Raw genomic sequence first — 49,330 nt, 5'->3', positions numbered from 1 at the left:
TTCAATGAGTTGGTGCCCAGAAGAGGACTCGAACCTCCACGCCCTTGCGAGCGCCGCCACCTGAAGACGGTGCGTCTACCAATTCCGCCATCTGGGCACTTTTGCAGCGGCGAACAGTGTTTCGCCGTGCGGGTAGGTGGGCGCCACTAGACGGGGGAGGTGATGGTTGTCAATGGCGTTTGAAAGGCTGGTTGTTCGCCACATGGCAGGTTGCAGGATGGCAGGTGGCATGCCAAAGCGCAGACCGTATTTGCGGGCACCGTCAAACCGGGTTCGGGCATCACAGGAAAGGGCAGGACATGGCGTCCTCAGCAATGGCCGGAAAGCTTGTCACTCTCATCGGAGGGAGTGGTTTTCTGGGCACTTACGTGGCTCAGGAATTGCTGGCCAAGGGTGCACGCCTGCGGGTTGCCAGCCGCAATCCCGACAAGTCGTGGCATCTCAAACCGCTGGCAAATCTTGGCCAGTTGCAATTCGCCCGTGTCGATGTGCGCAATCCGCAAAGCGTTGCCGCCGCAGTTGCCGGGGCCGATTTCGTGGTGAACCTTGTCGGCGCGTTCGATGGTGATCTGGATTCGGTGCAGGGCAGCGGTGCAGGCAAGGTCGCCGAGCTTGCAAAGCAGGCCGGGGCCAAGGCGTTCGTCCACATTTCGGCCATCGGTGCCAATGCCGATTCGGAAATCGAATATCAGCGCAGCAAGGGTGAGGGCGAGATCGCCGTTACCGAGGCTTTCCCCGGTGCGACCATCCTGCGTCCCTCGATCCTCTTTGGCGAGGACGATGAATTCCTCAACATGTTTGGCAAGCTGATCGCGGCTCTGCCGGCACTTCCGGTGTTCGCGCCGGACGCCCGGCTGCAGCCGGTTTTCGTCGATGACGTTACCGCCGCGATCGTCACTGTGCTGGAGAACGATTCGCTGGCGGGCAAGACCTACGAACTGGCCGGGCCGGAAACGGTGACGATGCTTCAGCTGAACCAGCGGATTGCCAAGGCGCAGGATCGCAACCGTGGTTTTCTGCCGCTGCCCGATTTCGTGGGCCGGACCTTTGCATCGCTGACTGGCTGGCTTCCGGGCGCGCCGATCACCGGTGACCAGTATGCGATGTTGGCAATGGGCAATGTGGCCAGCGGCGATCTGCCGGGCTTTGCCAGGCTGGGCATCACGCCGCGCCCCATGGAGCTCTTCCTTGATCGCTGGATGGTGCAGTACCGCAAGCACGGCCGTTTCCACGAAACGGCGGCCTGATCCGCCGGTTTCAGGCGTTTATGTCGGCGTAGTGCTTGGGTGGCGGCACGCCTTCCATGCGATCGGCCAGTAATGGCTGGAAGCTGGGGCGGCTCTTGAACACCGAATACCAGCCGCGCGCCTGTTCGTGGCCCTGCCAGTTGATGCCGCCAAGGTAGTCCGCGACGGAAATCTGCGCCGCAGCGGTCAGGTCGGCCAGTGTCATCGTCGATCCGGCAAGCCACGGGCGATGGTCGATCAGGTAATCGACATAGTCCAGATGTTCGTCCGCCAGCCGCATGGCGTTGCGCAGTGCCTGAGAATTGGGGGCCTGCCGCGTGATCACGCGCTTTGTGAAGCGCTCCATCAGCAGCGGGCCGGTGACATCGCCGAACCAGTTTTCGTCGAACAGCGCCATCAGCCGCCGGATTTCCGCACGATTCGATGCCGTGCCGTTGATCATCGGGTTTTTCGGGATCGTCTCCTCGAAATATTCGGCAATGGCGCGGCTGTCGGAAAGGGTGATGTTCTTGTTCGGCTCTCGCATGACGGGGGTGCGGCCGGTGGGGTTCATCAGGAAGAATTCGTCCCGCATTTCCCAGGGGTTTTCGCGAACAAGTTCGAAAGGCACGCCTTTTTCCGCAAGCAGCAGGCGCAGCTTGCGGCTGAACGGGCAGAGCGGAAACTGGTAAAGCCGCCACATGGCCTTTGAATCACAGCCTTTCGTCGAGTGTCCCCCGCGCCATGCCCCCTGCCGACGCTATAACCCGATTGACGCAGGTGCGCCCCCCGCGTCAACACGCCATTACCGCAAACGCGCAAGATTCGAGGGATTTGGACGGTGAACGGAGCATCAACCATCGATGGACGGCTGCTGGGATGCGTTCTGGCCGGTGGAGAATCGAAGCGGTTCGGTACTGACAAGGCGATGGCGCTGCTGGATGGCAGGACATTGCTGGACCGCGCGGTAGCGACACTTGCCGCCGTTTGCGACGCAGTCGTGGTTGCCGGTCGTGCCCAGGCACCGGTGCGCTGCGTGGCCGACTGGCCGCAGGCGGGGCAAGGGCCGCTGGGCGGGCTGGCGGGTGCGCTGCGCGATGCGCGGACTGGAGAATTCGCTGCGGTATTGACCATCGGGGTCGATTCGATCGGCCTGCCCGATGATTTTCCCGCCGTTCTGTCGCCGGGGCCCGCCTGCCTTGCCGCCCAGCCGGTCGTCGGGCTGTGGCCGGTATCGACGCTTGCGGTGCTGGAGGCGATCCTGACCGGCGGAGAGCGGCGTTCGATGCTGCATTTCGCCGAACGCGCGGGCGCACGGCTGGTGGAAATTGCCAACCCGCCGGCCAACATCAATACGCCCGAAGACCTGGCGCGCATCGTGCGCGACCGGGGATGATGCCAATGTCCGCTTGTGCCGCGCCGCAGCATTTGCGATGGCATCCCCTGTAATGGCGGATCCCCGTATAATCGATATCGCGCTGGACGAAGCGACGATCCTCTGGCGCAATCCGGATATCGAGCAGGAACGGCGGATCGCGATCTTCGACCTGATCGAGGAGAACACGTTCAAGCCGTTGCGCGCGTTCGGCTCCGGGAACGAGGGGCCGTACAAGCTGCGCCTGTCGGTCCTTGACGGGCGCCTGTCGATCGAGATCTCGGACGAGAACGATGTGCAGCTTGAAGTCCTGCTGCTGGGCCTTGCCCGTTTTCGCCGCCCGATTCGCGAATATTTCGCGATCTGCGACAGCTATTACCAGGCTATCCGCAAGGCGAGCGCGCAGGAAATCGAGACGATCGACATGGCCCGTCGCGGTGTTCACAACAATGCGGCGGAGCTGTTGCTTGAACGGTTGGAGGGTAAGGTGGAGACTGACTTTCCCACCGCGCGCCGCCTGTTCACGCTGATCTGCGTCCTGCACATCCGGGGGTGATCGCCATGGTGCGTGCCCTCTTCAGGCGCAGGCCCGGCCTGTGGATCGTGGCGCTGGTCCTGCTGGCGGCGATTGCTGGCGGCATCTGGTGGAAACTGGCGCATTGGCGGCCGGATCGCACCGATTTTCCGGTGCAGGGCGTCTGGCTCACCGGAAACGAGGGCGCGGTGTCGATCCCTGAACTGCCCGGGGACGGCGCCAGCTTTGCCTATGTTACGGCCAGTCAGGGCGCGCGGGGACGCAACGACGGTTTCACGCAGACGATGGAAGCGGCGCGCAAGGCCGGAATGCAGGTCGGCGCGGTGCACCGCTACGACCCGTGCGTCAGGGCTGACCTGCAATCCGCCAATTTCGTGACCGTGGTGCCCCGCGATGCCGATCTGCTGGCGCCGGCCGTGCTGCTTGACGGATCGGGAGAGGATTGCCGTCCGCGCGTTCGCTCTGCCGAACTCGAATCCGAACTCGTCGTGTTCCTGAACCAGATCGAGATGCATGCCAGCAAACGCGCAGTTCTTGCGCCCTCTGCCTCGTTCGAGGCGGAATATCATTTCGGCGCGCGGGCCGAACGCAAGTTGTGGCTGGCGCGGGACTGGCTGCAGCCGGAATATGCGGGCAGGCCGTGGGAAATGTGGACCGCGAATTCCGCACTGCACGCTTCCACGGTTGACGGCAGTGTGCACTGGGTCGTCGCGCGGCCCTGACCTGCCCGCGCAATTCCGGCGCGCGTAATCCACGGGCTTTGACGGGCGCAGGGTTGCCCGCCGGGCGCTGGCGGGCAAGGAAAAGCCATGGCGATTCTTTCCGACAAGTGGATCCGCGACAAGGCGCAAAGCGAAGGCATGATCGAGCCGTTCGTGGAAGGCCAGCGGCGCGACGGCTGCATTTCCTACGGCCTGTCGTCCTATGGCTACGATGCGCGCGTGGCTGACGAATTCAAGATCTTCACCAACATTGACAGCGCGATCGTCGATCCGAAGGATTTTGCCAGCAATTCGTTCGTCGACAAGAAAACGGATTGCTGCATCATCCCGCCCAATTCGTTCGCGCTGGCCCGTACGGTCGAATATTTCCGCGTGCCGCGCGACGTGCTGGTGATCTGCCTTGGCAAGAGCACTTATGCCCGTTGCGGCATCATCGTGAACGTCACCCCGCTGGAACCGGGCTGGGAAGGGCACGTGACGCTGGAATTTTCGAACACCACGCCGCTCCCCGCGAAAATCTACGCGAACGAAGGGGCGTGCCAGTTCCTGTTCCTGCAGGGTAACGAGCCTTGCGAGGTCAGCTATGCCGACCGCGCAGGCAAGTACATGGGCCAGAAGGGCGTGACGCTGCCTCGCCTCTGACGCGGCAGCGCAAGGTCATCCCACCAATGCGTCGATGTCGGCGGCTGAGTGGCGTTCCAGCACGCCGTCGCGCCGGTTGACCAGCCGCCCGCGACGAACCGCCTCCCGCTCACCGATGGACTGCGCCCAGCGCTGCAGGTTCGCATATTCGTGCACCTGCAGGAACGTTGCCGAGTTTTCATAGGACTTGCCGAGGGCGAGGTTGCCGTACCACGGCCAGATCGCGATGTCGGCGATGGTGTAGTCGTCGCCCGCGATGAATTCGCGCGAGGCTAGCTGCTTGTCCAGCACGTCAAGTTGGCGCTTCACTTCCATCGTGTAGCGATCGATCGGATATTCCATGGGATAGGGGGCATAGGCGAAGAAGTGGCCGAAGCCGCCGCCAAGAAACGGTGCGCTGCCCATCTGCCACATCAGCCAGCTCAGGCATTCTGCCCGCGCCGCGCCCGACGAAGGCAGGAAAGCGCCGAACTTCTCGGCCAGATGCTGCAGGATCGCGCCCGATTCGAACACGCGGAACGGTTCGGCGCCGCTCCGGTCCAGCAGGGCGGGGATCTTCGAGTTGGGGTTCAGTTCCACGAAGCCCGAACCGAACTGGTCTCCATCGCCGATCATGATCGGCCAGGCGTCATATTGCGCGTCATGCCCGGCAGCGAGCAGTTCCTCGAAAAAGATCGTCACTTTCTGGCCGTTGGGCGTGCCCATCGAATAGAGCTGAAAGGGGTGTTCGCCGACCGGAAGCACCTTTTCCTGTCGGGCACCCGCAGTCGGACGGTTGATAGAGGTCCATTCACCACTCCCCTGATTTTCCCATGTCCAGATTTCGGGCGGCGTATATGTCTCGGTCATCGATCGTCCTTCGTATTCGGCTGAAGTTGAAAGATAGGAACGCCGCGCGCGATAACCACCCGCTGGACTCGGCGGTTGGGGACAGCCAGATTGTCTGTATGCCGGTTCTAGCCATTCTTGCCGCGGGAAGCCTCGCCTCCTGTCCGATCCCGCCAGATAATCCCGGTTTCGACGCCACCGCCTATCTCTCAAATGCTGCGGAGCCGGAGATGGAGGCGATGATCGCCTGCCTTGGCGATCCCGATCCGGTCATTCGGGACGTGCAGGCATTGGGCGCGTTCACGGCAGCATTGCGATCGGGCGCGATCTCGAAGGAGAAGCGCATGGCGCTGCTCGAACAGCTCTTTGCTGCCGCGTTCGAGCCGGGCGACGATGGAGGGGGCTTCATGGCCCCCTTTGCGGTGCTGGCGCTGGCGGAACTTGCGCGGACGGACCGTATCGAACCATGGCTGGAGCAGGACGTGCTCGATCGCTTCGTGCAGTTCGGCGCCCTCTACCTTTCCGAAGAGCGCGACTATCGCGGATTTATTGAGGGCGAGGGCTGGCGGCATGGCATTGCCCATGGCGCGGACCTGATGATGCAGCTTTCGTTGAACCCGCGCGTGCGCAGGCTTTCGGGCAAGGTGATCCTTGAGGCGGTTGCGGCACAAGTCGCGCCGGCGGAGCATGCCTATGTTTTCGGCGAACCGGCGCGGTTGGCGCGGCCGGTGCTGATTCTTGCCGACAAGGGACTGTTCACGCCAGAGGAATGGCAGCGCTGGTTTGCCATGCTCCACCCGCCGCAGGATGGCGAATGGGCGAACCGCCACAACCACGCGGTCACGCTGACGCAGATGCATAACCTGCGCGCTTTTGCGCTCGAGATCCATGAAGTGGCCAGCCGGCAGGAAGACAGCCCCGCAAAGGATCTGGCTCCGCTGGCACTGGACCTGATCCGGGCGACGGAAGGCTGACGGCATGCGAAGGCGTGGCCCGTAGGCCAACGTCTATACACCGGATATCGTCTGGAAACTGGAGCGGGCGAAGGGATTCGAACCCTCGACCCCAACCTTGGCAAGATTCGATCCGATGAAATTCATGCTTGATTTCAGGTTGTTATAAAGCCACTGAAAAATCCGAACATGATCCGAATATCCGGGATGGCCTATCGTTTTATTTTCAAAACATTTTCATTGGCAGGCACTGGCTAAGGCCGCAATTCAGAGCGATCCGACAGGAAACGAGAAATCAGGCGCTGCCCTTACGGCGCGGCAAGGCAAAGTTTCGAACTACCATTATCAAGGCAACCATCTTTCTCGGTGAAGTTACCCAGCCCAACAGGTGTGGTGTCATTTTCGCCGAGTGGTTCACATGGGTTTCGATAGGCAAAAACCTTGCCAGAAAGCCCTCTCGCTTCGCGTGTTATTTCGACGGAGCATCCATCTGCATCGGAAGTGACGAACAACGAGTTTCCGTGCCCCATACCGCTGCAGCCGCCCTCGATGATCTTGCGTCCTTCAACAACGACACTGCACTGCCCGCTGATCGTTGCTCCATTCGCCCAAATATTGCTCGGCTTGTAGTTCTCTGCCGCGCGCAACGCTGAATTCTCTGGCTCTTGCGGGAACGCTTCTGAGCTGGCGGCCTGAGGAATTGAAGGGGGTGAAAGATTACCACCACCATGATCGGCATTATATGCATCCAGTGCCTGCATTATTGTGATCAATGCAAATGCCAGCTTTGACCCGCTCAGGTCTTCATCTCCTGCCACCATTCGGAGCGCCAAAGCACCTTCCTTGGCGCCTTTGCAGTCTGTGACCGGAGCGGAATTTGCCGTTCGCGATAGCTCCAGTGCTAGCTCTCGATCCTCGCCCGTTAGTTTGTCAGTGGAGTTAATGCGAAGGATCATGCCGTTTGAGGTGGCTTCCCATGACAGAATGCCGCCATTTCGTTCCATAACTTTTGTGAATTCGGAGAGACGATGGTCAAGGCTCACCGGGGATCGAGTATCACCTGCAATAAGGCAAAGATCAGCGTACCCCTCGTCGTTGGTTCCACCCGGATGCAAGATGAGGTCTTTTATGAAAAGTCCTGCCAAAACTATTAGGATTAAGCAGGCTATGGCAAGCCATCTTCTTCCAGCAAAGAACGTGTTGATCCGCCCCTGAATACCTCCCAAATCCGTCGGCCCACCAGTCTCACGAAAGCGCGCATCCAAATCCACCTTCTTTTGAGCGAGTTCGGAGCCGGTGATTATACCTTGCTGATGGAGCTCCTCCAGCTTGGCGAGAAGACTTGCCTTGTCGTTCACTCAGTTTCCTCTTTTTATATGCACTTAGAGAGCGATCATCGCTGCATAATCTGAAAGTGCCATCGGCTTCTAATGCCATAGGCCGCTCGCCCGTCAAGCCGACATCTCCCGCCCCCATGCAGTCACGGAAATTCCCGATCTACAGAGAGGTAGAGGTAGATCACGCCATCACGGAACGTCTTGCTCTGCGTGACCGTCGTTTTCCCGGCAGATTCAGGAATATCTGCACCCTCAGCATCTGACGCGGAATCTTTGAGACCCTTCTTCCCCGAAATCCGAATACGGCTCGGGAAAATCCGAACACGATCCGAAGATGCTATTTTTTCGATTTTTTGGGAACAGGGTTTCGCTAAACCCTTGAAAAACTGGAGCGGGCGAAGGGATTCGAACCCTCGACCCCAACCTTGGCAAGGTTGTGCTCTACCCCTGAGCTACGCCCGCTCTGAACGCCTGAAACCGGGTGGCGAGAAGCCCTTCCGGTCGGGGTGAGGCGCGCCTTTAGCAAGGCACCTTGGGGCCTGCAACCGGAAAATCGCACCGATGCATCAATAGTTGGCGGGCCTTGGAAAATCGCGCGGTCTGCCCCACATTGCGCCGTGAACATGCAGCCCCGCGCGGGTTGCACGCAGGATGGATTAGAGGAGAATCGCGCCTTGGCGAGCATGGGTCTCAACATGGACGAACAGAAGGCGGTCGAACGCTTTCGCGATGCGGTGGTCGAACCGTCGAAGACCAAGCTGGTCATTCTCGATTTCTGGGCCGAATGGTGCGGGCCGTGCAAGGCGCTGGCCCCCATGCTGGAAAAGGTCGCGGCCGAATATGCAGAGAAGGGCGTCGTCCTCGCCAAGGTTAACGTGGACGAGGAACAGTTCATCGCGGCCCAGTTCCAGGTGCGCTCGATCCCGACCGTCTATGCCATGTTCCAGGGCCAGCCGGTTGCCGACCTGACACAGGCGCGTAGCGAAACGCAGCTAAAGCAGGTGCTGGACCAGTTGCTGTCGCAATTGCCGGTTCAGCCCGGCGCGCTTGGTAATGATGGCGCTCAGCAGGATGTCGCCCCGCTACTCGCTATGGGCGAAGAAGTGCTGGCAGGCGGCGATGCCGAACGCGCACTGGGCATCTTTGCCCAGATCGTAGACATGGCGCCCGACAATGCGGCGGCCCAGGCCGGCCTGCTGCGCGCAATGGTGGAGGCAGGGCACGTTGCGGAAGCCGAACAGGCGCTTTCCGCCATGCCGGACGAACTGCGCGATGATCCGGCGGTGGAGCGGGCAGCGTCCGCGATCCAGCTGGCCAAGGACAAGCCCGACGACACCGAACTGGAAAACCTGCGCAAGGCTGCGGCTGAGCGCCCTGCCGACATGGATGCGCAGATCGCCTTTGCCAATGCCGCCTTCGCAGCCGGAGAGCGCGATGCAGCGGCAGATACGCTGCTGGCGATGATTCGCACCGAGCCGGAATGGAACGACGGAGCGGCCAAGGCCAAGCTGCTGCAGATCTTCGAAGCGGTCGGCCTTGAAGATTCGTGGGTATCGGCGACGCGCCGCAAGCTTTCGCTCATCCTGTTCGGCTGAGGCGGGGCGCGGCATGGGATCGGTGGTCGAAACCACGAGGATATCGATCTTCCCGCTATCGGGCGCGGTGCTGTTTCCCGGCCTGCAATTGCCGCTGCACATTTTCGAGCCGCGCTACCGGTCGCTGGTCAAGGATGCGCTGGCGCGCGATCGCCTGATCGGGATGATCCAGCCCATGCGACCTGCAGAGGGCGCCCCGTTGTTCGAGATCGGCTGCCTTGGCCGAATCGAGGATGTGGAGGCGCTGGAGGACGGACGGTTCAATCTGGTGCTGGACGGCGTTTCGCGCTTTCGCGTGATGCGCGAACTGGATGTGACAACGCCTTTCCGCCAGGTAGAGGCGCAGTTGCTGGACGATAACGAGGACGAGGTGCTCGTGCCTGTCGAGCGTGCTTCGCTGGAACAGGAAGCGCGGCATTTTGCCGACAGTCAGGGTTATTCAGTTGATTGGGAGCAGGTGGGCCGGCTCGACGATGTCGCTCTGGTCAACGGTGTGGCGCAAGTCGCCCCGTTCGACCCCGCATCGAAACAGGCTCTGCTGGAAGCTGACGGATTGCGTGAGCGGTGCGAGCTGCTGGTGCAACTGATGCAGTTCTACAGCCGCCACGATGACGACGACGGTTCGACGCTGCAGTAATTCCTAGAGGTTGAAGCTGCCGCGCAGCCCGTCGATCACGAACTGGGCGGCCAGCGCGGCAAGGATCACGCCGAGCAGGCGGGTCACGACCGATTCGAATTCGTGCCCGAATAACCGCATGATCGGCGCGGCGGCCAGCAGCGCGACGAGCGTCAGCAGCATGACGAGCGCAAGCGCGGCAAGGATCGCCATGGTCTGCTCCAGCCCCTCTGCGCGGGCCATCAGCAGCATGATCGATGCGATCGCGCCGGGCCCTGCCAGCATCGGCATCGCCATCGGGAAGACGGAGACATCCTCCACCTCGTGCGTGGCATCGCGCTGCGCGAGCACCTTGTCCGCCCTGTCGTGGCGGCGTTCGGTCCGCTTTTCGAACACCATGTCGATGGCGATGACGAAAAGCATGATGCCGCCCGCAATGCGGAATGCATCCAGTTCGATGTGCAGTGCGCCCAGCAGGTCTTCACCGAACAAAGCAAAGACGAGCAGGATCAGTGTTGCGATGATGCTGGCCTTGATCGCCATGGCCCTGCGCTGCGCGGCTGTGGCATCGGCAGTCAGGCCGGCGTAGATCGGGGCGCAACCCGGCGGGTCTATCACCACGAACAGGGCAACGAAGGCAGAGACGAAAAGCTCGACCAAGAATCAGTCCTGTGGCGCCGGATCGCCGGACTTGGGCGGTGCGACTGTCTGGTGCAGCACGCGCTGGAACTGGCTGCCGTTCCATACGTCGACCGTGACGATACGTCCGCCCCACTGGTCCACGCGCCCGCCCCAGCGCAGCGTCTTGTCATCCGATGAGCCGCCGAAGAATTCGCCCTGCCCGGGGGTAACCACGGCCAGTTCCTGCGGGGGCAGCCACGATCCCTCGGGGCATTCGGCGACGTGCGCTTCGATCAGTTCGGGCGCGGGGCCGATCGAGGGATCTTCGTCGCCATGATCGAGCAGCCAGCGATAGGAACCGTCGCGCTGACGTTTCCACACGGTAGTGAACCAGCCTTTGGCGGCCCCTGCATCCCATCTGCCGCGCGTAACGCCGATTGATCCGTCGCAACTCGACCAGACTTCATACGGGTCCCACGTCAGCGGTGTTGCAGGTTCGGCGCGGCCTTTTAGCCATTCCTGCGCATTCACCTTCTGCGGCACGAACATCACGCCGGATTCGTCGGCATAGGCGCGGAAGGCGGCCCAGCGGCCCTCTTCCTCTGCCATGCGCGCAAAGCCCAGTTCGGTGGCAACGACATCGCCGGGCTTGGCGATGGGCTTCAGAAACGCATCCTGCATTTCGGGAGAGGGGCCGCGATGGCCGCCACTTGCGCAGCCGGCCAGAAGCAGCGAGGCAACGGCAAGGGCGGCGAGCCCGCGCATGGTCATGCCAGCCCTTCGCGGCGGTTTGCAGCCTCCAGCGTGTTGTAAAGCAGGCAGGCGATGGTCATCGGACCGACGCCGCCCGGCACCGGCGTGATTGCGCCGGCGACTTCGCTGGCGCTTGGAAAATCGACATCGCCGACAAGCTTCGTCTTGCCCTCAGCCGCAGCGGGAACGCGGTTGATGCCCACATCGATCACGGTCGCGCCGGGCTTCAGCCATTCGCCCTTCACCATTTCCGGGCGGCCGACTGCGGCCACGACGATATCGGCCCCGCGCACTACGGCGGGCAGGTCCTTCGTGCGGCTGTGTGCGATCGTCACGGTGCAGCTTTCGCGCAGCAGCAGTTGCGCCATCGGCTTGCCCACGATGTTGGACCGCCCGATGACGACAGCGTTCATGCCGGACAGGTCGCCCAGCCGGTCCTTCAGCAGCATCAGGCAACCCAGCGGCGTGCAGGCGACGAAGCCGGCCAGGCCGGTCAGCAGACGCCCTGCGCTGGCGGTGGTGAAACCGTCGACGTCCTTGTCGGGGTCGATCGCCTGGATCACCGCGTTTTCATCAAGCCCCTTGGGCAGCGGCAACTGGACGAGGATACCGTCGACGTCCTTGTCGGCGTTCAGCTGCTGTACCAATGCCAGCAGGTCGTCCTGCGAGGTATCGGCAGGCAGGCGGTGTTCGAAGCTGTTCATACCGGCTTCGACTGTCGACTTGTGCTTGTTGCGCACATAGACCTGACTGGCCGGATCTTCCCCCACCAACACCACCGCGAGACCGGGCTTGCGGCCCGCCTTTGCCACGAAATCGGCAACGCCGTCTGCAACCTTGCCGCGAAGCGTGGCGGCAAAGGCCTTTCCGTCGATGATGTCCGCCATCAGTAGCCTGCCACCACGAGGTTGCGCAGAACGATCTGCAGGATGTTGAGGCCCAAGATCAGCACCAGCGGCGAAAAGTCGATCGAGCCGGTGTTGGGCATGATCCGCCGGATCGGGCTGAGGATTGGATCGAGCAATGCCGACACCGCGGTATAGATCGCGCGGACGAACTGGTTGCTCGTATTCACGACGTTGAAGGCGATCAGCAGCGACATCACGAATTGCACGATGACGAGGAAGACGATCACCGAGACCAGCAGGTCGATGATCTGGAGAAGCGTGAGCAGAACCACTCGAATATTTCCTTGGCCGCTACGGAGGGACCGCGCCATCTAGCCCAGCGAGTGGCGGTGTATCAACCACCTGATACGCCCCTTGGCCGGGCTTATCCGGCCTTTTCGCCGTTCAGGACCATTCGAGAGAGACGATGCGCCAGCTCAATTGCTCATCGCTGGCACCGTCTACGTCGTTCACGCGGCGCGCGGTGATGGTACCGCTGCGGGGCAGGGCTTCGCCATCGGGGCCGGTCGCGGTGGCGGTAAAGGGCACGGTGAGATAGCTGGAACCGGCGGCACCTTCGACTTGCGGTTCGCCATATTCGATGCGCACCGTGGCCATCCCGATGCCGCCGAATTCGGACGGGGCATCGCCATCGAACCATGCCTTGGCGGCCGCATCCTCGTCGCCGGCCTCTACCGCGCCTTTCCAATAGTCGAGCAGCGCTTGCGGATCCTTGTCCCGCGGACCGGGAACGGTGCCATCGAAGGACGGCAGTTCGAACGGAGTTCGCGTGCTGGCAGGGCTGGCGACAGGTGTTGCGACCTCCGTCGCCTCCGCCGCAGGTTCATCGCCCCCCGAACACCCCGCGACTGCCATCAGGAAGATCGGGGTGGCGGCAAGGGCGATACGCATGGAACTAGCTCCGGATAAGGGTGCCTGCGCCGCGTTCGGTGAAGATTTCCAGCAGCATCGCATGCGGAACGCGCCCATCGAGCACGACCGCCGCATCGCATCCGGCCTCGACCGCCTGTACGCAGGTGTCGAGTTTGGGAATCATGCCGCCCGAAATGGTTCCGTCTTCCTTCAGTTCCGCGATGTCCCGTGGCGTCAGGTCGGTGAGCAGACCGCCCTGTTTGTCCAGTACGCCGGGAACGTCGGTAAGCAGGAACAGGCGCGCCGCACCCATCGCGGCGGCAACCGCGCCCGCCATGGTATCGGCATTGATGTTGTATGTGTGCCCGTCGGTGCCAACGCCGATCGGCGCGATCACCGGGATCAGCCCTGCACTGACGGCAGTGTCGATGATGCGCGTGTCGACCTTCTCCGGCTCTCCCACGAAGCCTAGGTCGACAACCTGTTCGATCGCGCTGTCGGGGTCCTTGCGCGTGCGGTGCACCTTGGTGGCCGTGACCAGCCCGCCGTCCTTGCCCGAAATGCCCAGCGCGCGGCCACCGGCGTTGGCGATCCAGCTGACCAGTTCCTTGTTGATCCGGCCCGACAGGACCATTTCGGCAATTTCTGCGGTCTGCTTGTCGGTCACGCGCAACCCGTCGACGAAGCTCGATTCGACGCCCAGCTTCTTCAGCATCGCGCCGATCTGCGGCCCGCCGCCGTGCACGACGACGACATTGATGCCGACAGCACCGAGCAGCACGACGTCCTCTGCGAAATCCAGCGCCGCTTCGGGATCGCCCATGGCGTGGCCGCCGTACTTGATGACGAAAGTGCGACCGGCATATCGCTTGATGTAGGGCAGCGCCTCTACCAGCGTTTCAGCCTTGGCCAGAACGGCCTTGTCGTGCGGATCGAGCGGGTTTGCCATAATGGGTTCGCGCCTTTGCATGTCGCCGGGCCGGGATCAATCGCTTTCAGGGTGCCCGCGCGGCACGACATGCTGCCAGCGGGCCCCTGCCGGAGCGACCGGATAGATCGGACCGGATCGCATTGTCGGGCCTAGCCGTGCGCTCCGAACTCGTTGGCGATGGCGGTACCGATGCGCAGGACAAGTGCGTAGGCCTGTTCGATCGGATCGATGAACTCGCGCCGGATGGCGAGGTAGCCACTGTCGCCGCCGTCGGGATAGTCGCTGGCTTCGGCCATGTCGAAATCGCCGATGGAGGGAAAGCTCGTCGGGAAGGCGCGGCGCAGCTGGGTCAGCGCATCGTCGATCCGCAGGGTGAACACCATTTCCAGCACATCTTCGCGGCTGATGTCGTTGCTGCGGGAGAAGACCGGCACCTGCACCGCCTTCAGGAACATGTGCTGGAGCAGCGCGAGGCGCAGGGCCTGAAGCACGCCGATGGAGCGGCGCGTATGCTCGCGGTCCGCGATGGCGGGGCCCCATTCGCCCTTCGTGCCGGGGATTGCGTCCATCAGCTTGTGAAGGTGCATGGCATCGACGCGCAGCCGGCTGGCAAGGCGGCGGAACGCGCCGACGCGGTCGTCCTTGGTGAGGTATTCGGCGAGCGACAGGCACGCATCGGTCAGGTGTTCTTCGGTGCCGCGATAGGGGCGGCTGGCCCAGTAGGCGGAGTTGAACAGCTCTCCGAACGCGGCGACCGTCTTGATGCTGGCCAATGCGTCGGCAGCGCGCAGCAGGCGCAACAACTGCTTGCCGCGATCGCTTTCGGACAGGAGCGCGGCGATCTCCTCCCGGTTGGTGTCCGCCGCCGTGCCGAATCCAGCGATCACGTTCACCGGATAGCCAAGCTGCTGCAGGATCGCGTTGTGCGGGATCGCGCGGATCTGGCGCAGGTTCATCTTGCGATCGGCAGCAAGGTCCGACTGGCGGCGGGAGCGGCGGCTGCCGGTATCGTTCAGCAGGCCAAGGCCGAAGGCGGTGATCGCACGGCTGTAGGTGGCGGAGACGAGGTGCATGTTCTGCACCCGGCGTATGGCGCGATAGAAATCGAGGCTGAGGTCGGTGCGGCGATAGAACTGGTCTGTCGGCACGTTGGGATCGGCCAGCCCAGGCGGGTTTTCGGCGATGCGCGTCAGCGTGGCGAGTGCCAGTTCGGGGGTGCCGAACCACAAGTAGCCGTCACCGCCCTGAAAGCTGACTTCCGGCTCCAGCCTGATCCCTGCGCGCACGAACCGGCGGCGCGCCCATGGGGACAGCGGCCATTCCATACGGTCCTTCATGGTCGCCGGATGTGCACCGCGGCCCATCGATTCGCCGTGGGTGTTGAAGATCAGCGCGGCGACATCCGTCAGCCCGTTGGCTTTCATCGCATCGGCAAGGCGGCCCTGCAGGCGTTCGATGGCAAGGCTGGCGGGGATCTGCCCGACGAAGCGGCCCGCATCCGAAAAGCCGGTCTGGATCGCGACCCGGCCCCGCTTGCGTGCGTAGTTGCGGTATTCCTCCTCCGCCAGCAGCGCATCAAGGAAGCGGCCACCGTGTTCCAGCGCCGTCTCCGTCTCGAACAGGGGCGAGACGTCGACCTTGTCCGCTATCCCGAACAGCTTTGCAAAATAGAGCGCGGCCAGTACCGTCTGCGGCTGTTCGCATTCGGCGATCAGCATCCGGATCGGCGCATCGCCGTCGATGTGCTTCAGGATCTGTTGCATCGCGAGGAACTGGCGTATCGCCGTGCTCGATTCGATGGCGAGGGCGGCAAAGTTGCTGCGCAGTGGCGTCACTTCCTGCAGCGCGGTGCGGATCGCGTTCAATGCAGCCTGGCTCGACAGGTCCAGCTTCGATTCCGGATCGACCCGCCGCCGGATCGCGTTCTGCAACTGGCTGGAGTTCACGCGGAAGTGGATCCAGCCCATGCCCAGCCCGTCGGCCCGCATGGCGGCGGCGGCGGTCAGCAGGGTTGTCGCCGTTTCGTCGTCCGCCTTTTCAGCCAGCTCTTCCAGCTGCGCGATGACGGCCGCAAGGCTGGTCAGCTTGTCGGGATGGTCGGCGGTCAGCGTATTGGCGGCATGGCCAAGCAAGGCCGGATCGGACAGGTCCCTCGCGAACAGCGCTGCCATCTTTCCGGTATGTTCGGCAGCGGCGGCCAGTTTGTCCGCAATGTCCGGCGCGCCCTCTGCCAGCATCGCGGCATAGCCGGCAAGGCGCTCCGCCTTTTCGGAAAGGCGATAGCGGATCGAGGTATTCCAGCCGATGTCGGTGCGCCCGTCCATGTCGTATCCGACCCAGTGGGCGAGACGGATCGGAACGGGGGCCAGCGACTTCCATTGCGACGGATGGGCGGTGCGGGCCGTCTCGAACAGGGCGCGCACGATCCGGTCGCGTGCGCCTTGTGCGCGGGCCATCGCGGCCATCGCAGCATCATGTTCGGAATCGAGCGTTATCTGCGTCCGCTCGTGCGGGGCGGAGCAGACATGGTCGCCATTCACGCGTCCCTCGGTCGCCGCTTCCGCAACCGCTTCGGACTGCGACGGAGTCAGCAGGAATGTCGGGTGCGCGGTGAAGACGACGTGGAGCAGCGGATGCCGCCACTTGTCGGCAAAGCTGTCGAAATCGTCGGCGTCCTGCCGGAACACGTCGAGGTTCGCATCCGGTTCCATCGGCGAGACCATGCGGTCCAGCTTCTGCGCGCGCGCCAGCAGCCCCTCGCACTCCAGCGCACTGACCAGCCCGTCGATCCCGGCAAGATCGATATCGCCCGTTTCCAGCTTTCTTGAAAATTCCAGGCCCAGTTGAAAGACCGGATTGAACATCGGGGTCTCTCGCGTCCGTCCATGCAGTTCGCGCAGACGTTCGTGGAGTTCGGCGATCCGGGGGTTCACGGGGTCTCTTCTCCTCAAGTCGGGGTAAGTGCGGCCGCCTCTGCGGCGAGGCGTTCGATCGTGGCGCGGTCTCCGCCCTTCGGCGCAACCCAGCTTCCGCCGACGCAGAGCACCTGCGGGTGGGCCAGCCAGTCGGGCGCGCTTTTCAGCGAGACGCCGCCGGTCGGGCAGAACTTCGCCATGCCGAAGGGCGCGGCAATGGCCTTCAGCGCGGGCAGCCCGCCATTGGCCTCTGCCGGAAAGAACTTGAAGTGCGAAAGGCCCAGATCCAGCCCGCGCATGATGTCCGCGCTGGTGGCGACGCCGGGCAGGAAGGGTACGCCCGCATCCTTGGCAGCACGGCCAAGGCTGTCGGTAAGGCCGGGCGAGACCACGAACTCCACGCCCGCGCGCATCACCGCCTCCAGATCCTTGGTCGACAGCACGGTGCCCGCGCCGACAATCGCGCCGGGCACGGTCTTCATCGCCTCGATCGCGTCGAGCGCGCATGGCGTGCGCAGGGTGACTTCAAGGCACGGCAAACCGCCGGCGACAAGCGCCTCTGCCACGGGGATCGCATCCGCGATGTCGTCGATCACGAGCACCGGAATCACCGGCGCCTTTGTCATGATGGAATAGATGTCGGTCATGTCCTGATTGTCCTTAAAGGCCGGCAAGCGCCAGCATGGCCGATCCGCCTTTTTCCGCGCCGTCCGCACCGGCGCGCATCATCGCGAAAAGCTCGCGCCCGACCCCTTGGGCGGGTGGCGGCGGGGATGCCGGTTCACGCGCGGCCAGGTCGGCGGTTGTCGAAAGCGTGCCCGCATTGGCATCGACCCTTACGATGTCGCCATCGCGCAAGAGGGAGAGCGGACCGCCGCCCAGCGCTTCGGGCGTGCAGTGAATTGCCGCGGGCACCTTGCCCGAAGCGCCGCTCATCCGGCCATCGGTGACAAGCGCGACCTTGAATCCGCGATCCTGCAGCACGCCCAGCGGCGGTGTCAGTTTATGCAGTTCGGGCATGCCGTTGGCGCGCGGACCCTGGAAGCGGACGACCACGACGACATCGCGGTCCAGTTCTCCGGCCTTGAACGCTTTGGCCACGTCTTCCTGTGTCTGGAACACGCGGGCCGGTGCCTCGATCACGTATCGTTCTTCGTCCACCGCGCTGGTCTTGATGGTCGCGCGGCCCAGATTGCCGGTTAGCAGCCTCATGCCGCCATCGGGCTGGAAGGGATCGGTAACGGGGGCAAGCATCGTGGGGTCGAGCGTTGCGGCAGGGGCGGCCTGCCACGACAGGTTCTTGTCGTTGAGCACCGGTTCGGCGGCATAGTCGGCAAGGCTGCTGCCCCCGACGGTCATGACATCGCCGTGTGCCAGCCCTGCGCCAAGCAGTTCGCCGATGACGTAGCCCATGCCGCCGGCGGCGTGGAACGCGTTCACGTCGCCCGAACCGTTGGGATAGACCCGCGCGATCAGCGGCACGGCCTGTGAAAGTTCGTCGAAGTCGCTCCAGTCGATCCGGATGCCGGCGGCGCGGGCGATGGCAGGCAGGTGCAGGGCATGGTTGGTCGATCCGCCCGTCGCCAGCAGGCCGACGATGGCGTTTACGATCGCCTTTTCATCGACGCAGGCGGACAGAGGGCGCGGATCGCTGCCGCGTGTGGAGATTTTCGCCAGCTGGTGAACCGCCGCGCGGGTGAGCGCGCTGCGCAAGGGGGTGTTGGGCGGGACGAAGGCCGCATTTGGCATGTGCAGGCCCATCATCTCCATCATCATCTGGTTGGAGTTGGCGGTGCCGAAGAACGTGCAGGTGCCGGGCGCGTGATAGGATGCGCTTTCGCTGGCCAGAAGTTCGTCGCGGCCCACCTTGCCTTCGGCGTAGAGCTGGCGGGTCTTCTGTTTTTCCTTGTTGCCGATGCCGCTGGGCATCGGGCCGGAAGGGACGAGGATGCAGGCAAGATGCCCGAACCGCAGCGCACCGATCAGCAGGCCGGGCACGATCTTGTCGCAGATGCCCAGCAGGGCCATGCCGTCGTACATCTCGTGGCTAAGCGCGACCGCCGTGCCCATCGCGATGGTGTCGCGGCTGAACAGCGACAGGTCCATACCGTCCTGCCCCTGCGTGACGCCGTCGCACATGGCAGGGACGCCGCCGGCCACCTGCATCGTCGCGCCGACTTCGCGGGCGTAAAGCTTCATCGCCTCCGGGTATCGGCCATAGGGCTGATGCGCCGAAAGCATGTCGTTGTAGGCAGTGACGATGGCAAGATTGGGCGCCTTGCCGCCACCGATCGCCGCCTTGTCGTCACCCATTGCCGCATAGCCATGGGCAAGGTTGGAACAGGCAAGCGCCGTACGGTCGGGATGGCGCTCTGCCTCCCGCGCCATCAGCTCGACATAGCGGCCACGGCTGTCGCGGCTGCGTTCGATAATGCGTTCGGTGACGCTGGCGAGGGTGGAATGCAGGTCTGGCACTATGTTCCTTCGGCGTTCGGGCGGCGTTCGGGCTGCCTCTTCCCGATTCCGCATTGCAACATATCAGGTCGCGGCGGTCGTCTCAAACCGGCAAGCGCGGCTCACCGGACATTCGGGTCACTCATGCCATGTCACGCCGTCCCGTTCCGCCAGCGCGATAGAGGCCGACGGCCCCCAGCTTCCGGCGGTATAGGCTTTCGGCGTGATCGCTTCCTCGGCCCAGACAGTGCGGATCCCGTCGATCCAGTTCCACTGTGCCTCCACCTCGTCACGGCGGACGAACAGGGTCTGGTCACCCTCGACAAGATCGAGCAGCAGCCGTTCGTAGGCGATGCGGCGTTCCGGCCCTGCGAAAGCGTCGGGCATGGCGATGTCGAGCGGGACCTGCCGCAGCCGGATGCCCCCGCGGTCGAGGCCCGGCACCTTCGCCATCAGCGACAGGCGGACATTTTCGCGCGGCTGGATGCCGATGACGAGCGTGTTGGGCATCGTCTTTGCGCCGCGGTCGGCAAAGATTGAGAAAGGCACGTCGCGGAACTTCACGATGATTTCGGTCGTGCGTTCGGGCAGGCGCTTGCCGGTGCGCATGTAAAACGGCACGCCCTTCCAGCGCCAGTTGTCGATATGCGCCTTGATCGCGACGAACGTCTCGGTGTCGCTATCCTTGCCCAGTTCCTCGTCATAGCCGGGCACGGCCTGCCCGTTGATTGCGCCGGCCTTGTACTGGCCGGTCACCGTCTCGTTGGCGCTGACGGGGCGCAGGGCCCGCAGGACCTTCACCTTCTCGTCACGCACGGCGGTCGCATCGAAGCTTGTCGGCGGTTCCATCGCGACAAGCGCGAGGAGCTGGAGCATGTGGTTCTGCACCATATCGCGCAGTGCGCCACTGCCGTCATAATAACCGACGCGCGATTCAAGGCCGACGGTTTCCGCCACGGTAATCTGCACATGGTCAATATGCGCCGCGTTCCATAGCGGCTCGAACATGATGTTGGCAAAGCGCAAGGCCAGCAGGTTCTGGACCGTTTCCTTGCCCAGATAGTGGTCGATCCGAAAGATCCGGCTTTCGGCAAAGGCAGAGGCGACCGCGTCGTTGATCTGGCACGAACTGGCAAGATCGGTGCCCAGTGGCTTTTCAAGCCCGATACGCACGTTGCCTGTGGCAAGGCCGTTCGCCGCCAAGCCCTTGATCGTCGGTTCAAACAGGAACGGTGCGGTCGACAGGAAGATCGAGAGCCCTTCACCTTCACCCGATCCGATGGGGCCTACGCAATCGGCCAGCGCCGCGAACCCTTCGGGGGTCGACGCGTCCAGATCCTGATAGCGCAGCCGCTTCAGGAACGGATCGATCTTTACCTCGCGTCCGGCGGGCAGGAACTTTGCCAGCGCCTCGGCCGCGAAGTTGCGGAAGGATTCGTCGGTATGTTCCGAACGTGCGGTGCCAATGATGTCGATCCCGTCGGGCAGCAGCCCGTCATTCATCAACGCGCACAACGATGGCAGCAGCATGCGCTGCGACAGGTCCCCGGTGGCACCGAACAGGAGGAGCTTCTTGGCGGTAAAGCTCATGCGGGAAATGGCCGCGTTTGCAGTTCGGTCATGGTCGCAAAAGATCCTCCGGTCATATGCCACGGTCTGTTAGCGCGCGCAGCATGACTTTGGAAGGAGGCGTTCGTTGGCGGAAACCTTCGCGGTTCTGTCACACGGCCTGCACGCTGATCCGCTTGTCCACGAATTCGGCATTGCCATAGCTGGTAAGGAAGCTGACCTCTGCCGCATCGCGGCCCACGCCGATCTTCACGATTTTGGACCTGTCCGCCATTTCCGTGGCATCGATGAGGTGCCAGCTTCCGGTACCAACGGGCGCGCCCGGATCGGCAAGAAATACTTCGGCCACGGCATGGAAGTCCTGCGGCTCAACGTCAGGTGCAAAGCAACTGACGTAGCGGGCGGGGATGCCCGATGCCCGCGCCAGCGTGATGACGACATGCGCATAATCGCGGCATACGCCCTGGCGCTCGACAAAGCTGTCCAGCGCGGTTGTCGTCGCCGTGCTGGACCCGGGCGTATAAGTGAATTTGGCGGCAACCCAGTCGTGGATGGCGGCGATGCGCTTGCCGCCCTCGGTCCCGGCGAACTCGGCATCGACGAAACCGTGGATCCGGTCCGACGGGCAGAAACGGGAATCGAACAGGTAAGGCACCGTTTCGCCCGGCAGTTCGTGCGGCTGCATGCTGCCGAGCGAGGCGATGTCGGGAAGCGAGCGCTGCACATCCGCCTCGATCGCGTAGTCGGCGGTGAAATCGCCATGCACGCGCAGCCAGATACGCTCGCCGATCGCGGCCTCGCCCGCGATCCGCGCGAAGTGATCGCTTTGCGACGTGCTGAGGCCGGGGCCGGACAATTGCTGTTCGGGAATGGCGGCCGCCTCCATCTGCAACAGGAAGTCGGTGGGTTCGGCAAAGCGATAGGCGATATGCGCCTGGATACTGACGGGCATGGGTGCTCCGAAGGTGTGAGGGCAAGTGCGGTATTTCCGCCCGACTTAACGCGTGCAGCGGGTAAATTATCCGGCGGTTTTTACAGATTCCGGTAAAGTCACTCTCCGATCAGGTGGAGCACCACTTCTCGCCGGTGCGGGCGGCTGCGATGCTCGATCAGGTAGATGCCCTGCCACGTGCCCAGCGCGGGCCGGCCGTTGCTGACCGGTATGGCCAGCGAGACACCCGTCAGGACGGATTTCAGGTGGGCGGGCATGTCGTCCGGTCCTTCGTCGTCATGCATCCAGCCGCCGTCTTCCGGTGCAATCCGGTCCAGCCAGCGGACGATGTCGCCGCGCACTTCCTGCGCCGCGTTTTCCTGGATCGTCAGCGAAGCGGAGGTATGGCGGCAGAACACGGTAAGCAGACCCGTCGCAATGCCGGTTCCCTCGACCCATGCCGCCACGTCGCGGGTGATTTCGACCAGCGTTCTGCCACTGGTCGCCACGCTCAGGGTTTCGATAGACTGCCGCATCATCGATGCCTTTCGGTGCCGGGATCGTTATTTGTGTGACAAGGCCGCTACGCGCTTCTTTCACCATTGCAACAGGGTGCGCGCGCCTTTTTGCGAGTAATGAGAAGTCGATATCGAAAAGTTTCAGTTTTTTTACGATGATTTTTTGCCGGTTAATGGTTATGTGCAACCGTATGGACGGTACCATTTACGACGATTGCACCGCGCCGTTGCTGGCGTTCGACGGTGTTCCGGATTCCGCGTGGGACGACCGCGCGGAACGGGCGCCGCGTCGTCGTGCCGCTTCCGATGACTACCGGCAGGTCGCCGTTATCTGCAATCCGCGCAGTTACCGCAACCGGAACAAGCCGCTACAATTTCCCGAAGGTGTCCGCGTGCTGGAACCGGGTACCCGCCCGGAATTGCGCCGCGTGCTTGCCGAACTTTCGCGTGAGGGTGTTGAGCTTCTGGTGATTGCGGGCGGGGACGGAACCGTTCGCGACGTGCTGACCTGCGGCGCGGATATCTGGGGCGCAAACGCACCTGTCATCGGCGTGCTGCCCTGCGGCAAGACCAACGCATTGGCCATCGATCTTGGCGTGGCCGACGATGCGGAAGTAAGCGACCTGATCGACGGCTGGCGGAACGGGCGCATCGCTGCGCGCTCCCCGATCGAGATCGCGCGCAAGGGCGAAGGCAAGCCGGTGTTCGGCTTTCTGTTCGGCGCGGGCGTGTTCGTCGATGCGACGGAACTGGCGCAGACGACGCACCGGTGGGGTGCGGTCAACAATCTTGCGGTCGGGCTTTCGGTGTTCGGTGCGGTCGCCTCCACCTTGCTTGGCGGCGAACGGTCGCCGTGGCGGCGCGGCAAAAACATGGCGATCCGTTATGGCGCGGGCGCAAAGCCGCGCCACGGCGCTGCGCTGGAAAGCGAAGGGCCGCGTTTCATTGTGATGGCTTCCACAATGGAACGCCTGCCGCTCGACGCCGCGATTTTCGGAGAGAAGCGCGCTGGCCTGAAGGCGCTCGTGGTCGATGCGCCGCCGCGCCGTTTCCTACTCAGCTTCGCGCGGATCATGCGCGGCACGGACAAGCCGGCACTGGAACGTGACGGCGTTCATCGGGTCGATGCGCAGGAAATCGCCATCGATCTCGAAGGCGGCTTCGTCCTTGACGGAGAGCGTTTTCCCGCAGGCGACTACATCTTGCGGGAAAGCGCGCCCGTTCGTTTCGCCATCACCTGACAGCGATGTCTGAAGATCCGCTCGCACTGCGGGTCGCCGCCGCGCTGTCCGCTGATGTCCGTCCAGAAGTATCGGCCTTCGCGGCATGCCTTGCGCGGGAAAGCAACGCGCGGGCGGTGTTGTTCTACGGTTCGAACTTGCGCAGCGGCTCGCTTGACGGGGTGCTCGATTTCTACGTCCTGACATGGGGTAGCCGAGAGCGCGGGCTTTGGCCGAAAGTCAGCTACCACGAAATGGACAGCGGAGGTGAAACCCTTCGCGCGAAGGTGGCGCAGATGCGCCTGACGACTTTCGCCCACGCCGCATCCGGCCAGCATGTCGATACGACCATCTGGGCCCGCTTCGTCCAGCCCTGTGCGATTGCCTGGGCGGCGGATGAGCATGCCCGCGAATCCGTTGTCGCGGCAATCCGTTCGGCGGCGATCACCGCCGGGCGCTTTGCGGCCGCCCTTGGCCCCGCGGCCGGTAGCGAGGCCGATTACTGGACGGCGCTGTTCCGCGCGACCTACAAGGCCGAGTTGCGGGTGGAGAAGGCCGGACGCGAAGGGCAGATTCTGGCGTTCGGGGCCGAACACTTCGATGGCTTGCTGCCGCTGGCATGGCAGGCGGGCGGGGTATCGTTCGAACGGTGCGATGATGGATTGAAGTCGAATCTGGCCGATGCCGATCGTGCGCGCCTGCTATCCCGTTGGGCGAACAGGCGGCGTTGGGGCAAGCCGCTCAATGTCCTGCGCCTGCTGCGTGCGGCGACCACGTTCGAGGGCGGTGCCCGCTATCTGGCGTGGAAGGTCGAGCGGCACACCGGCGTGATCGTGCCGCTGACGCCGTTTCGCGAACGCCACCCGCTGATTAGCAGCCCGTTGCTCGTGGCCAGCTACCTGCGCGCGCGGTCGGCGATGCGCAGGGGCGGCGGATAGATCAGCCTTCGGGTGCCTTCTTGTATGGCACGAAGTCGCCAAGGAACACCGATCCGCGCCAGAATCCGGTGGAGTCCATCATTTGCACGGTATCGATGCTGCAGAGGCGGTTCATCGTCGGTTTCGTCACCATGATGTCGTTACGGCTGAGTGACATGGCACCGCTGTCGGGCCGATTGACATAGATGGTGGAGCCGGCTTCGAATACGATCGCCGTCTTGTCGTAGATCGTGCTGCTGCGGACGCGGTGGGTATCGATGCAATCGACAGGCTCACCCGCGACGCGGCCCTCCAGCTTTTCGGCAAGTCGCGTTTCCGGGTCTTTCTTCGCCGCCGCCATCGCAGGGGCGGAGAGCAGCCCGACAAGTGCCGCAGCTGCGAGCATTCTAGTTTTTCCGGTCGTCTTCATGACTTTTGCTCCTCTGCCCGCGAGTCGTAGCAGACGGGCCGTGAACCGCGCCTGACTTTCGACCAACAACTTGACGGAAACATCTGGCGTCAGGACGTTCCGCCCACCGTCAGCCCCTCGACCAGCAGGGTCGGCTGGCCGACGCCTGCTGGAACGCTCTGTCCGCCTTTGCCGCACATGCCGACCCCTTCGTCGAGCGCGAAGTCGTTGCCGATGCCGATGATCTTGGTAAGCGCGGTCGGCCCGTCGCCGATCAGCGTCGCACCCTTGATCGGGGCGACCACCTTGCCGTTCTCCACCTTGTACGCCTCCGTGCAGGAGAACACGAATTTCCCCGACACGATGTCGACCTGCCCGCCGCCGAAATTCTTGGCCCAGATGCCGTCTTTCATGCGGGAAAGCAGTTCTGCCGGATCGTCCTTGCCCGCTTTCATGAATGTATTGGTCATGCGCGGCATAGGCGCGTGGGCATAGGACTGGCGGCGGCCATTACCGGTCGGCTCCACGCCCATCAGGCGGGCATTCAGCCGGTCCTGCATATAGCCTTTGAGGATGCCGTCCTCGATCAGGACCGTCTCGGCAGTCGGCGTCCCTTCGTCGTCGATGGTCAGCGATCCGCGCCGGCCTGCGATCGATCCGTCGTCGATCACGGTGACGCCGGGAGCAGCCACACGTTCGCCGATGCGGCCGGAGAATACGCTTGTTTGCTTGCGGTTGAAGTCGCCTTCAAGGCCGTGACCGACCGCTTCGTGCAGCAGCACTCCCGGCCAGCCGGGGCCGAGTAGCACAGGGCAGACACCGGCCGGAGCGGGAATGCTTTCAAGGTTCACCAGCGTCTGGCTCAGTGCTTCGTCCAGCGCGCGGTTCCAGTTTTTTGGGTCGAACAGGTCGTCATAGAGCCTGCGTCCGCCCATGCCGAAGGTGCCGGTTTCGCGTCTGCCGTTCTGTTCGGCGACGATCGAGATGTTGAGCCGCACCAGCGGCCGCACGTCTAGCGCGGTGAAGCCGTCGGGCCGCACGATTTCGACCACCGACCAGCTGCCGGTAAGCGAGGCGCTGACCTGTTTTACGCGCGGATCGCGGGCACGGGCCGCCGCGTCGATCTCCTCCAGCAGCTTCACCTTCTCTGCAAAACCGATCGCGTGGAGCGGGCTTTGTTCTGTGTAGAGGTGCCGGTTCGTCGGGCGGGGCGGTGCGGCCAGCGGCGTCTTCGTCGGATCGAGCAGCTGCAGCGTTTCGCCGGCGCGGCGGATGGCGGCAGCGCTGATCTCGTTGGCATGGGCAAAGCCGGTCGCTTCCCCCGAAATGCCGCGCAGGCCGAAGCCGCTTTCGCACGAATAGTCGGCGGTCTTCAGCCGACCGTCGTCGAAAACCAGCGATTCGGAGGTCGTATACTGGAGGAACAGTTCCCCGTCGTCGCAGCCGTTCAGCGCCTTGTGCGTGAGGGCCTTGGCCGTTTCGGGATCAAGCTGTTCTTCGCGATAGAGCAGCGAGCGGGGATCGGCATTGTTGTCCATCATACCGATATAGGCACAATTGTAACCGGATCGAAAGGGGCCGTCGGAAATTAACTGCCGGCGGCAATGCGGGCTTCGATCAGGCTGCCTCGCTTGGCGGAGCGCCGGTTACGTCGTGCGCAGCGCCGCCCTTCAGCACGAAGCGTCGATCGCAGTAGCCGCATTCGACATAACCCTTCTCGTCGATTTCAAGCCACACGCGCGGATGGCCGAGGGCGGCGGCCCTGAAGCCGTCGCGGGCGCGGATGTCGGTGGCGCCGTCGCACTTGACGCGCGGGCTGTCGGTATAGACGGTTTCGGGCGGCTGGCTCATGACGCTTGCCATTACCAACCATGCTGCGCCGCCGCAAGACGGTGCGTGCAGTCGATGGCGCAGGCGGGACGCGGGCTTGCCACCGCGCCAAGCTTGGCGCATGAGCGCCTGCGTGACCGACGCAGCCATTTCCATCCGCAACCTGACCAAGCGCTACGCTCCCACCGGAAAGCAGGGGGAGGGCAAGCTGGCGCTGGACGATGTCAGCTTCGACGTGCCGATGGGCAAGATTTTCGGCCTGCTCGGCCCCAACGGCGCGGGCAAGTCGACGCTGATCAACATCATGGCGGGCCTTGTCGGCAAGACCAGCGGATCGGTTTCCATCTGGGGTTTCGACATCGATCGCGACCGCCGCAATGCCAAGGCGTCGATCGGCATCGTGCCGCAGGAGATCGTGTTCGACCCTTTCTTCACGCCTGCCGAGGTGCTGGACAATACGGCCGGATATTACGGCGTGCCGAAGGGGCAGCGACGGACGGAAGAATTGCTGGCCGCCGTCCACCTTGCGGACAAGGCCGATGCCTATGCCCGCTCGCTTTCGGGCGGGATGAAGCGGCGGTTGCTGGTGGCCAAGGCGATGGTGCATTCGCCCCCGATCCTGGTGCTGGACGAGCCGACGGCGGGTGTCGACGTCGACTTGCGGCGGCAGCTGTGGGAACTGGTCGTCGATCTCAACCACCGCGGCGTCACGGTAGTGCTCACCACCCACTACCTCGAGGAAGCCGAGGAGCTTTGCGACCGTATCGCCATCATCAACCACGGCAAGCTGATCGCCGACAAGCCGACGCGCGAACTTGTCGCCATGGGGCGCGAGAAGGTCGTGCTGCTTACGCTGGACCGCGACATCGCGGTCGCGCCTTCCCACGAGGCGTTCAGCAAGAGCGAAGTGACCGGCGAGCGGCAGGTTGCGATCACTTATGATATGGACAAGATGAACGCGGGCGACGTGCTCTCCCTGCTCAATGCGCAGGGCTATTCCATCGTCGACGTTTCCACGCGGGAGGCGGACCTCGAGGATGTCTTCGTCCAGCTGACCAGCAACGCATAGGCGCAGTTGCGCGAACCTTTGCGCAGCGGCTCCTGACACCCTATCTTGGGGTCATGAGCGAACCCGAATTTCTGGAGCCCGACTATCTGGACGGCCGCATCCTGTTGGCCATGCCGGGGATGGGCGACCCCAATTTCGAACGGGCGGTGATCCCTCTCTACATCCACGAGGCGGGCGGCGCGTTCGGCGTGGGCATCGGCGCGCTGCGCGAGGGGGTCACGTTCCATCAGGTCCTGCGCGAGCTGGACATCGATCCCGGTGTTGCGCCCGATTGCGATGTCCACCATGGCGGCCCCGTCGAACCCGGGCGCGGCTTCGTACTGCACAGCGCGGACTGGCGTGACGAGACGACGATGGACGGCGGGCCGCTGGGCCTGCTCTCCAACTCGGCTGAAATCCTGCGCGGCATTGCCGAGGGGCGGGGGCCTAGCCGCTGGCTGCTTTCGCTGGGCTATGCCGGATGGGGCGCGGGGCAACTGGATGACGAGATGCACCGCCACGGCTGGTACGCGGCAGAGGGGCGCGAGGAAATCCTGTTCCACACCCCGTGGCACGAACGCTGGACCGCGACGTGGGAAGCGGAAGGGGTCGATCCATCCCTGTTGGTGGGCCAGACCGGACGGGCGTAAACCGGATCGACGCAACGGGTGGCCGGGTTACAAAGGTGACACCCTGTCACCCTCTGCCATTGCCCCGTGCGCCGCAGAAATCCGCGCCATTTGCCGTCGGCGTGCCGGGTGACACATTGCACGTCCCCCATCGGTAATATCGACAAATTCGAAAGAGCCGCGCGCACGATGGCAGGCACGGCGCGTGTAGGACAGCGTTACCTTGGCAACGCGCGCGCCGCCCGTTTGCGCACTGCCTAACCCGAAATGACCGCATGGACACGCAATTGTCATATGAACTTTTTATGACGTGCGTCGAAGGTATTTTGCCGAACGTACCGCGCAGTTTACAGCCGCGCGTCGGAAAGCATCGTCGCGATGACGATCATTTTCCCTCCGGCACCGTAACTGGCAATTCGAAAGCACGCACGGCATGGCATATCGCATTCGTCGCAAGGACAAGACGGTCGAACGGGCCGTTCGTCGCATTGCGCGAGAACAGCTGGGCAAGGCTCTCGACGCGCTCGACAATATCGATGACATGCCGGGCGCCATTCACGACGTGCGCAAGCGGTGCAAGAAGCTGCGCGGCCTGCTCCGGCTTGTCCGGCCCGTCTTTCCGGATTTCGCGGCGGAGGACAGGGTCTTTCGCGAGGTATCGGCACTGCTGTCGCCGCATCGCGACGCGCAAGTCGCGCTTGCCACCTTCGATGCGATTGTGGCGCGGACCAACGGGCACTTGTCGCAGGATATTCTTGGTGGCCTGCGCGATTCGCTTGCCGGTGCGGTCGTGCCGCTGGACCACGCCGATCTGGCGGAACCTGTCGAGCAATGCCGCCGGCAATTGGCCGATGCGCGCCAGCGTGCGAAGGCATGGAAGCTGGATGACGATGGATGGAGCGCGCTGGGCGGCGGCGTGGAAAAGGTCTATGCCCGCGCCCACCATGCCGCCGAAACCGTCGCGGCGGAGGGGGACGAAGAAGCCTATCACCGGCTGCGCAGGCAGTTGAAGTATCATTGGTACCACACCCGCCTGCTGGAAAAGCTGGACCTGAAACAGCTTCGTAAACGGGCGAAAGCTGCTCGCAAGCTGTCCGAACTGATGGGCCATCACCACGATCTTGCCATTCTGGAGGAAAAGCTGCGCGCCAGCATGAGCAAGGGTGAGCGCAAGACGGCGGAGATGTTGCTGGTGTTATGCAGCCGCGACCGTGCGATGCTGGAAAACCGGTCTTCCGAGCTGATCGCGCAGCTGCTGAAGCAGAGCCCTGACGCGCTGGTTGATGACTGGCATGGCAAGTGGAAGCAGTGGCGGCACTGACCCCTTGTGCCGGGGGTCTTGCGGAGCCGGACCGTGACCCAAGAGATTGAGCGCAAGTATCTCGTGGCAGGGGAGAGTTGGCGCACGGACGTCAGCGGGGCCCGCGAGATCGTGCAGCGCTACCTAGCCGTAACCGAACGTGCCGAAATTCGCGTGCGGATCGTGGACGGGACGCAAGCGGCATTGACGATCAAGTCGGCGCGGGCGGCACTGGTGCGCGAAGAAGTGGAAATGCCCCTGCCTGTCGCGCAAGCCATGGCGCTTCTGGACATGGGGGTTGGCCGGACCGTGCGGAAGGTGCGGCACTTGTGCCCGGTGCCCGACGGCACTTGCTGGGAAATCGACGAGTTTCAGGGCGATTTGGCGGGCCTTGTCATTGCGGAAATCGAGCTTCCCGATCCGGACGCCGCGATCCCGCAACCCGACTGGCTGGGCGAGGAAGTGACGGGGGATGCCCGCTACTACAATTCCCACCTTGCGGGAGTGGACGCGGAGTAAGTCCTGACTCTAGCGCTCTGCCGCAGTCAGCAAGCCGCTGGCCAGCAGTATCAGCATCCGCACATCGATCGCCTTGCCCGAAGCACGTTGCCGCGCAACGAACCCTTCGATGTCCGACAGGGGTACGCGGTGGACGGTGATGTCCTCGCCGCTAACCCCGCCGCCATCGCCCACTTTGGTCAGCCCCTTTGCTATCACCAGCGTGAAGCTTTCGGTGACCATGCCGGGGCTTGAGAAGAACTCGCCCGCGTCGACCAGTTCCGCCGCGCGGTAGCCGGTTTCCTCTTCCAGTTCACGGCCGGCAGCGTCGAGCGCGTGTTCATCGTCCGCGCCCCCCTCTCCATCAACTACGCCGTCACCGATCAGACCTGCGGGAAGCTCGATGCAGGGGCGCTGCAGCGGGGTGCGGAACTGTTCGACCAGCAGGACGTGGCCGTCTTCGACGGCAAGGATCACCGCCGCACGGATGGAGCGTGCGCGGCTGACATATTCCCAGCGGCCCCGCTTTTTCGCGACGACCCACTTGCCTTCCCACGCGATTTCCTCGTCGTGGTGCATATCCGAAATGCTCAAAGTTCGATCAGCCTGTCCGGAAGTTCGTTGGCGTCGTCCTCCGCGCGGGGGAACTGTTCTGACAGCACCTTGCCCACTTCGGTTACGGCGGCGACCATGCCGGCGGCCATGTGTCCTTCGCGTACCTGTGCGATCATCGCGGCCATCGCTTCGCCCCAGATTTCGGGCTCGACTTTGCCGGCGATGGCTTCGTCCGCGACGATCTCTGCACGGTGTTCGCGCATGGAGAGGTAGATGAGGACGCCGGTTCGCCCGTGCGTGCGCCGTTCCGCCCCCACCTTGAACAGATCGACCGCGCGGGCGCGGACGCGGCGGGTCTTTACAGGGGACGGGATCAGCAGGAATTTCAGCGGCTGCCACAATTGCACCAGCCATACGCCAAGGAATTTCAGGATGCCGACCGCCGCCGCGATGGCAAAGATCGCGCCCGCGCTCCATTCGGCGTTCCAGTTGCCGGTCACTCGGTCAAAGATGCCGAGATAGAAATCGGGTAGCAGCGCCATCACGGTCAGCGCGGTAAAGGCCGCGAGCACGGACCACGCAAGCGCGATGTCGGAATACCCGTCCGACCGGTCGGCCAGGACGGTGACGATTTCGCCCGACGTGGTGAGTTCGGCCGCGCCGACAGCGTCGCTGACCTGCTTGTGCTCGGCTTCGGAAAGGTAGATCGCCCGGCCCATCACCAGCTCCCGCTCGCGCCGCCGCCGCCGGACATGCCGCCGCCGAACCCGCCAAAGCCGCCGCCCGAACTGCCGCCGCCGAAACCGCCGCCCCATCCGCCGGAACTACGCTCGCCCGAATGTCGCGCGATTTCGCTGGCACCCCACAGCACGACCCATGGGTCGATGCCGCTACGCCGCGAATGGTATCGCCGCCCGCGTCCGCCGCGCCCGAAGATCAGGATGAAGATCGTTATCATGAAGATCCAGAAGATCACCCCGCCCGCGCTTGATCCGCTGCCGGATGCATCGGCCTTTTCGGCGGCCGCTGCGGCTTCGGCCACGGCCTTGGCCTCGGCAGGCGTCAGGTCCATCTGCGCGATCAGCGCGTCCAGCCCGGCGTTGATTCCACCGGGATAGTCGCCCGCCTTGAAACGGGGCAGGATATCGCCGCGGATGATCCGGCCCGACAGGATGTCAGTGACATAGGGGGTGAGGCCATAGCCGCCCTCGATCCGCACCTGCCGCTGGTTCGGGGCGATCAGCAGCAGCAGGCCCTGATCGGTCTCCGCCCCGCCGATGCCCCATTCGGTGAACATGTTGGCCGCGTACATCTCGATCGTTTCGCCATCCAGCGAGTTGACCGTGGCGACGACGACCGCGCGCCCCGTGGCGGCGTTGTATTCGCGCAGCCGCGCATCCATCGCCGCTTCTTCGGCAGCGGGGATAATCCCTGCCTCGTCAAGCACCGGCCCGTCCGGACGCTCCGGATAGGCCGCGAAGGCAGGTGCCGAGATGGCACCCGCCAACAGGGCGAAGGCCGCAAAAAGGCGCGCGATGGACTTCACTGCAACCTCAGTTGGCGGCGGCGGCGGGCTGGTCCGCATTGGTCGCGTTGTCGTTCGCTGCCGGGGCGGGAGCGTCACCGCCCATGCTGCCGAAATCGACCATCGGCGCGTTCTGCGCGTCGGGCGCGGCGTTGAACGGTTCCATCGGCTTCGCGCCGTGGATGATCTTTGCGCCGATCACGTCGGGGAAGGTGCGGATCGTGGTGTTATAGTCCTGCACCGCCTCGTTATAACGCACGCGGGCGACGTTGATCTGGTTCTCCGCCCCTTCCAGCGCGGTCATCAGGTCTGCGAAACGCCCCTGGCTCTGCAGTTGCGGATAGTTTTCGACCACCGTGCGCAGCTGGCCCAGCGCTTGGGTCAGCTGGTTCTGCGCTTCCGAAAAGCGGCGCAGTTCATCGGGGTTCGACAAGTCCTCGGTCGTGATGTTGATGCTCGTCGCGGCGGCGCGGGCATTGGTCACGTTGGTCAGGATCTGGGTTTCCGAAGCGGCAGCGGCCTTAACCGTCGAAACGAGGTTGGGCACCAGATCGGCGCGGCGTTGATACGCGCTTTGCACGTCGGCCCAGCGGGCCTTGGCGTTTTCCTCTGCCTTGGGGACGGAATTGATGCCGCAGGCAGACAGCGTCAGTGCGGCAAGCCCGGCGACGGCCAGGCGAATTGCGCGGGTAATAGGGCCGGTGGTCATGCGAAGGGTTCCTCTCGGGCAAACGGTCCGCAGGGTTAGGTGTGTTAGCTATATAAAGCGGTTTGGGCGCGCTGCAACAGGGGGCAGCCGGGGTTCGAGCAAGGAAATCCCTGATCTGTCGGTGATTGTCATCGTCCGGCGCTTGCGCGGGCGCCATCCGGTGGCAGGATGGCGCGGGTCGATGTGCAGCGGCACGATGCAAGGAAGCGGGGAAGACATGCTGGCAGAGTTCAAGAAATTCATCGCCAAGGGCAACGTGATGGACCTTGCCGTGGCGGTCATCATCGGTGCGGCCTTCGGCGCGATCGTCAAATCGCTGACGGACGAGGTTATCATGCCCGTCGTCGGGGCGATCTTCGGCGGGGCCGACTTCTCCAACTATTTCATCCTGCTCGACACGCCCGAAGGGTATGACGGCCCGCTCGACAACTACCTCGCCCTGAAAGAGGCGGGTGCGGCGATGATCGGCTATGGCGCGTTCATCACGGCGGTCGTCAATTTCGTCATCCTGGCATTCATCATCTTCATGCTGGTGCGCACCGCGAACAAGGTGATGGAAGCATCGCGGAAAGAGGAAGAGGCAGCCGCTCCGCCACCGGGCCCCAGCGAAACCGATCTGCTGAAGGAAATCCTGGAAGAGCTGAAGAAGCGGCCCTGACGCCGCATGGGCGAACGGCTCACTTCACATTAAGGGAAGCATCGCTATATAGGGCCTGCCGGTTTCGGCCGGCTATGGCGATAAATTGCGGTGTGCAATAGGCACAGCGGACCCGGGGGCAGTACCCGGCGGCTCCACCATATGTCTCCGTTGTCGGGGGTTGGATCATGGGGCCGAACCAGGATCGACGTGTGTTGAAAAGCACTGTTTTCGCCCGGGCTGAGTAACCCGTTAAAGGCTCAAAACTCACAAGTGCCAACGACAACGAAGCACTCGCTCTCGCTGCGTAATTCTAGGGCCTAGCGGCCTGAAGTTACAAAGCTAAAGCGCGGTTGGACCCACCGGGCAACAGAAGCGGATTCCGGGCGTCCGGAGGGTACGTAGCAACAGAAACCCTCCACCTTCACACAAGCTTTCGCCAATCCCTCGCACGTGGTATCATCACCGCGCTGGCCGGCCATATCGTCTGTCAGCCAATGACGACGGCCCGTCCGCGTCCGCCCGCGCGAACCGCGCAATGCATGGTCTGCCGGTTCGCCTCGCCGCCCGCCAGGGCCGCTCGAAGCGGAGAGCCTTGCAATGCAGAAAATCGGCGACGAAGTGCACATCCCAACCGGCGAGGCACGGGGCGGCGATACCCCGCACGTGATGCGCTATGTCCTGCTGTTCAGCATCGTGCTTGCCATCCTTGTGCTGTCGGCGGTGTGGATTTTCGGTGCATGGAAGCATGCGCCTGCCGACGGCTGGCCGGTCACGGCGGAAGAGCACGCGCTGAGCAATTCTCCGCGCTGACGTTCAGCTCCACCGGCTGGTACAAGGTAAAAAAAGGGGGCGCTTCCCGATGGAAAGCGCCCCGCAAGTCTTGGCTAGTTTGAACAAACCGCGTCAGGTGTCGGCGGGCACTGCCTCTTCCTCGCGGGAAACCTTTTCGTGCCGGATGCAGTCGAGCATTTTCGCCCCGGCCATGAATACCGAACCGGTGCAGGCAAGAAACAGAAGCTTGCCGCCAAAGCCGGGATACTGGCCAAGATAGACAGTCCCACGCTCGATCGCACCAAGGGCGAGCGCATAGATCACCACGAACGCTTCGAATCGCGTCTTGATGACGAACAGCCGCCCCAGTTTCTTGAGCTTGGTGAATGCCACCTGGGCGTTACCTCCTCTTGCGTCCGGAAGCCCACACAATGCCGGGCTCTCACGTTAAGAAAACAGTAACCTCTCACAAGTTCCGAGGCAAAAGCGTTAACCAAGTTCTTTAAGATTTTGACTTTCCAGCAGGAAATGTCGTGCCACTTCGATGCATTCTGCAAGATGGGGGGTGCCGACGTCGGCCGGATCGATGCTTTCCGGCCAGTATTTATCCACGACAGCGGCAATCGATTCGAGCTTTTCAAAGGTTAACAGGAAGCGCGAATCGATCGTGGCGGGATCGGCCACGACGCGCAGGCGCAGGCAGGCCGGACCGCCGCCGTTGGCCATGGACTGGCGCACATCGACCGGAAGGACGCGCCGGATCGGCCCGTTGCCCTTGACCATCGCATCCAGCCACGCGCTGACCGACGGGGTTTCGATGCATTCGCCGGGTACGACCAGCGCCATTGCGCCATCCGGCAGGGTGAGCAACTGGGCGTTGAACAGATAGCTTGCGATCGCATCGGCAAGGCTGACGGCGCTGGCGGGAACCTCCACGATCTCCGCCCCCGGCACCATTGCGCGCACCGCATCGTAAGTGCCCTGCCGGTCGGCGAAGGCCTGTTCGTGGCAGAACAGCACATGCTCGTTCGCGACGGCGACGACATCGTTGTGGAATGCGCCGGCGGCGATGGCATCGGGTGCCTGTTCGACGAACAGCGTGCGGGCGGGATCGAGGCCGTGGCGGCGGGCGATGGCGCGGCTGGCCTGTTCATGCTGGCGCGCCGGGAAGGGGCCGCCTGCCTTTCCATAAACGAAGATTTCGGCGCAGGTATCGCCGTGAGCCGTGCCCATGCGCATGTGGTTCGCCGCGCCTTCGTCTCCGAATGTGGGTGGAACAGGGCCGTGCACCGCGAAGTGATCGGTGTTGCCGAAGGCCACGCGAAGCTGCGCCAGCGTATCGGGCCATTCGATCGATCGGTGCGGCATCGTGACGAGGTTGGCGACCGACAGGTGGCAGCGCCCGTCCGCCGTATCGGGTGCGGGGCTGACGGTGGCGGCATTGGCGGTCCACATCGAACTGGCCGACCATGCCATGGCGGTCAGCGCCGGATCGGCCTCTGCGCCCACGGCCATGTCGGCAAGGAAGCCCGCATTCGGGCGGGGCAGGGGCAGCAGGAACCCCTGCACCAGCCCCAGTTCCATGTTGTGCCGCATCTTGGCCAGCCCTTGCAGCGCCGCGGCGCGCGGGTAGGCGACTTTTCCTGCGTTCTTCGTGGCGGCAAGGTTGCCGGGGCTGAGGCCGGAATAGTTGTGGCTTGGCCCGACGATGCCGTCGAAGTTGATTTCTACCAGCGACATATCAGCGCGGCGCCCAAACGACGCTGTCGCCCGGCGTCACGCCAAGCGCGGCGCGCGAAGCGGCGTCGATGGCGATCGAGCCATCCTCGTTCGACTGCACTTTGGCCATGCAGCAGCGGAAATCGCCAAGATGCCCCGTTGCCACAAGTGAGCGCGTCCCGTTTGCCGGATCGGCGGTGTCTACGCCCGCACCGCTTGCCTGTGCGATGGTGCGCACGGCATCGGTGCGCGCTGTCATCGTCGGGCCGCCGTCGAAAATGTCGATGTAGTTTTCCCACGCGAACCCCTCATCTTCCAGCATCCGCATCGCGGGTCGGCCGGTTTCGTGGGGAACGCCGATGGCGTGGCGCGCTTCCTCGCTGATCATCGCGACGTACACGGGATGCTTGGGCATCAGGTCGGCGATGAACTGGTTGCCGTTCAGCGCATTGAAGTCGTCCGCCTCGCGAAAGCTCATGCCGAAGAAGCGGCCCGCGACCCCGTCCCAGAACGGTGAATTGCCATGGGCGTCCACGATGCCGCGCAATTCGGCAAGCAGCCTGTCCGCAAAGCGGGCGCGGTGCATGGCAATGAACAGGTAGCGGCTGCGTGCCAGCAGCAGGCCCAGCCCGCCCGCGCGGGCGGAGGGGTGGAGGAACAGCCCGCCGACTTCGCTGGCCCCTTCCAGATCGGTGACGAGTTGCAGCGACTGGTTGCGGAAGGTGCGATCCAGTTCGCGCGAATAGGCGGTGTGGCTGGTGATGCGATAGGAATAGAACGGCCACGAACCGCCGATCTGGCTGAAGATCTGGCAGGTGCCGCGGATCGCACCACTCTCATTGTCTTCCAGCATCATCACGAACAGGTCGTCCGCGATCTGGTTGTCGTCGCGCGCCAGCGCCGCTTCGGTGCGTTGCAGCTTGGCCGCCAGCGCGGGGCGGTTGGCGGGCAGGTTGGTGAAGCCACCGCCGGTCAGCTTCGCCATTTCGTATAGCGCTTCGAGGTCGTCTGCGCGGGCCGGGCGGATCACGTATGTCATTGCGAGGGTCAGTTTCCCTTTTCGAGAGCGAGGCGGGCGAGCACGAGCGCCGAGAGTTTCGCCCGCTCGGCCAGCGAATCCACGATCATGAACTCCTGCGGAGAGTGGATCGATCCACCGCGTACGCCCATCGTGTCCACCACGGGAACGCCGCAAGCCGCGATATTGTTGCCGTCGCAGACACCGCCCGTATCCTTGCGCGCATAGTGCAGGCCCAGTGCCTTGCTGCATGAACGCACGGTGCCGAACAATTGCTCTGCCCTCTCGTCGACGGGTTTGGGCGGGCGCGAAATTCCGCCGTGGAGATGCATGGCGACGCCGCGTTCGGCGGAGATTTCATCCATCAGCAGGTTCAGCGAAAACGCGAAATGGCCCGCGGCATCCTGTGTTTTGGGGCGGATGTTGAAGCGCAGGATCGCATGATCGGGCACCACGTTGTTGGCGCTGCCGCCCTCTATCTTCGCCGGGTTGATCGATAGCTCGTCATAGCCGAGATCGGCGATGCGCACGGCAAGGTCCGCTGCCGCGACAATGGCATTGCGCCCGTCCTGCGGATTGCGGCCCGCGTGGGCGGACTTTCCGGTGACGATCACGCTGTAATTGCCCGATCCGCCGCGTGCGCCCGCGAAAGTGCCGTCCGGCATGGTGCTGGGTTCGTATGTCAGCGCTGCGTGCTTGCCCTGCGCCAACCACGCGATCAGGTCTGCGCTTCCTGCACTGCCGGTCTCCTCGTCCGAATTGATCATCACGTCATAACCGATCTTGACGGCGGAGGGGTGGCTTTCGAACACCTTCAGCGCCTCCAGAATCACTGCGATGCCGCCCTTCATGTCGGCAAGGCCTGGGCCGTTCAGCACGCGCGGTTCTATCTCCACCACTTCGGTAAAAGCGGTATCGGCGGGAAAGACGGTGTCCATGTGGCCGGTCAGAAGGAACCGGCGTTCCGCTTGCGGCCTGACGGAGAGGACAAGGTTCTGCCCCCGCTCGATCACGGTTTCGCGCCCGTCGGCATTGATGGCGGAAACCGGCGCGGCGTCGACCAGCGACACTTCGCCGGGAAGGGCGGCAAAGGCATCGGCCAGCGCGGCGGCCTGTTGCGCCAGTCCGCGAAGGTTGCCCGTTCCCGTCTGGATCGCGCACCAGTCCAGCGTCCGGCGAAGCATCGCCGCCGTGTCCACACGCTCCAGCATCGCGGTCTCTGCAGCGTCCGGTCGGTTCCCGTCTGGTAAATTCGGTTTCATCAGCAACGATCCCTAGCGATCTTCATCGGCAATTGCCAACATCGCGCATGAAACCTAACCGGCCCTGCCGTTCGTTGGTAGTGCTTGCCAGCAGGCTCTGTGCTTGGCATGAGCCGCCCCGGCGAATCTACAACCTCCCTCTCCGACAAGCGCATGGGCATTGGCGCCCCTGCGTGCGAAGGGTCATGACTTCAATTCGAACCAAAAAAGGCAGAAACGGTATGGTTGATCGCGTTGAAAAGGCTGGCTTGCAGGTCGAAACGGCGCTTGCGCAGTTCGTTGAAAGCGATGTTCTGGCCCCGCTGGGCATGGATGCCGCTGCGTTCTGGCAGGGTTTTGCCGCGTTGCTCGACAAGTATGTGCCGGTAAACCGCGCACTGCTGGCCAAGCGCGACGACCTTCAGGCAAAGATCGACGCATGGCACAAGGCGCGCGCCGGAAAGCCGGTCGATATGACCGAATACAAAGCGTTCCTGAGCGAGATCGGCTATCTCGTCCCCGAACCGGGCGATTTCCGGATCGGTACCGAAAACGTCGATGACGAAATCGCGACGATGGCCGGGCCGCAGCTGGTCGTGCCGGTGCTGAACGCGCGTTTCGCGCTGAATGCCGCGAACGCCCGCTGGGGCAGCCTCTACGATGCGTTCTACGGCACCGACGCGCTGCCGAACGCACCTGAAGCCAAGGCAAAGGGCTATGACGCGGAACGCGGCGCGGCGGTTGTCGCGGCGGCGCGCGGTTTCATGGACGACGCCCTGCCCGGCTGGGAAGCGGCGCTGACCGGCGGCGATTGCCCGCACACCTTTGCCAAGCTGACCGGCGGTGCCGAAGGCGTGATGTTCAAGCACAATGGCCTGCACATCGAAGTGCATGTCGACCGTGAAAGCGTTGTCGGTTCGGGCGATCCGCTGGGCATTTCGGACATTGTGCTCGAATCCGCGCTGACCAGCATCATCGACATGGAAGATTCGATCGCTGCCGTGGACGCGGAGGACAAACTGGAGGCTTACGCCAACTGGCTGGGTCTGATGCGCGGCACGCTGGAGGCAAGTTTCCAGAAGGGCGGCAAGACAATGACCCGCGCGCTGGAGCCGGACCGCACTTACGCCCTGCCGAACGGCAAGACGTTCGACCTGCCGGGCCGCAGCCTTCTGTTCGTGCGCAACGTCGGCCACCTGATGACCAATCCGGCGATCCTGCTGGCCGATGGCAGCGAGATTCCCGAAGGCATCATGGACGCGGTGATCACCAGCGCCATCGGCCGCCACGACATCGACGGGCTGGGCAAGTATCGCAACAGCCGCACCGGTTCGATCTACATCGTGAAGCCCAAGATGCACGGGCCGGAAGAGTGTGCCTTCACCAACGACCTGTTCGATGCGGTGGAGGACATGCTCGGTCTTTCGCGCCACACGATCAAGGTCGGCGTGATGGACGAGGAACGCCGTACTTCGGCCAACCTTGCCGCCTGTATCGAAGCGGTGAAGGACCGTATCGTCTTCATCAACACCGGCTTCCTCGATCGCACGGGCGACGAGATGCACACTTCGATGCAGGCAGGCCCGATGATCCGCAAGGGCGCGATGAAGGCCAGCAACTGGATTGACAGCTATGAAAAGCGCAACGTCGCCATCGGGCTGAAGCACGGCCTGTCGGGCAAGGCGCAGATCGGCAAGGGCATGTGGGCCGCGCCCGATCGCATGGGCCAGATGCTGGTGGAGAAAATCGGCCATCCGAAAACCGGCGCGAACACCGCATGGGTGCCTTCGCCGACAGCCGCGACGTTGCACGCGCTGCACTACCACCAGGTCGATGTCTTCGCCCTGCGCGATACCATCGCGGCTGGCGGGGTTCCGGCGCTGGAACGCCTGCTTACGGTGCCGACCTCCGACGGCGTGAACTGGTCGGAAGAGGAACTGCGCGAGGAACTGGACAACAATGCGCAAGGGTTGTTGGGCTATGTCGTGCGCTGGATCGATCAGGGTGTCGGCTGTTCCAAGGTTCCCGACATCAACGACATCGGCCTGATGGAAGACCGCGCGACGCTGCGCATTTCCTCGCAGCACATGGCCAACTGGCTGCTCCACGGCGTGGTCACCGAAGATCAGGTGATGGATGCGATGCGCCGCATGGCCGCCAAGGTCGACGCGCAGAACGCGGGCGATCCGGCCTACGAACCGCTCGTCGGTAACGAGGATGGTCCGGCGTTTCAGGCGGCGAAGGATCTGGTGTTCAAGGGCATCGAACAGCCGTCCGGCTATACCGAGCCGCTGCTGCATGCATGGCGGCAGGTGAAGAAGCAGCGCGCATCGGTGGAGGCGTAACAACGTCCATAGTCGCGAAGGTCCGTTTTCGTTCGCGCGAACCTGATGTTTAGTCTATAGCCCCCCGGTCATGACGATCTCTCGGGATTGTTCGACCTGGGGGGCAACCCCCCGGTACCGATGCGGGGGTCGCATTCATGCATCGACTTGCGAAGTTTGATATCAGTGCCGGATTCCGCTCGCCTGCTGCAAAGCTGGGCGCGGAGGCGCTGTTCGGCCTTGCCTGCTCGATCGCGATGATCGGTCTGCGCAGTACGGTCGACCTGTTCGTGCCGACGGCCGGGCCGTTCGCGATGGTCTATCCCACGGTGCTGATCGCCACGCTGTTCGGGCACTGGCGCGGCGGGCTGGTCGCCTATCTGTTCAGTTTCTTCTGGGCGTGGTGGTACGTGTTGCCCGCCGTGGGCAGTTTCGATTTCGTGGTGCCGACCGACCCGTCGCGCGTGGCGATCAATGCCGCTGCGGTGGCCGTGATCGCCGTTCTGGCCGAAGCGTTCCGCAGCGCGGTGCAAGGTGCCGCCGCCGCGCGCGATGCGGAGATCGAGCGGCGCGGCATGCTGATGGCGGAACTGGAACATCGCACCAAGAACAACTTCGCGCTCGTCGCCAGCCTGCTCGAACTGCAACGCCGCCGCAGCAACGATGCCGCCGTGGCGGAGGCGCTGGAACAGGCGACGGGACGGGTGCACACTTTCGCCCGCGCCTATGCCAACCTTGCCGACAGCCAGGGCGAGGGTAGCAGCGTCGAGATGCAGGGCTATCTGGAGGAAGTCGTCACGCGCCTTTCCGAAGGAGGCTTCGAAGGCAACGTCACAGTCGTGACCAGGATAGAGCCATGCGAACTGCCGCGGCAGGTGGCCGTGGCCATCGGCCTGTTCGTCAACGAAGCGCTGACCAATTGCGCGAAATACGCCTTTCCGGACGAGCGGACGGGTCAGGTGGAGATTATCTTCGGCTGCGATGGCGAACGCTGGCGGCTCAGCGTTGCGGATGACGGTGTGGGGGCCGGCAATGGTGCGGGTTCGTTGCTTGGCGCGAACGCATCCGGCGGCATGGGCGCAGGGCTGATGCAGGCATTCGCGCGGCAGGCGCTGGCCGAATGCCGCGAAGTGCCGCAGGAACGTGGCTACCGCGTCATGATGGAAAGCACCGGATAACGGAAAGCATTGGCGCGATCTGATCGCGCCGGTCGAATCAGCGGGCCGACAACTCGCCCGCGATGCGCGTAAATTCGTCGACCGACAGCGTTTCGGCCCGCCGCGTCTCCTCTATCCCCAGCCTTGCGAGAGCATCGAGCGCACCGGGAATGCGCTTCACGCTTTGCCGCAGCATTTTGCGCCGCTGGCCGAAGGCGGCTTCGGTCAGGGATTCCAGCACGTGGCTGGACACGCCCGGCGGAGCGGGAACGGGCGTCACGTGGACGATGGCGCTCATCACCTTGGGCGGGGGCGTGAAGGCGCTGCGATGCACTTTCATCGCGATCCGCGCCCGCGACCGCCACTGCGCCAGCACGGCGAGCCTGCCATAGGCGGAGGTGTCGCGTTCGGAAACGATACGCTGCGCCACTTCCTGCTGGAACATCAGGGTCAGAGACGACCATTGCGGCGGCCATGCTTGCCCGCCCATCCAGCCGGTGAACAGCGCGGTGCCGACATTATAGGGCAGGTTCGCGACAATGGCGTAGGGGCCGTCGAACAGGGTTGCCGGATCGATGCCCGTCGCATCGCCCTCGATCACCTTGAGCTGCCCCGGAAAGGCATTGGCCACTTCGGCAAGGGCGGGCAGGCAGCGCGGGTCCATCTCGATCGCGGTGACGTTCGCCCCTGCGCGCAGCAATGCCCGCGTCAGCCCGCCGGGGCCGGGGCCGATTTCCAGCACGTCTTGGCGCTTCAGGTCGCCGGGGATGGCGGCGATGCGGTCCAGCAGCTGTTCGTCGAGCAGGAAGTTCTGGCCCAGCGCCTTCGACGCGGAAAGGCCGTGCTGGCGGATCGTCTCGCGGATCGGGGGGAGGGTCATGCCGCGCGCCTTTGCGCGCATTCGGCAGCCATGCGGATCGCGGCGATCGTCGGGTTGGCGCTGGCCCGCCCCGTTCCGGCAAGTGGAAAGGCGGTGCCGTGATCGGGCGATGTGCGAATGACCGGCAGGCCCAGCGTCACGTTCACGCCGCGATCGAAATCCAGCGCCTTCAGCGGGATCAGCGCCTGATCGTGATACATGCACACGGCAAGGTCATAGCGTTCGCGCGCTTCGGCGTGGAACATCGTGTCACCCGCCAGCGGCCCGACGACGGCCAGCCCCTCTGTCCGCAGGATTTCGAGCGCGGGGGCGATCACGCGGATTTCTTCATCCCCCATGCGGCCCTGTTCCCCGGCATGGGGGTTGAGACCGGCGACGGCGATGCGTGGGTGCGCGATCCCGAAGTCGCGTTGCAGCGCGCGGGCGGCGATGCGGATGCGGCCGGCGATCAGGTCCTGCGTCAGCAGTGCAGGCACTGCGGAGAGCGCGGTATGGACCGTCATCGGCACGACGCGCAGCGACGGTCCGGCCAGCATCATCACCGCGTCCTCTGCCTTTACCCCGCAGGCGGCAGCGACGAATTCGGTCTGGCCCGGATGGTCGAAACCCACGGCCTGCAATTCGGCCTTCGCGATCGGGGCAGTGACGATGGCCGAAGCCTTGCCCGAAACGGCGAGCGAGGCGGCATGATCCAGTGCCGCCAGTGCCATCCGCGCGCCTTCGCGGGTCGGTCTGCCCAGCGGCTGGTCCAGCGGGCCAAGATCGATCACCGGCAAGGCATCGCCAAAGACATCGGCAGCTTCGTCCAGTGTGCCGATCGCGCGCATTTCGACATGCGCGCCGTGCGGTGCAGCGCCTGGGGCCGCAGCAAGCCGTTCCATGTGCGACAGGCTGCCCACCACGGCGAAAGGCGCCAGCCCTTCGTCATGGCGTGCGATCCATGCCTTCAGCAGCAGTTCCGGCCCGATTCCGGCCGGATCGCCGAACGACGCGACAAGCGGTGCCCCCACCGGCATGCTCGCTATCGCGCCCGCTCAGTTATACTCGATGACGGCATCGCGGCGCAGGTCGCGCAAGTAGATTTGCGCACGCTTGTTAATGCGCTCGTCCTCGATCTGGGCCATCAGCTCGTCGAACGTCGGTCCGCCGGCCATGCCCGGATCGGTCCGCCCGCACAGCATCAGGACGCGCACGCCTTCGCTTGCAGAACCGAACGGCTGCGTGATCCCGCCCTGCGGCAGCGCCAGCAGCGTGTCCTGCAACTGCGGCGGCAGGTCCTTTACGCGGATATTGTCGTTGCTGACGATATCGGCGCCCATCGCGGCGGCACCGGCTTCGGCCGCGCCGCAACCGGCAATGCCCTGCACGTCTTCCGCAAACTTCTTTGCGCGCGCCGCGGCCTGATCGGCACTCGTGCCTGCGGGGAACGAGATCGAGATCTGCTTGAGGCTGAGCAGCGCTTCGCGAGCGTCGGCCATCAGCACCTTGCGCTTGTCGATCAGGTACAGCAGCGAATAACCGCCGCGAAGTTCGACCGGGCCGACCAACTGTCCGGGCTGCATCTGGCCAGCCGCTTCGGCCAGTTCGGGCGGAAGCTGGGCAAGACGGATCCAGCCGAGATCACCGCCGACCGCTGCCGTCGATGCCTGGCTGAACTGGCGGGCATAGGCGACGAAGCTGCCGCCCTGCCGTAGCTGGCCCATGATCTGCTCCGCCTGCTGGCGTGCCTGCGGCTTGGTTTCGGCAGTGGCCGACAGGAAAATCTCGCCAAGGCGGAATTCTTCCGTCCCGCGATCGGCTTTCAGCCTGTCGAGCCGTTCGTGAACCTCTTCCTCCGACACGTTGATGAACGGCGCGATGTTGCGGCGCAGGATGCGCTGCCACGAAAGCTCGCCCTGGATCTGCCGCTTCATCGAGGCGGGGGAGGAATCGATCGAACGCAGATAGGCATCGAGCTGCGCCGGAGTCATGTTGAAGTTCTGCTGCGAAACGCGGTTGTAGGTCGCGTCCACTTCGGCCGCGCCGACGCCCACTTCGGAGGCCTCTGCCTCCTGAATCTGCAGCGTCTCGTCGATCAGGTTGGACAGGACCTGCGCGCGCAGGCGTTCAAGTTCGTCGTTTGAAACCTCGTTCCGGTTAGCTGCCAGCACCAGCGCGAGGCGTTGGTCGATGTCTGTCCCGGTGATGATCGCGCCGTTCACGATCGCGGTCGCGCCGCGGAACTGGCTGGGCGGGGTGCCAAAGCTGGCCGGATTGGCGGGCAGGTTCAGATCCGCGTTCGCGCCGGGATCATCCTGGTTCGCGGCCTGTGCCGCAGGGGTCTGGGCCATGGCGGCCACGGGCGCAGCGACCAGCGCACCCGCGCCTGCCGCAAGCCCGATCCTGCCGGCAAGGCGAACCATCGAACGGCCGACGGCAGTGAATTCGCCCCCCAAATCACCAATGGTCTTCATACTGGCCTGACATCCCTTTTTCGCATTACGCGAGAGTACGGTTGGCTGACGCCGCATGATGGTACGCAGCGCCATGTACGGAAGCGCATGGCCGCTTTCGGCTTAACCATTGCTGAGCCGCCTGTGCCCCCCTTGTTCACCGGCGTTTAGGGTGAGGGCGGGCCAAGGGCAACACGTTGTCGTTCCGCACGGTGCGATTATCCGTGAAAACCGGCGAACGAGGGATCAGCGAAGGCCAAGGTTCTTGAGGCGGAAGCGGAACAGGAACGTGTTCCCTTCGCGCGCGTCACCCGTGCGGAAACGGTCGTTCCGCCACGTCAACGCGATTTCCATGCAATCGTCTTCATAAGCTACGCCAAGGCGGGTGCGCAGAGGGTCGAACCCGTCCGATGTCAGGGTCGGGTCTTCGTTCCGGTCGGTCAGGTTGATGATCGTCGATCCGAACACCGACCAGTAGTTGGCAAAGGCCAGCCGCGATGCAAGGCGCAGTTCCTCGCGGTCGCGCAAGTCTTCCAGCGTGTCCGGAATGTTGCGGTCCAGCCTGAGGTAGCCCGCCTCGACATAAGTCTTGCGGCTGCCCAGCGTGAGATCCGCTTCGGTGCGGCGGGGGGCGAGGTTGTCCTTGTCGATGCGGAACCGATGGGTGAAGGAGACGAAGTCCTTCCAGCGGATTTCCGTGCGCCCGACGATGTCGGACGTGTTGGAGGTGAGGCCGGTGCCATTGGGCAGGATGTCGCTCTGGTTCGAAAGGCGATAGCTCTGCCCGGCGGTGGCCGTGATGCGCCAGCCCGGTGCGGTCCAGCGCCAGTCCAACCCGTATGTCATGCGCGCCCCGTCCTCCACCCGGTCGTAACCGGGGAAGCGGTTCAGGGCGAAGAGGTTGGAATCTTCCAGATCGACCGCACGGGCATCCTCGTTCGGAATGGCAAGGTTGCGGATTGCGGGGCTGGCCACGAACTGGATGCGCGGGGTCAGCACCTGCTGTCCGCCAAGGAAGCTGCCGGTAAAGGGCCACTTCACGTCTATCGCGCCGATCGCGACGCCGCGCCCCTGCCACCCGCTGTCGCCGCGATAGACTTCGACGGAGGTGAGCGCATTTTCGTTCGAATTGTAGATGTCGCCGCGGGCCAGCGCGGTGAAGGTGACTTCCTGTCCCCAGCCGGTCAGTTTGCGCAAGTCCCATTGCGCGCTGGCGAAGGCGCGCTGGGTGTCCTGCCCCTCGTTCCGTTCCAGCAGCAAGGTATTGGCCTGCAGCATGATGCGGCCGCCCATCAGCGGATCGGCTAGCCGGCGGCGATAATCGACAAGCGGCATGGCGACCGGCACCAGCCCTTGGTCCTCCCCCTGTCGCAGCGTCTGCGTCGCCCAGCCGGCGATGGAAAGGTAGCTGTCGTCGTCAATCCGTTCGGCCTGGATCGTGGAGCGCAACCGGTCATCGCGGCTGATGTCGTAACGGCGCAGGAACGTGCGGTCGCTGGCAAGGCGGATGGAGTGGCTGATCGACCAGTTCGGATCGATCTGGAACCGCCCGTTCGTGTCGAGATAGCCGCGCAGGTCCTTCTCGCTGTCCAGCGTCGTCGCGTCGATATCGCCGACGGGAATGCGCGAGCTGTTGGTGAGGTAGCCGGTGATCTGGTAGGCGCCATCCTCGGTCAGTGCCTTGTACTGGGCGGAAACCATCGGCAGCACGTCGGTATAGACACTGGCGCCCAGTGTCATTTCGCGGTTTTCGGCAAGGCGCAGGTAATATTCGCCGATGATTTCCACGCCGTTCGAATCCGAAAAGCGCAGGTTCGGCGTGCCAAAACCCGATACCGGCTGCCCGTCCGTCCGCACCGAAAGGCCCGGCAGCGGCAGCAGGCGCGCGCCGAACAGTTCGAGCTTTGCGCCCTTGAACTTCACCGTCTGCGTATCGGGATCGTAGCGGACGCGCCGCGCGGTGATGCGCCAGCTGGGATCGCGCGGGCAACCGTCAGGCGTTTCGACCGCGCAGGGGCTGTAGGCGGCATATTCAAGCTGGATCGTGCCGTCTTCGTCACGCTCCCCGCTGCGCGCGGCCATGCGCGCACCCTCGTTCATGACGAGGAGCATGTTCTCCATCGCGCCGGCGCGCAGTTCGTCGCTCAGCTCCAGCCGGTCAGTATAGATGACGTTCGCATCGCCATCGCGCAGCTTCACGTTGCCGCTGGCGACGATCACGCCGGAGGTGCGATCCCACGATACTTCGTCCGCGGTCAGCTGCTGCTCCGCACGGCGCAGCACGACGTTGCCGGATGCCGTTACCGTATCGTTGTCATTGTCATAGCCAAGGGCATCGGCCTCGAACGCGATGTTCCCTTCTTCTTCGGGTGCATCGATCAGGAAAGGCTCGACCGGCTCGGCCTCCGGATTCTGGCCGCCTGTCCAGAAATAGTCCGCCTCGCGCGCCATGGCGGTGCCCGGCACGGCAAGCGCCCATGCGAGCGCCAGCAGAGGCAGTCCCGCGTGCGTGACGGACGCGGTGGGAAGTCGATTGATCATGCGGGTAAGGGTCTGCGATCCGGGCGGCATGGCTTGCCTATCGCACCGCTCATGCCTAACTGCAACGGCGATAGAGCGGCTTGTCTGTCTTGCCGGTGATTCCGGTTTCAAACGATACCATATCGGGCTAGACGTCCGTCACGCCGCCAACATGATCCGTTTCAGGAATCCGCTTCAGGAGCCACGCATGAACATCCGTTTCGCCACCCAGCTTCCCGCCGACGTCCGCCTTGTCGCGATGACCGCCGATGCCGACACGCTGCCCGGCGGGCTTCCCGCGGTCGTCACCGAAGGGGCATCGGCTGCGCGTTTCTCCGGCAAGCCGGGCCAGCTGTTCGACGGTTTCGCCGAAGTGGACGGCAAGGTGCGCCGCATCGCGCTGTCCGGCGCGGGCAAGCCCGATGCGAAGGAACGGCTCGCCAACCTTGAAAAGGCGGGCGCCGGTCTTGCCGCCAAGTACCTCGTTTCGGGCGAGACGACGATGGCGGTCGATTTCGCGAAGAGCGGGCTGAACGCCGAACAGGCCGCCGCCGTCCTGATGGGCCTGCGCCTGCGCGCGTGGCGGATCGATACCTATCGCACCCGCCTGAAGGACGAGCAGAAGCCGACGCTGACCGAGGTTGTCGCGTTGAACGCGCCCGATGGCACCGAAGCCGCGTGGGACGATGCCGCCGCAGTGGCGCTGGGCGTGGAATTCACCCGCGAACTGGTGAGCGAGCCGGGCAACATCATCTACCCCGAAAGCTTCGTCGAACGCTGCAAAGCGCGGCTGGAAGGTACGGGCGTGGAGATCACCGTGCTCGACGTTCCGGCAATGGAAAAGCTGGGCATGGGCGCGCTGCTTGGCGTGGGGCAGGGTTCGCACCGCCCCTCGCGCATCATCGCGATGCACTGGAAGGGCGGCAATGACAGCGATGCCCCTGTCGCCTTTGTCGGCAAGGGCGTGACCTTCGATTCGGGCGGCATCTCGATCAAGCCGGCTGGCGGCATGGAAGAGATGAAGTGGGACATGGGCGGCGCGGGCGCCGTCGCCGGCACGATGCTGGCGCTCGCCACGCGCAAGGCGAAGGCGAACGTCGTGGGCATCTGTGGCCTTGCCGAGAACATGCCAGACGGCAATGCCCAGCGCCCCGGCGACATCGTCACATCGATGTCGGGCCAGACGATCGAGGTTATCAACACCGACGCCGAAGGGCGGCTGGTGCTGTGCGACGCGCTGACCTGGACGCAGCAGACGTTCGAGCCTGCCTGCATCGTCAACCTCGCGACACTGACGGGCGCGATGGTCATCTCGCTCGGTCACGAGAACGCGGGCATCTTCTCGAATAACGATACTTTGGCAGGCGACCTGATCGACGCGGGCGAGCGGAGCGGCGACACGCTGTGGCGCTTCCCGCTTTCACCTGCCTACGACAAGCTGATCGACAGCCAGATCGCGGACATCAAGAACGTCGGGCCGCGCTACGGCGGTTCGATCACGGCGGCGCAGTTCCTGCAGCGCTTCATCGAAAACGATACGCCGTGGGCGCACCTCGACATCGCGGGCGTGGTCTGGGCCGACAAGCCCGGCGCGACTTGGGAGAAGGGCGCGACCGGTTACGGCGTGCGCCTGCTCGATCGGTTCATCCGCACGACGGTGCAGGGCTGAGGTAGCCGACCGGCTGCGGGGCCATGCGCGTCGACTTC

The 49,330-nt window shown here is 63.9% G+C and carries 50 protein-coding genes, 2 tRNA genes and 1 other RNA gene (1 of these 53 cut by a window edge); 21 read left to right on the top strand and 32 right to left on the bottom strand.

What is annotated here, in order from left to right:
• Positions 1-10: 10 nt before the first annotated feature.
• A tRNA-Leu gene (locus tag A7A77_RS04840) sits at positions 11-97 on the bottom strand.
• A gap of 202 nt (positions 98-299) precedes the next feature.
• Here A7A77_RS04840 and A7A77_RS04835 point away from each other — a divergent pair.
• Complete coding sequence (locus A7A77_RS04835) at positions 300-1,247, top strand: complex I NDUFA9 subunit family protein (protein WP_066554384.1); 948 nt, start codon at positions 300-302, stop codon at positions 1,245-1,247.
• Positions 1,248-1,257: 10 nt separating this feature from the next.
• Here A7A77_RS04835 and A7A77_RS04830 read toward each other — a convergent pair whose 3' ends face one another.
• On the bottom strand, positions 1,258-1,929 hold the full coding sequence (locus A7A77_RS04830) for a glutathione S-transferase family protein (protein ID WP_066554382.1): 672 nt from the start codon (positions 1,927-1,929) through the stop codon (positions 1,258-1,260).
• Between the two features lie 138 nt (positions 1,930-2,067).
• On the opposite strand from A7A77_RS04830, the gene mobA reads away from it, so the two are divergent.
• From mobA to dcd, 4 genes are all read left to right on the top strand, one after another.
• Entirely contained in the window at positions 2,068-2,622 is a 555-nt protein-coding gene (gene mobA / locus A7A77_RS04825) for a molybdenum cofactor guanylyltransferase (RefSeq protein ID WP_245638395.1), read from the top strand.
• Positions 2,623-2,674: 52 nt separating this feature from the next.
• Complete coding sequence (locus A7A77_RS04820) at positions 2,675-3,157, top strand: UPF0262 family protein (protein ID WP_066554379.1); 483 nt, start codon at positions 2,675-2,677, stop codon at positions 3,155-3,157.
• A gap of 5 nt (positions 3,158-3,162) precedes the next feature.
• Positions 3,163-3,858, top strand: a complete 696-nt coding sequence (locus tag A7A77_RS04815) for a glycoside hydrolase family 25 protein (RefSeq protein WP_156500409.1) — start codon at positions 3,163-3,165, stop codon at positions 3,856-3,858.
• A gap of 87 nt (positions 3,859-3,945) precedes the next feature.
• On the top strand, positions 3,946-4,500 hold the full coding sequence (gene dcd / locus A7A77_RS04810; RefSeq protein WP_066554376.1) for a dCTP deaminase: 555 nt from the start codon (positions 3,946-3,948) through the stop codon (positions 4,498-4,500).
• Positions 4,501-4,515: 15 nt separating this feature from the next.
• Here dcd and yghU read toward each other — a convergent pair whose 3' ends face one another.
• A complete protein-coding gene (yghU, locus tag A7A77_RS04805; RefSeq protein WP_066554374.1) occupies positions 4,516-5,349 on the bottom strand; it encodes a glutathione-dependent disulfide-bond oxidoreductase in 834 nt (277 codons plus the stop codon).
• A gap of 98 nt (positions 5,350-5,447) precedes the next feature.
• On the opposite strand from yghU, the gene A7A77_RS04800 reads away from it, so the two are divergent.
• Positions 5,448-6,302, top strand: a complete 855-nt coding sequence (locus A7A77_RS04800; protein ID WP_216635546.1) for a DUF2785 domain-containing protein — start codon at positions 5,448-5,450, stop codon at positions 6,300-6,302.
• Positions 6,303-6,589: 287 nt separating this feature from the next.
• Here A7A77_RS04800 and A7A77_RS17760 read toward each other — a convergent pair whose 3' ends face one another.
• Complete coding sequence (locus A7A77_RS17760) at positions 6,590-7,639, bottom strand: hypothetical protein (protein ID WP_156500407.1); 1,050 nt, start codon at positions 7,637-7,639, stop codon at positions 6,590-6,592.
• Between the two features lie 366 nt (positions 7,640-8,005).
• Positions 8,006-8,080 (bottom strand) — tRNA-Gly (locus A7A77_RS04795).
• Positions 8,081-8,301: 221 nt separating this feature from the next.
• On the opposite strand from A7A77_RS04795, the gene trxA reads away from it, so the two are divergent.
• Together trxA and A7A77_RS04785 are read left to right on the top strand one after the other, a co-directional pair.
• Entirely contained in the window at positions 8,302-9,213 is a 912-nt protein-coding gene (gene trxA, locus A7A77_RS04790) for a thioredoxin (protein ID WP_066554370.1), read from the top strand.
• 13 nt (positions 9,214-9,226) lie between these two features.
• Positions 9,227-9,850, top strand: coding sequence for an LON peptidase substrate-binding domain-containing protein (locus tag A7A77_RS04785; protein WP_066554365.1), 624 nt, complete (start codon positions 9,227-9,229; stop codon positions 9,848-9,850).
• Positions 9,851-9,853: 3 nt separating this feature from the next.
• On the opposite strand, the gene A7A77_RS04780 is transcribed toward A7A77_RS04785, so the two are convergent.
• The 12 genes from A7A77_RS04780 to A7A77_RS04725 form a co-directional block, all read right to left on the bottom strand.
• The gene (locus tag A7A77_RS04780; RefSeq protein WP_066554363.1) at positions 9,854-10,489 is read right to left on the bottom strand and encodes a MarC family protein; all 636 of its coding nucleotides are present in this window, start codon (positions 10,487-10,489) and stop codon (positions 9,854-9,856) included.
• Positions 10,490-10,492: 3 nt separating this feature from the next.
• Positions 10,493-11,221, bottom strand: coding sequence for a Cif family virulence factor (locus A7A77_RS04775; RefSeq protein WP_082835896.1), 729 nt, complete (start codon positions 11,219-11,221; stop codon positions 10,493-10,495).
• Entirely contained in the window at positions 11,218-12,090 is an 873-nt protein-coding gene (gene folD, locus A7A77_RS04770; RefSeq protein ID WP_066554359.1) for a bifunctional methylenetetrahydrofolate dehydrogenase/methenyltetrahydrofolate cyclohydrolase FolD, read from the bottom strand. The genes A7A77_RS04775 and folD overlap by 4 nt, the downstream gene beginning before the upstream one ends.
• Complete coding sequence (locus tag A7A77_RS04765; RefSeq protein WP_066554354.1) at positions 12,090-12,383, bottom strand: YggT family protein; 294 nt, start codon at positions 12,381-12,383, stop codon at positions 12,090-12,092. The genes folD and A7A77_RS04765 overlap by 1 nt, the downstream gene beginning before the upstream one ends.
• A 112-nt stretch (positions 12,384-12,495) precedes the next feature.
• Positions 12,496-13,002 (bottom strand): hypothetical protein, encoded by a 507-nt coding sequence (locus A7A77_RS04760; RefSeq protein ID WP_066554351.1) that lies wholly within the window; start codon positions 13,000-13,002, stop codon positions 12,496-12,498.
• Positions 13,003-13,006: 4 nt separating this feature from the next.
• Complete coding sequence (gene argB, locus A7A77_RS04755; RefSeq protein ID WP_066554349.1) at positions 13,007-13,912, bottom strand: acetylglutamate kinase; 906 nt, start codon at positions 13,910-13,912, stop codon at positions 13,007-13,009.
• A 131-nt stretch (positions 13,913-14,043) separates the two neighbouring features.
• A complete protein-coding gene (locus A7A77_RS04750) occupies positions 14,044-16,758 on the bottom strand; it encodes a phosphoenolpyruvate carboxylase (RefSeq protein ID WP_156500415.1) in 2,715 nt (904 codons plus the stop codon).
• An 83-nt stretch (positions 16,759-16,841) separates the two neighbouring features.
• Positions 16,842-17,456 carry a bifunctional 4-hydroxy-2-oxoglutarate aldolase/2-dehydro-3-deoxy-phosphogluconate aldolase gene (gene eda, locus A7A77_RS04745; protein WP_066554346.1) on the bottom strand — a complete coding sequence of 205 codons (615 nt, stop codon included), beginning with the start codon at positions 17,454-17,456 and terminating at the stop codon, positions 16,842-16,844.
• Between the two features lie 13 nt (positions 17,457-17,469).
• Positions 17,470-19,284, bottom strand: a complete 1,815-nt coding sequence (gene edd / locus A7A77_RS04740; protein ID WP_066554571.1) for a phosphogluconate dehydratase — start codon at positions 19,282-19,284, stop codon at positions 17,470-17,472.
• Positions 19,285-19,401: 117 nt separating this feature from the next.
• Positions 19,402-20,853 (bottom strand): glucose-6-phosphate dehydrogenase, encoded by a 1,452-nt coding sequence (zwf, locus tag A7A77_RS04735; RefSeq protein WP_066554342.1) that lies wholly within the window; start codon positions 20,851-20,853, stop codon positions 19,402-19,404.
• A gap of 130 nt (positions 20,854-20,983) precedes the next feature.
• Positions 20,984-21,784, bottom strand: coding sequence for a transglutaminase-like domain-containing protein (locus A7A77_RS04730; protein WP_066554336.1), 801 nt, complete (start codon positions 21,782-21,784; stop codon positions 20,984-20,986).
• 98 nt (positions 21,785-21,882) lie between these two features.
• On the bottom strand, positions 21,883-22,299 hold the full coding sequence (locus A7A77_RS04725) for a secondary thiamine-phosphate synthase enzyme YjbQ (RefSeq protein WP_066554568.1): 417 nt from the start codon (positions 22,297-22,299) through the stop codon (positions 21,883-21,885).
• 173 nt (positions 22,300-22,472) lie between these two features.
• On the opposite strand from A7A77_RS04725, the gene A7A77_RS04720 reads away from it, so the two are divergent.
• Positions 22,473-23,522: a diacylglycerol/lipid kinase family protein gene (locus A7A77_RS04720; protein WP_172799834.1), complete on the top strand. Its 1,050-nt coding sequence runs from the start codon at positions 22,473-22,475 to the stop codon at positions 23,520-23,522.
• Between the two features lie 5 nt (positions 23,523-23,527).
• A complete protein-coding gene (locus A7A77_RS04715; protein WP_066554333.1) occupies positions 23,528-24,439 on the top strand; it encodes a hypothetical protein in 912 nt (303 codons plus the stop codon).
• A gap of 1 nt (position 24,440) precedes the next feature.
• On the opposite strand, the gene A7A77_RS04710 is transcribed toward A7A77_RS04715, so the two are convergent.
• From A7A77_RS04710 to A7A77_RS04700, 3 genes are all read right to left on the bottom strand, one after another.
• Positions 24,441-24,824: a hypothetical protein gene (locus A7A77_RS04710; protein WP_066554331.1), complete on the bottom strand. Its 384-nt coding sequence runs from the start codon at positions 24,822-24,824 to the stop codon at positions 24,441-24,443.
• Between the two features lie 113 nt (positions 24,825-24,937).
• The gene (tldD, locus tag A7A77_RS04705) at positions 24,938-26,365 is read right to left on the bottom strand and encodes a metalloprotease TldD (RefSeq protein WP_066554563.1); all 1,428 of its coding nucleotides are present in this window, start codon (positions 26,363-26,365) and stop codon (positions 24,938-24,940) included.
• A gap of 79 nt (positions 26,366-26,444) precedes the next feature.
• On the bottom strand, positions 26,445-26,678 hold the full coding sequence (locus A7A77_RS04700; RefSeq protein WP_066554561.1) for a zinc-finger domain-containing protein: 234 nt from the start codon (positions 26,676-26,678) through the stop codon (positions 26,445-26,447).
• 100 nt (positions 26,679-26,778) lie between these two features.
• Between A7A77_RS04700 and A7A77_RS04695 the strand changes: the two genes are divergently transcribed.
• The 4 genes from A7A77_RS04695 to A7A77_RS04680 all read left to right on the top strand — a co-directional run bounded on the left by A7A77_RS04695 (position 26,779) and on the right by A7A77_RS04680 (position 30,153).
• Entirely contained in the window at positions 26,779-27,726 is a 948-nt protein-coding gene (locus A7A77_RS04695) for an ABC transporter ATP-binding protein (protein WP_172799833.1), read from the top strand.
• Between the two features lie 53 nt (positions 27,727-27,779).
• Positions 27,780-28,355, top strand: a complete 576-nt coding sequence (locus tag A7A77_RS04690) for a YqgE/AlgH family protein (RefSeq protein WP_066554328.1) — start codon at positions 27,780-27,782, stop codon at positions 28,353-28,355.
• A 412-nt stretch (positions 28,356-28,767) separates the two neighbouring features.
• Positions 28,768-29,655: a CHAD domain-containing protein gene (locus A7A77_RS04685; RefSeq protein ID WP_066554326.1), complete on the top strand. Its 888-nt coding sequence runs from the start codon at positions 28,768-28,770 to the stop codon at positions 29,653-29,655.
• Positions 29,656-29,688: 33 nt separating this feature from the next.
• Positions 29,689-30,153: a CYTH domain-containing protein gene (locus tag A7A77_RS04680; protein WP_066554324.1), complete on the top strand. Its 465-nt coding sequence runs from the start codon at positions 29,689-29,691 to the stop codon at positions 30,151-30,153.
• A 9-nt stretch (positions 30,154-30,162) separates the two neighbouring features.
• Here A7A77_RS04680 and A7A77_RS04675 read toward each other — a convergent pair whose 3' ends face one another.
• From A7A77_RS04675 to A7A77_RS04660, 4 genes are read right to left on the bottom strand one after another with little or no spacing between them, the layout of a single operon-like run.
• Positions 30,163-30,726: an NUDIX hydrolase gene (locus A7A77_RS04675; RefSeq protein ID WP_066554322.1), complete on the bottom strand. Its 564-nt coding sequence runs from the start codon at positions 30,724-30,726 to the stop codon at positions 30,163-30,165.
• Positions 30,723-31,406 carry a TPM domain-containing protein gene (locus A7A77_RS04670; RefSeq protein ID WP_066554320.1) on the bottom strand — a complete coding sequence of 228 codons (684 nt, stop codon included), beginning with the start codon at positions 31,404-31,406 and terminating at the stop codon, positions 30,723-30,725. Before A7A77_RS04670 ends, A7A77_RS04675 begins: the two co-directional genes overlap by 4 nt.
• The gene (locus A7A77_RS04665) at positions 31,406-32,233 is read right to left on the bottom strand and encodes a TPM domain-containing protein (protein WP_245638394.1); all 828 of its coding nucleotides are present in this window, start codon (positions 32,231-32,233) and stop codon (positions 31,406-31,408) included. Before A7A77_RS04665 ends, A7A77_RS04670 begins: the two co-directional genes overlap by 1 nt.
• A gap of 7 nt (positions 32,234-32,240) precedes the next feature.
• Positions 32,241-32,921: a LemA family protein gene (locus tag A7A77_RS04660; protein ID WP_066554312.1), complete on the bottom strand. Its 681-nt coding sequence runs from the start codon at positions 32,919-32,921 to the stop codon at positions 32,241-32,243.
• Between the two features lie 217 nt (positions 32,922-33,138).
• Here A7A77_RS04660 and mscL point away from each other — a divergent pair, with 217 nt between their 5' ends.
• From mscL to A7A77_RS04645, 3 genes are all read left to right on the top strand, one after another.
• Positions 33,139-33,579 carry a large conductance mechanosensitive channel protein MscL gene (mscL, locus tag A7A77_RS04655; RefSeq protein WP_066554556.1) on the top strand — a complete coding sequence of 147 codons (441 nt, stop codon included), beginning with the start codon at positions 33,139-33,141 and terminating at the stop codon, positions 33,577-33,579.
• Positions 33,580-33,598: 19 nt separating this feature from the next.
• Positions 33,599-33,942, top strand: a transfer-messenger RNA (tmRNA) gene (gene ssrA, locus A7A77_RS04650).
• A 216-nt stretch (positions 33,943-34,158) separates the two neighbouring features.
• Entirely contained in the window at positions 34,159-34,371 is a 213-nt protein-coding gene (locus A7A77_RS04645) for a hypothetical protein (RefSeq protein WP_066554309.1), read from the top strand.
• Between the two features lie 93 nt (positions 34,372-34,464).
• Here A7A77_RS04645 and A7A77_RS04640 read toward each other — a convergent pair whose 3' ends face one another.
• The 4 genes from A7A77_RS04640 to A7A77_RS04625 all read right to left on the bottom strand — a co-directional run bounded on the left by A7A77_RS04640 (position 34,465) and on the right by A7A77_RS04625 (position 38,331).
• On the bottom strand, positions 34,465-34,725 hold the full coding sequence (locus tag A7A77_RS04640) for a hypothetical protein (RefSeq protein ID WP_066554306.1): 261 nt from the start codon (positions 34,723-34,725) through the stop codon (positions 34,465-34,467).
• A 96-nt stretch (positions 34,726-34,821) separates the two neighbouring features.
• Positions 34,822-36,072 carry an N-succinylarginine dihydrolase gene (locus A7A77_RS04635; protein ID WP_066554303.1) on the bottom strand — a complete coding sequence of 417 codons (1,251 nt, stop codon included), beginning with the start codon at positions 36,070-36,072 and terminating at the stop codon, positions 34,822-34,824.
• Position 36,073: 1 nt separating this feature from the next.
• Positions 36,074-37,090, bottom strand: coding sequence for an arginine N-succinyltransferase (locus A7A77_RS04630; protein WP_066554300.1), 1,017 nt, complete (start codon positions 37,088-37,090; stop codon positions 36,074-36,076).
• An 8-nt stretch (positions 37,091-37,098) separates the two neighbouring features.
• Positions 37,099-38,331 (bottom strand): hydrolase, encoded by a 1,233-nt coding sequence (locus A7A77_RS04625; RefSeq protein ID WP_066554294.1) that lies wholly within the window; start codon positions 38,329-38,331, stop codon positions 37,099-37,101.
• A gap of 221 nt (positions 38,332-38,552) precedes the next feature.
• Between A7A77_RS04625 and A7A77_RS04620 the strand changes: the two genes are divergently transcribed.
• Entirely contained in the window at positions 38,553-40,655 is a 2,103-nt protein-coding gene (locus A7A77_RS04620; protein ID WP_066554291.1) for a malate synthase G, read from the top strand.
• A 137-nt stretch (positions 40,656-40,792) separates the two neighbouring features.
• On the top strand, positions 40,793-41,812 hold the full coding sequence (locus A7A77_RS04615; protein ID WP_066554290.1) for a sensor histidine kinase: 1,020 nt from the start codon (positions 40,793-40,795) through the stop codon (positions 41,810-41,812).
• Between the two features lie 37 nt (positions 41,813-41,849).
• Here the strand turns inward: A7A77_RS04615 and rsmA are convergent, their stop codons facing one another.
• From rsmA to A7A77_RS04595, 4 genes are all read right to left on the bottom strand, one after another.
• On the bottom strand, positions 41,850-42,671 hold the full coding sequence (rsmA, locus tag A7A77_RS04610) for a 16S rRNA (adenine(1518)-N(6)/adenine(1519)-N(6))-dimethyltransferase RsmA (RefSeq protein ID WP_066554553.1): 822 nt from the start codon (positions 42,669-42,671) through the stop codon (positions 41,850-41,852).
• A complete protein-coding gene (gene pdxA, locus A7A77_RS04605; protein WP_066554287.1) occupies positions 42,668-43,687 on the bottom strand; it encodes a 4-hydroxythreonine-4-phosphate dehydrogenase PdxA in 1,020 nt (339 codons plus the stop codon). Before pdxA ends, rsmA begins: the two co-directional genes overlap by 4 nt.
• A gap of 18 nt (positions 43,688-43,705) precedes the next feature.
• Entirely contained in the window at positions 43,706-45,124 is a 1,419-nt protein-coding gene (locus A7A77_RS04600) for a peptidylprolyl isomerase (protein WP_082835894.1), read from the bottom strand.
• 225 nt (positions 45,125-45,349) lie between these two features.
• Positions 45,350-47,674, bottom strand: a complete 2,325-nt coding sequence (locus tag A7A77_RS04595) for an LPS-assembly protein LptD (RefSeq protein ID WP_245638393.1) — start codon at positions 47,672-47,674, stop codon at positions 45,350-45,352.
• A 157-nt stretch (positions 47,675-47,831) separates the two neighbouring features.
• Between A7A77_RS04595 and A7A77_RS04590 the strand changes: the two genes are divergently transcribed.
• Both A7A77_RS04590 and A7A77_RS04585 read left to right on the top strand, forming a co-directional pair.
• On the top strand, positions 47,832-49,292 hold the full coding sequence (locus A7A77_RS04590; protein ID WP_066554285.1) for a leucyl aminopeptidase: 1,461 nt from the start codon (positions 47,832-47,834) through the stop codon (positions 49,290-49,292).
• 23 nt (positions 49,293-49,315) lie between these two features.
• Positions 49,316-49,330: the start of a DNA polymerase III subunit chi gene (locus tag A7A77_RS04585; protein ID WP_066554283.1), read on the top strand. It continues 420 nt past the right edge of the window; only the first 15 of its 435 coding nucleotides appear in the window; the start codon lies at positions 49,316-49,318; its stop codon lies beyond the right edge, outside the window.

The organism is Croceicoccus bisphenolivorans, assembly GCF_001634625.1.
Classification (GTDB): domain Bacteria; phylum Pseudomonadota; class Alphaproteobacteria; order Sphingomonadales; family Sphingomonadaceae; genus Croceicoccus; species Croceicoccus bisphenolivorans.
The sequence above is the reverse complement of the archived record's forward strand: the minus strand, read 5'-3'. Positions and strand labels throughout refer to the sequence as shown.

Bases quoted from the DNA above. Each gene is read 5' to 3' on its own strand.
- folD (WP_066554359.1), bottom strand. From the start codon at position 12,090: ATGGCGGACATCATCGACGGAAAGGCCTTTGCCGCCACGCTTCGCGGC.
- A7A77_RS04710 (WP_066554331.1), bottom strand. From the start codon at position 24,824: ATGCTCGCAGCTGCGGCACTTGTCGGGCTGCTCTCCGCCCCTGCGATG.
- A7A77_RS04695 (WP_172799833.1), top strand. From the start codon at position 26,779: ATGAGCGCCTGCGTGACCGACGCAGCCATTTCCATCCGCAACCTGACC.
- A7A77_RS04670 (WP_066554320.1), bottom strand. From the start codon at position 31,406: ATGGGCCGGGCGATCTACCTTTCCGAAGCCGAGCACAAGCAGGTCAGC.
- mscL (WP_066554556.1), top strand. From the start codon at position 33,139: ATGCTGGCAGAGTTCAAGAAATTCATCGCCAAGGGCAACGTGATGGAC.
- A7A77_RS04700 (WP_066554561.1), bottom strand. From the start codon at position 26,678: ATGAGCCAGCCGCCCGAAACCGTCTATACCGACAGCCCGCGCGTCAAG.
- rsmA (WP_066554553.1), bottom strand. From the start codon at position 42,671: ATGACCCTCCCCCCGATCCGCGAGACGATCCGCCAGCACGGCCTTTCC.
- A7A77_RS04660 (WP_066554312.1), bottom strand. From the start codon at position 32,921: ATGACCACCGGCCCTATTACCCGCGCAATTCGCCTGGCCGTCGCCGGG.
- A7A77_RS04715 (WP_066554333.1), top strand. From the start codon at position 23,528: ATGTCTGAAGATCCGCTCGCACTGCGGGTCGCCGCCGCGCTGTCCGCT.
- argB (WP_066554349.1), bottom strand. From the start codon at position 13,912: ATGGCAAACCCGCTCGATCCGCACGACAAGGCCGTTCTGGCCAAGGCT.
- eda (WP_066554346.1), bottom strand. From the start codon at position 17,456: ATGACCGACATCTATTCCATCATGACAAAGGCGCCGGTGATTCCGGTG.
- A7A77_RS04835 (WP_066554384.1), top strand. From the start codon at position 300: ATGGCGTCCTCAGCAATGGCCGGAAAGCTTGTCACTCTCATCGGAGGG.
- A7A77_RS04595 (WP_245638393.1), bottom strand. From the start codon at position 47,674: ATGCCGCCCGGATCGCAGACCCTTACCCGCATGATCAATCGACTTCCC.
- A7A77_RS04635 (WP_066554303.1), bottom strand. From the start codon at position 36,072: ATGTCGCTGGTAGAAATCAACTTCGACGGCATCGTCGGGCCAAGCCAC.
- A7A77_RS04690 (WP_066554328.1), top strand. From the start codon at position 27,780: ATGAGCGAACCCGAATTTCTGGAGCCCGACTATCTGGACGGCCGCATC.
- A7A77_RS04760 (WP_066554351.1), bottom strand. From the start codon at position 13,002: ATGCGTATCGCCCTTGCCGCCACCCCGATCTTCCTGATGGCAGTCGCG.
- A7A77_RS04750 (WP_156500415.1), bottom strand. From the start codon at position 16,758: ATGTTCAATCCGGTCTTTCAACTGGGCCTGGAATTTTCAAGAAAGCTG.
- tldD (WP_066554563.1), bottom strand. From the start codon at position 26,365: ATGGACAACAATGCCGATCCCCGCTCGCTGCTCTATCGCGAAGAACAG.
- yghU (WP_066554374.1), bottom strand. From the start codon at position 5,349: ATGACCGAGACATATACGCCGCCCGAAATCTGGACATGGGAAAATCAG.
- pdxA (WP_066554287.1), bottom strand. From the start codon at position 43,687: ATGCCGGTGGGGGCACCGCTTGTCGCGTCGTTCGGCGATCCGGCCGGA.
- A7A77_RS04830 (WP_066554382.1), bottom strand. From the start codon at position 1,929: ATGTGGCGGCTTTACCAGTTTCCGCTCTGCCCGTTCAGCCGCAAGCTG.
- trxA (WP_066554370.1), top strand. From the start codon at position 8,302: ATGGGTCTCAACATGGACGAACAGAAGGCGGTCGAACGCTTTCGCGAT.
- A7A77_RS04590 (WP_066554285.1), top strand. From the start codon at position 47,832: ATGAACATCCGTTTCGCCACCCAGCTTCCCGCCGACGTCCGCCTTGTC.
- dcd (WP_066554376.1), top strand. From the start codon at position 3,946: ATGGCGATTCTTTCCGACAAGTGGATCCGCGACAAGGCGCAAAGCGAA.
- A7A77_RS04620 (WP_066554291.1), top strand. From the start codon at position 38,553: ATGGTTGATCGCGTTGAAAAGGCTGGCTTGCAGGTCGAAACGGCGCTT.
- A7A77_RS04685 (WP_066554326.1), top strand. From the start codon at position 28,768: ATGGCATATCGCATTCGTCGCAAGGACAAGACGGTCGAACGGGCCGTT.
- A7A77_RS04820 (WP_066554379.1), top strand. From the start codon at position 2,675: ATGGCGGATCCCCGTATAATCGATATCGCGCTGGACGAAGCGACGATC.
- A7A77_RS04720 (WP_172799834.1), top strand. From the start codon at position 22,473: ATGGACGGTACCATTTACGACGATTGCACCGCGCCGTTGCTGGCGTTC.
- A7A77_RS04800 (WP_216635546.1), top strand. From the start codon at position 5,448: ATGCCGGTTCTAGCCATTCTTGCCGCGGGAAGCCTCGCCTCCTGTCCG.
- A7A77_RS04775 (WP_082835896.1), bottom strand. From the start codon at position 11,221: ATGACCATGCGCGGGCTCGCCGCCCTTGCCGTTGCCTCGCTGCTTCTG.
- A7A77_RS04645 (WP_066554309.1), top strand. From the start codon at position 34,159: ATGCAGAAAATCGGCGACGAAGTGCACATCCCAACCGGCGAGGCACGG.
- A7A77_RS04730 (WP_066554336.1), bottom strand. From the start codon at position 21,784: ATGCCCGTCAGTATCCAGGCGCATATCGCCTATCGCTTTGCCGAACCC.
- A7A77_RS04625 (WP_066554294.1), bottom strand. From the start codon at position 38,331: ATGAAACCGAATTTACCAGACGGGAACCGACCGGACGCTGCAGAGACC.
- A7A77_RS04785 (WP_066554365.1), top strand. From the start codon at position 9,227: ATGGGATCGGTGGTCGAAACCACGAGGATATCGATCTTCCCGCTATCG.
- zwf (WP_066554342.1), bottom strand. From the start codon at position 20,853: ATGAGCTTTACCGCCAAGAAGCTCCTCCTGTTCGGTGCCACCGGGGAC.
- A7A77_RS04630 (WP_066554300.1), bottom strand. From the start codon at position 37,090: ATGACATACGTGATCCGCCCGGCCCGCGCAGACGACCTCGAAGCGCTA.
- A7A77_RS04725 (WP_066554568.1), bottom strand. From the start codon at position 22,299: ATGCGGCAGTCTATCGAAACCCTGAGCGTGGCGACCAGTGGCAGAACG.
- A7A77_RS04615 (WP_066554290.1), top strand. From the start codon at position 40,793: ATGCATCGACTTGCGAAGTTTGATATCAGTGCCGGATTCCGCTCGCCT.
- A7A77_RS04600 (WP_082835894.1), bottom strand. From the start codon at position 45,124: ATGAAGACCATTGGTGATTTGGGGGGCGAATTCACTGCCGTCGGCCGT.
- A7A77_RS04815 (WP_156500409.1), top strand. From the start codon at position 3,163: ATGGTGCGTGCCCTCTTCAGGCGCAGGCCCGGCCTGTGGATCGTGGCG.